Source organism: Rhodoferax sp. GW822-FHT02D07 (assembly GCF_058802405.1).
Genome location: NZ_JBXAOD010000011.1, coordinates 1 through 55,076 on the forward strand (window position 1 = coordinate 1; position 55,076 = coordinate 55,076).

Annotated in this window: 57 protein-coding genes (1 of these 57 running past the window's edge); 32 read left to right on the forward strand and 25 right to left on the reverse strand. The window is 64.3% G+C overall.

All coding sequences use genetic code 11. The annotated features are described in order from the left end of the window. Positions 1-150 precede the first annotated feature (150 nt). Genes AC1RNN_RS19255 through AC1RNN_RS19265 form a run of 3 tightly spaced genes read right to left on the reverse strand, consistent with a single transcriptional unit; the run spans position 151 to position 3,944 of the window. Positions 151-783 (reverse strand): response regulator transcription factor, encoded by a 633-nt coding sequence (locus AC1RNN_RS19255; protein ID WP_493091392.1) that lies wholly within the window; start codon positions 781-783, stop codon positions 151-153. Beyond that, a complete protein-coding gene (locus AC1RNN_RS19260; RefSeq protein ID WP_493091391.1) occupies positions 780-2,291 on the reverse strand; it encodes a sensor histidine kinase in 1,512 nt (503 codons plus the stop codon). Before AC1RNN_RS19260 ends, AC1RNN_RS19255 begins: the two co-directional genes overlap by 4 nt. Positions 2,292-2,330: 39 nt before the next feature. Then, a complete protein-coding gene (locus AC1RNN_RS19265) occupies positions 2,331-3,944 on the reverse strand; it encodes a diguanylate cyclase domain-containing protein (protein WP_493091390.1) in 1,614 nt (537 codons plus the stop codon). A gap of 177 nt (positions 3,945-4,121) precedes the next feature. Between AC1RNN_RS19265 and AC1RNN_RS19270 the strand changes: the two genes are divergently transcribed. Continuing rightward, on the forward strand, positions 4,122-4,406 hold the full coding sequence (locus AC1RNN_RS19270) for a helix-turn-helix domain-containing protein (RefSeq protein WP_493091389.1): 285 nt from the start codon (positions 4,122-4,124) through the stop codon (positions 4,404-4,406). On the opposite strand, the gene AC1RNN_RS19275 is transcribed toward AC1RNN_RS19270, so the two are convergent. Together AC1RNN_RS19275 and AC1RNN_RS19280 are read right to left on the reverse strand one after the other, a co-directional pair. Further along, a complete protein-coding gene (locus AC1RNN_RS19275) occupies positions 4,403-5,056 on the reverse strand; it encodes a Crp/Fnr family transcriptional regulator (protein WP_493091388.1) in 654 nt (217 codons plus the stop codon). The two genes, AC1RNN_RS19270 and AC1RNN_RS19275, sit on opposite strands and share 4 nt — an antisense overlap. Before the next feature lie 45 nt (positions 5,057-5,101). Continuing rightward, complete coding sequence (locus tag AC1RNN_RS19280; protein ID WP_493091387.1) at positions 5,102-6,472, reverse strand: glycerate kinase type-2 family protein; 1,371 nt, start codon at positions 6,470-6,472, stop codon at positions 5,102-5,104. A 187-nt stretch (positions 6,473-6,659) separates the two neighbouring features. Here AC1RNN_RS19280 and AC1RNN_RS19285 point away from each other — a divergent pair, with 187 nt between their 5' ends. After that, positions 6,660-8,096, forward strand: a complete 1,437-nt coding sequence (locus AC1RNN_RS19285) for an 8-oxoguanine deaminase (RefSeq protein ID WP_493091386.1) — start codon at positions 6,660-6,662, stop codon at positions 8,094-8,096. 90 nt (positions 8,097-8,186) lie between these two features. Here AC1RNN_RS19285 and gudD read toward each other — a convergent pair whose 3' ends face one another. Beyond that, positions 8,187-9,539 (reverse strand): glucarate dehydratase, encoded by a 1,353-nt coding sequence (gene gudD / locus AC1RNN_RS19290; RefSeq protein WP_493091384.1) that lies wholly within the window; start codon positions 9,537-9,539, stop codon positions 8,187-8,189. Positions 9,540-9,599: 60 nt separating this feature from the next. Next, positions 9,600-10,379: a FadR/GntR family transcriptional regulator gene (locus AC1RNN_RS19295; protein WP_493091383.1), complete on the reverse strand. Its 780-nt coding sequence runs from the start codon at positions 10,377-10,379 to the stop codon at positions 9,600-9,602. Between the two features lie 85 nt (positions 10,380-10,464). Between AC1RNN_RS19295 and AC1RNN_RS19300 the strand changes: the two genes are divergently transcribed. From AC1RNN_RS19300 to AC1RNN_RS19365, 14 genes are all read left to right on the forward strand, one after another. Continuing rightward, positions 10,465-11,292, forward strand: coding sequence for an NAD-dependent epimerase/dehydratase family protein (locus tag AC1RNN_RS19300; protein ID WP_493091382.1), 828 nt, complete (start codon positions 10,465-10,467; stop codon positions 11,290-11,292). 9 nt (positions 11,293-11,301) lie between these two features. Beyond that, a complete protein-coding gene (locus AC1RNN_RS19305; protein WP_493091380.1) occupies positions 11,302-12,204 on the forward strand; it encodes an SMP-30/gluconolactonase/LRE family protein in 903 nt (300 codons plus the stop codon). Positions 12,205-12,240: 36 nt separating this feature from the next. Continuing rightward, positions 12,241-13,209 carry a TRAP transporter substrate-binding protein gene (locus AC1RNN_RS19310; protein WP_493091378.1) on the forward strand — a complete coding sequence of 323 codons (969 nt, stop codon included), beginning with the start codon at positions 12,241-12,243 and terminating at the stop codon, positions 13,207-13,209. Positions 13,210-13,271: 62 nt separating this feature from the next. Further along, positions 13,272-13,760 (forward strand): TRAP transporter small permease, encoded by a 489-nt coding sequence (locus AC1RNN_RS19315; RefSeq protein ID WP_493091377.1) that lies wholly within the window; start codon positions 13,272-13,274, stop codon positions 13,758-13,760. Next, on the forward strand, positions 13,751-15,043 hold the full coding sequence (locus AC1RNN_RS19320; RefSeq protein WP_493091376.1) for a TRAP transporter large permease: 1,293 nt from the start codon (positions 13,751-13,753) through the stop codon (positions 15,041-15,043). Before AC1RNN_RS19315 ends, AC1RNN_RS19320 begins: the two co-directional genes overlap by 10 nt. A gap of 40 nt (positions 15,044-15,083) precedes the next feature. Further along, positions 15,084-16,043, forward strand: coding sequence for a Bug family tripartite tricarboxylate transporter substrate binding protein (locus AC1RNN_RS19325; protein WP_493091375.1), 960 nt, complete (start codon positions 15,084-15,086; stop codon positions 16,041-16,043). A 32-nt stretch (positions 16,044-16,075) separates the two neighbouring features. Next, the gene (gene garD / locus AC1RNN_RS19330) at positions 16,076-17,620 is read left to right on the forward strand and encodes a galactarate dehydratase (RefSeq protein WP_493091373.1); all 1,545 of its coding nucleotides are present in this window, start codon (positions 16,076-16,078) and stop codon (positions 17,618-17,620) included. A gap of 36 nt (positions 17,621-17,656) precedes the next feature. Further along, positions 17,657-18,439, forward strand: coding sequence for a 2-dehydro-3-deoxyglucarate aldolase (gene garL, locus AC1RNN_RS19335; RefSeq protein WP_493091371.1), 783 nt, complete (start codon positions 17,657-17,659; stop codon positions 18,437-18,439). Positions 18,440-18,480: 41 nt separating this feature from the next. Further along, positions 18,481-19,368, forward strand: a complete 888-nt coding sequence (locus AC1RNN_RS19340; RefSeq protein WP_493091369.1) for a 2-hydroxy-3-oxopropionate reductase — start codon at positions 18,481-18,483, stop codon at positions 19,366-19,368. Positions 19,369-19,372: 4 nt separating this feature from the next. Continuing rightward, a complete protein-coding gene (locus tag AC1RNN_RS19345) occupies positions 19,373-20,350 on the forward strand; it encodes a TRAP transporter substrate-binding protein (protein ID WP_493091368.1) in 978 nt (325 codons plus the stop codon). A gap of 9 nt (positions 20,351-20,359) precedes the next feature. Next, positions 20,360-21,970, forward strand: a complete 1,611-nt coding sequence (locus tag AC1RNN_RS19350) for a methyl-accepting chemotaxis protein (protein ID WP_493091367.1) — start codon at positions 20,360-20,362, stop codon at positions 21,968-21,970. A 105-nt stretch (positions 21,971-22,075) separates the two neighbouring features. Then, entirely contained in the window at positions 22,076-22,702 is a 627-nt protein-coding gene (locus AC1RNN_RS19355) for a LysE family translocator (RefSeq protein WP_493091366.1), read from the forward strand. Between the two features lie 94 nt (positions 22,703-22,796). Next, positions 22,797-23,306 carry a putative pterin-binding protein gene (locus tag AC1RNN_RS19360; RefSeq protein ID WP_493091365.1) on the forward strand — a complete coding sequence of 170 codons (510 nt, stop codon included), beginning with the start codon at positions 22,797-22,799 and terminating at the stop codon, positions 23,304-23,306. A 40-nt stretch (positions 23,307-23,346) separates the two neighbouring features. Then, positions 23,347-26,268: an HD domain-containing phosphohydrolase gene (locus tag AC1RNN_RS19365; RefSeq protein WP_493091364.1), complete on the forward strand. Its 2,922-nt coding sequence runs from the start codon at positions 23,347-23,349 to the stop codon at positions 26,266-26,268. A 41-nt stretch (positions 26,269-26,309) separates the two neighbouring features. Here the strand turns inward: AC1RNN_RS19365 and AC1RNN_RS19370 are convergent, their stop codons facing one another. Then, complete coding sequence (locus tag AC1RNN_RS19370) at positions 26,310-27,542, reverse strand: urate hydroxylase PuuD (protein WP_493091362.1); 1,233 nt, start codon at positions 27,540-27,542, stop codon at positions 26,310-26,312. Positions 27,543-27,567: 25 nt separating this feature from the next. Then, a complete protein-coding gene (gene xdhC, locus AC1RNN_RS19375) occupies positions 27,568-28,392 on the reverse strand; it encodes a xanthine dehydrogenase accessory protein XdhC (protein WP_493091361.1) in 825 nt (274 codons plus the stop codon). 89 nt (positions 28,393-28,481) lie between these two features. On the opposite strand from xdhC, the gene AC1RNN_RS19380 reads away from it, so the two are divergent. After that, positions 28,482-29,015 carry a hypothetical protein gene (locus AC1RNN_RS19380; protein WP_493091359.1) on the forward strand — a complete coding sequence of 178 codons (534 nt, stop codon included), beginning with the start codon at positions 28,482-28,484 and terminating at the stop codon, positions 29,013-29,015. A gap of 92 nt (positions 29,016-29,107) precedes the next feature. Here the strand turns inward: AC1RNN_RS19380 and uraH are convergent, their stop codons facing one another. Further along, on the reverse strand, positions 29,108-29,461 hold the full coding sequence (uraH, locus tag AC1RNN_RS19385) for a hydroxyisourate hydrolase (RefSeq protein WP_493091358.1): 354 nt from the start codon (positions 29,459-29,461) through the stop codon (positions 29,108-29,110). Positions 29,462-29,528: 67 nt separating this feature from the next. On the opposite strand from uraH, the gene AC1RNN_RS19390 reads away from it, so the two are divergent. The 10 genes from AC1RNN_RS19390 to AC1RNN_RS19435 all read left to right on the forward strand — a co-directional run bounded on the left by AC1RNN_RS19390 (position 29,529) and on the right by AC1RNN_RS19435 (position 39,969). After that, a complete protein-coding gene (locus AC1RNN_RS19390; RefSeq protein ID WP_493091357.1) occupies positions 29,529-30,170 on the forward strand; it encodes a GntR family transcriptional regulator in 642 nt (213 codons plus the stop codon). Next, the gene (gene puuE / locus AC1RNN_RS19395) at positions 30,167-31,117 is read left to right on the forward strand and encodes an allantoinase PuuE (protein ID WP_493091355.1); all 951 of its coding nucleotides are present in this window, start codon (positions 30,167-30,169) and stop codon (positions 31,115-31,117) included. The genes AC1RNN_RS19390 and puuE overlap by 4 nt, the downstream gene beginning before the upstream one ends. 4 nt (positions 31,118-31,121) lie before the next feature. Next, positions 31,122-32,930, forward strand: a complete 1,809-nt coding sequence (uraD, locus tag AC1RNN_RS19400; RefSeq protein ID WP_493091353.1) for a 2-oxo-4-hydroxy-4-carboxy-5-ureidoimidazoline decarboxylase — start codon at positions 31,122-31,124, stop codon at positions 32,928-32,930. A 12-nt stretch (positions 32,931-32,942) separates the two neighbouring features. Next, positions 32,943-34,172, forward strand: a complete 1,230-nt coding sequence (locus AC1RNN_RS19405; RefSeq protein ID WP_493091352.1) for a M20 family metallopeptidase — start codon at positions 32,943-32,945, stop codon at positions 34,170-34,172. A gap of 74 nt (positions 34,173-34,246) precedes the next feature. Further along, positions 34,247-35,275 (forward strand): ABC transporter substrate-binding protein, encoded by a 1,029-nt coding sequence (locus tag AC1RNN_RS19410; RefSeq protein WP_493091351.1) that lies wholly within the window; start codon positions 34,247-34,249, stop codon positions 35,273-35,275. A gap of 3 nt (positions 35,276-35,278) precedes the next feature. Next, a complete protein-coding gene (locus tag AC1RNN_RS19415; RefSeq protein WP_493091349.1) occupies positions 35,279-36,109 on the forward strand; it encodes an ABC transporter ATP-binding protein in 831 nt (276 codons plus the stop codon). Next, a complete protein-coding gene (locus tag AC1RNN_RS19420; RefSeq protein WP_493091347.1) occupies positions 36,106-36,882 on the forward strand; it encodes an ABC transporter permease in 777 nt (258 codons plus the stop codon). The genes AC1RNN_RS19415 and AC1RNN_RS19420 overlap by 4 nt, the downstream gene beginning before the upstream one ends. After that, complete coding sequence (locus tag AC1RNN_RS19425) at positions 36,882-37,355, forward strand: nucleoside deaminase (RefSeq protein ID WP_493091345.1); 474 nt, start codon at positions 36,882-36,884, stop codon at positions 37,353-37,355. The genes AC1RNN_RS19420 and AC1RNN_RS19425 overlap by 1 nt, the downstream gene beginning before the upstream one ends. A gap of 28 nt (positions 37,356-37,383) precedes the next feature. Then, the gene (locus tag AC1RNN_RS19430; protein ID WP_493091343.1) at positions 37,384-38,214 is read left to right on the forward strand and encodes an urease accessory protein UreD; all 831 of its coding nucleotides are present in this window, start codon (positions 37,384-37,386) and stop codon (positions 38,212-38,214) included. A 45-nt stretch (positions 38,215-38,259) separates the two neighbouring features. Then, positions 38,260-39,969 carry a response regulator gene (locus tag AC1RNN_RS19435; RefSeq protein WP_493091341.1) on the forward strand — a complete coding sequence of 570 codons (1,710 nt, stop codon included), beginning with the start codon at positions 38,260-38,262 and terminating at the stop codon, positions 39,967-39,969. On the opposite strand, the gene urtE is transcribed toward AC1RNN_RS19435, so the two are convergent. The 5 genes from urtE to urtA form a co-directional block, all read right to left on the reverse strand. After that, positions 39,966-40,658: an urea ABC transporter ATP-binding subunit UrtE gene (urtE, locus tag AC1RNN_RS19440; protein ID WP_493091339.1), complete on the reverse strand. Its 693-nt coding sequence runs from the start codon at positions 40,656-40,658 to the stop codon at positions 39,966-39,968. The two genes, AC1RNN_RS19435 and urtE, sit on opposite strands and share 4 nt — an antisense overlap. A 12-nt stretch (positions 40,659-40,670) precedes the next feature. Next, positions 40,671-41,552 (reverse strand): urea ABC transporter ATP-binding protein UrtD, encoded by an 882-nt coding sequence (gene urtD / locus AC1RNN_RS19445; protein ID WP_493091337.1) that lies wholly within the window; start codon positions 41,550-41,552, stop codon positions 40,671-40,673. Further along, a complete protein-coding gene (urtC, locus tag AC1RNN_RS19450; RefSeq protein ID WP_493091335.1) occupies positions 41,549-42,658 on the reverse strand; it encodes an urea ABC transporter permease subunit UrtC in 1,110 nt (369 codons plus the stop codon). The genes urtD and urtC overlap by 4 nt, the downstream gene beginning before the upstream one ends. Further along, positions 42,655-44,235: an urea ABC transporter permease subunit UrtB gene (gene urtB / locus AC1RNN_RS19455; RefSeq protein WP_493091333.1), complete on the reverse strand. Its 1,581-nt coding sequence runs from the start codon at positions 44,233-44,235 to the stop codon at positions 42,655-42,657. The genes urtC and urtB overlap by 4 nt, the downstream gene beginning before the upstream one ends. Positions 44,236-44,329: 94 nt before the next feature. Then, positions 44,330-45,604 (reverse strand): urea ABC transporter substrate-binding protein, encoded by a 1,275-nt coding sequence (gene urtA / locus AC1RNN_RS19460; protein ID WP_493091331.1) that lies wholly within the window; start codon positions 45,602-45,604, stop codon positions 44,330-44,332. Positions 45,605-45,841: 237 nt separating this feature from the next. On the opposite strand from urtA, the gene AC1RNN_RS19465 reads away from it, so the two are divergent. Further along, positions 45,842-46,492 carry a FecR domain-containing protein gene (locus AC1RNN_RS19465; RefSeq protein WP_493091329.1) on the forward strand — a complete coding sequence of 217 codons (651 nt, stop codon included), beginning with the start codon at positions 45,842-45,844 and terminating at the stop codon, positions 46,490-46,492. A gap of 8 nt (positions 46,493-46,500) precedes the next feature. Here the strand turns inward: AC1RNN_RS19465 and AC1RNN_RS19470 are convergent, their stop codons facing one another. Then, a complete protein-coding gene (locus AC1RNN_RS19470; RefSeq protein WP_493091328.1) occupies positions 46,501-47,409 on the reverse strand; it encodes a LysR family transcriptional regulator in 909 nt (302 codons plus the stop codon). Between the two features lie 101 nt (positions 47,410-47,510). On the opposite strand from AC1RNN_RS19470, the gene AC1RNN_RS19475 reads away from it, so the two are divergent. The 4 genes from AC1RNN_RS19475 (at position 47,511) to AC1RNN_RS19490 (ending at position 49,307) form a co-directional block, all read left to right on the forward strand. Next, on the forward strand, positions 47,511-48,284 hold the full coding sequence (locus AC1RNN_RS19475) for an SDR family NAD(P)-dependent oxidoreductase (protein ID WP_493091327.1): 774 nt from the start codon (positions 47,511-47,513) through the stop codon (positions 48,282-48,284). 87 nt (positions 48,285-48,371) lie between these two features. Next, a complete protein-coding gene (locus tag AC1RNN_RS19480) occupies positions 48,372-48,629 on the forward strand; it encodes a hypothetical protein (protein WP_493091325.1) in 258 nt (85 codons plus the stop codon). A 10-nt stretch (positions 48,630-48,639) separates the two neighbouring features. Next, complete coding sequence (locus AC1RNN_RS19485) at positions 48,640-48,981, forward strand: hypothetical protein (RefSeq protein WP_493091323.1); 342 nt, start codon at positions 48,640-48,642, stop codon at positions 48,979-48,981. Beyond that, positions 48,978-49,307, forward strand: a complete 330-nt coding sequence (locus tag AC1RNN_RS19490; RefSeq protein ID WP_493091322.1) for a hypothetical protein — start codon at positions 48,978-48,980, stop codon at positions 49,305-49,307. Before AC1RNN_RS19485 ends, AC1RNN_RS19490 begins: the two co-directional genes overlap by 4 nt. A 30-nt stretch (positions 49,308-49,337) precedes the next feature. Here the strand turns inward: AC1RNN_RS19490 and AC1RNN_RS19495 are convergent, their stop codons facing one another. From AC1RNN_RS19495 to AC1RNN_RS19535, 9 genes are all read right to left on the reverse strand, one after another. Further along, on the reverse strand, positions 49,338-50,144 hold the full coding sequence (locus AC1RNN_RS19495) for a DODA-type extradiol aromatic ring-opening family dioxygenase (protein WP_493091321.1): 807 nt from the start codon (positions 50,142-50,144) through the stop codon (positions 49,338-49,340). Between the two features lie 42 nt (positions 50,145-50,186). Beyond that, the gene (locus AC1RNN_RS19500; RefSeq protein ID WP_493091319.1) at positions 50,187-50,831 is read right to left on the reverse strand and encodes an ABC transporter ATP-binding protein; all 645 of its coding nucleotides are present in this window, start codon (positions 50,829-50,831) and stop codon (positions 50,187-50,189) included. Positions 50,832-50,981: 150 nt separating this feature from the next. Beyond that, the gene (locus tag AC1RNN_RS19505; protein ID WP_493091317.1) at positions 50,982-51,554 is read right to left on the reverse strand and encodes a YceI family protein; all 573 of its coding nucleotides are present in this window, start codon (positions 51,552-51,554) and stop codon (positions 50,982-50,984) included. Between the two features lie 48 nt (positions 51,555-51,602). After that, the gene (locus AC1RNN_RS19510) at positions 51,603-52,175 is read right to left on the reverse strand and encodes a YceI family protein (RefSeq protein ID WP_493091315.1); all 573 of its coding nucleotides are present in this window, start codon (positions 52,173-52,175) and stop codon (positions 51,603-51,605) included. A gap of 34 nt (positions 52,176-52,209) precedes the next feature. Next, on the reverse strand, positions 52,210-52,788 hold the full coding sequence (locus AC1RNN_RS19515) for a cytochrome b (RefSeq protein WP_493091314.1): 579 nt from the start codon (positions 52,786-52,788) through the stop codon (positions 52,210-52,212). Between the two features lie 129 nt (positions 52,789-52,917). Then, positions 52,918-53,181 (reverse strand): VF530 family protein, encoded by a 264-nt coding sequence (locus AC1RNN_RS19520; protein ID WP_493091312.1) that lies wholly within the window; start codon positions 53,179-53,181, stop codon positions 52,918-52,920. Positions 53,182-53,209: 28 nt separating this feature from the next. After that, the gene (locus AC1RNN_RS19525; protein ID WP_493091310.1) at positions 53,210-53,725 is read right to left on the reverse strand and encodes a DUF1697 domain-containing protein; all 516 of its coding nucleotides are present in this window, start codon (positions 53,723-53,725) and stop codon (positions 53,210-53,212) included. Between the two features lie 31 nt (positions 53,726-53,756). Beyond that, positions 53,757-54,740, reverse strand: coding sequence for a response regulator (locus AC1RNN_RS19530; RefSeq protein WP_493091309.1), 984 nt, complete (start codon positions 54,738-54,740; stop codon positions 53,757-53,759). Beyond that, positions 54,718-55,076, reverse strand: the 3' portion of a protein-coding gene (locus AC1RNN_RS19535; protein ID WP_493091307.1) for an ATP-binding protein. The gene runs 3,148 nt beyond the window's last position; 359 of the gene's 3,507 nt are visible here — the last part of the coding sequence; its start codon lies beyond the right edge, outside the window; it ends in the stop codon at positions 54,718-54,720. The genes AC1RNN_RS19530 and AC1RNN_RS19535 overlap by 23 nt, the downstream gene beginning before the upstream one ends.

The window sequence follows — 55,076 nt, forward strand, 5'->3', positions numbered from 1 at the left end:
TTGTTCTGTATTTCATTGGCAACACTCCTTCCGCTCATGCAGAATTTAAGGTGTTGCAGCGACCGGTTGAATCCGCCACCCAAAGCGGACATTCACCGGGTTTAGCTGTTTGCACTATCCGGCGATCCACATAAACAACGGCAAACTTTCTCACCCATCCCCCTCTTCCACCAACGCCGCATAGTGCCGAATCAAATGCGCCAGCGAGGGCGCTTCCAGCTTCTCAAACAAGTTGGCCCGATGCGTCTCCACCGTGCGCGGTGACACGGCCATCGCACGGCCGATTTCCTTGTTGGTGAGGCCTTCGATGATGAGGCCCAGCACTTCGCGCTCGCGTTCGGTGAGGACTGCGTAGCGCTGGCGGGCGGCCTGGTCGGCGGCGTGGCGTTGGCGGGATTTGACGTGGCGGCGTACGGCCTGTTGCAGAGTGTCGAGCAGCAGTTCGTCGTCCACCGGCTTTTCCAGAAACTCAGCCGCGCCGGCCTTGAAAGCGCGGCGGCACAGGTCTACTGTGCCGTGGCCGGTGAGCATGATGACGGGGTGGTCCACGCCCGCGGCCTGCAGCTGCTCCAGCACGGCCAGGCCCGAAAGGCCGGGCATGCGCATGTCCAGCACCACGGCGCCCAGGCTGGCGCGGTCGAACTCGGCCAGGAAGCGCTCGGGGTTGGCCCAGGGCGCCACGCGCAGGCCCACCGTGCTGATGAGCAGGCCCAGCGCGTCGCGCACGGCTTCGTCGTCGTCCACCAGGTGGATGAGTGGGGAGAGGGAATCGGGGGTGCTCATGCGCTGGCTCCTGCGGGTGCGGCGGGCAGCTCCAGCACAAAGCGGGTGCCGGGCTGTGCGGGCTCATGGCGGATGTGGCCGCCCATGGCCTGAGCCAGGGTTTCGCACAGGCTCAGGCCCAGCCCCAGGCCGCCGGGGCGCCCGCTGACAAAGGGTTCAAACAATCGATCCGCCAAGGCCGCGGGCACACCGGGGCCGTTGTCTTGCACCACCAGGCGCAAGCGGCCAGTGGCAGAGGGCTCCACTTGCAGCATCAGGCTGCGCGGCCGGTCTTGCACCAGCTCCAGCGCGTGGAGTGCGTTGGTAACAAGGTTGTGCAGGATTTGCTCCAGCGCCACCGGGTCGCACAGGGCCAGCAAGCCTGAGGGCGCTTGCAGCTGCACTATCACCTGGCGTTTGCGGCATTCGGGCTCCAGCAACTGCAGCACATTGCTGGCGGCCTGGCCCAGGTCTAGCGGCACGGCGGTGCTGGTGTTGGGCCGCTCGATGGCGCGGCGCAGGCGGGCTACCACCTCGGCGGCGCGACGCGCCTGCACCACGGTGCTGCCCATGGCGCTGCGCGCCTGCTCCAGATCCGGCGGGTCTTCGGCCAGCAGGCGGGTGGTCGCTTGGGTGCTGGCCAGCACGGCGGTCAAGGGTTGGTTCAGCTCATGGGCCAAGCCAGCGGCCAGCTCGCCCAGTGCATTGAGGCGCGAGACCTGGCCCAAGCGCAGCAGCTCTTCCGCCCGATGGCGCGCGCGGCGCTGGCGCAGCGCACTGGCCAGCGCCAGCAGGGCCAAGGTCCAGCCCAACAGCCAAGCCGCGAGAGCAGCCCAGGGCAAGTCGGCCAGGCCATAGCTGCGCTCGGCCACCACATCGAAGGGCTGGCTGTCAGCGGCCAAGTGCTTGCGGAAGACGAAGCGGCGCAGCTCCAGGCCGCTGGATTCACCGTGCAGGGTCCACCGGCTACCTTCGTATTCCAAGGCCAGCAGCGTGCGCCGGGCAGCCGCGGCTTCGGGCCGATCGCCATACGGCCAGTCGGCCCAGGGCACCATGAGTGGCAAGGACACTTCCAAGGCATACGAAGCGTCTTTCGCATTGCCTGCCCCCGGGCCCATGGCGATCCAGAAGCGGCCTTGCGGCAGGTCCGCGCGCACCAGCTGCGGGCGGCCAGACCGCGATTCCGCCGCCGCCAGGGCCGTTGCCAAGGCGGAATCGGCGGGCCAGGCTTGGCCAGGCTCTTTGCGCCACATCTGCAAAAACTGGGGGTAAATGGCGGGCAGGCGCGCGTCCAGCGCGGGCTGCATGAGGCTGAGTGTGGCGAGCACGGCTTCGTGTTGCACGGCGCGCTGCGAGAGCAGGCGGTGGGCGATGCGGGCATCGGTCTCGAAGGCGTTGAGGCTGCGGTCCATGGACTGGGCAATCCACAGCGCGGAGCCCAGCAGCAGGCCCAACAGCCAGGCACCTAGCCACAGGGCCAACTGGCGCGGCGCCAGGGAAGAAATAGCAAAGGGGAAACGCAAGGGCATGGAAAATTCTGGCACAAGCCAGCGCGGCACCCTGCGGCGTCAGGACTTGCGCACAAAAAGCTGCACGGCATCGCGGCCTGAGGTCTTGGCGCGGTACATGGCGTCGTCTGCCGCACTCAGCAGCTCATCCAGCGCGCAACCATCGCGGGGAAAACTGCTCACGCCAATGCTGGCCGTCACCTGCGCCACGCTCTCGCCCAGCTGGTACGGCGGCCGCAAGACCTCCAGCACCTTCTCTGCCATGCGCCGGGCATCGCCCTGCCCCTCCACCAGCACCACAAACTCGTCACCCCCCAGGCGGGCCACCAGGTCGCCTTCGCGCACACAGCCCAGGATGCGCTGCGCCACTTGCTGCAAGAGCAGGTCGCCCATGTCGTGGCCCAGACCGTCGTTGATGGCCTTGAAGTGGTCCAGGTCAATAAACAGCAGCGAGCCGCTGCCGCCGCTGCGCTCCAGCCGGTGCAGGCTGCGCTTGAAGGAGTCCATAAACATGGCGCGGTTGGGCAGGCCGGTCAGGGCGTCGTGATACGCCCGGTAGCTCATCTCGTCATGCGCGCGCTTGCGCTCGTCCACATCGAGCAGGGCAATCATCACGCAGGCGTGCCCCTCGTAGCGAATGCGCTGGGACGAATACAGCGCCCAGAAAGGCAGCTTGCGGGTGTCCTGCAGCAGCAGCTCCAGGCCGTTCACAGTGCCCTCGGTCTGCAGGGCCGTCATCAACCGGCCGCGGTCTGCTGCATTGACACAGAAGTCGCGCAGATCCAGGGTGTCCAGCGCCATATTTTCCAAAGCGAACTGCTGGCGCACATGGTCGTTGACATAGAGCACCCGCCCATTGTCCGAACGCACGATGAGGATGGACATGGGCGCAAATTGCAGCACGGTGCGCAGTTGCTCCTCGCCCTGGCGCAGCACCTCCTGCGTGAATTCAAACTGCAGCAACAGCTTGCGCGAAGCGAGGTAAGCCAGCGTGAGCATGAGCAGCACCGCCGAAAACATGACCAGCAGGATGAGCTGGGTGTATTTGCGCGCGGCGGAACCCAGCGTGTAGGAGAAGTTGTCTTCCAGCGGCGTGAGCCGGTCGTTGAGGCCGTCGAGCTGCTGCAGGAAGCGGCGCTGCTGCGCGGGTGTGAGCGGGCCCAACTGGGCCTCGGCATGTATGCGCTCGCCCACTTCGGTCAGTTTTTCGATGTGCTGGTCTGCCTCACCCCAGATGGAGATCGCACGCTCGATCTCGGGCAGCGCACGAAACCAGCGAAACAGAAAAATCATGCCGGCGACATCGTCCGGATGGTTGCGCCCCTGCAGCAGGCCTGCCTCGGCCAAGGCGAAATCAGGGTCGGGCTTCTCCAGCTCGATACGGGCCTGCCGGTCGCCCTGGTTGACCGAAAGGGCGGCCTGGTAGGTCTTGTAGTCGGTTTCTTCGGCGTAGAGGGTGTAGCGGGTCAGGGCGTAGATCGCGTCCTTCTGGCCCTTGGACCAGAGGCCTTCGCCCTCCACATAGGCGCGCACCGCCGAGAGCAGGCCGATGCTGAAGTAGGTCAGGACAAACAGGCCCAGCACCACGCCAGCGTATATCCAGACCACGGCAAACAAGCGTCCCCGCCGGACAGTCGGCAGGGCTGGGGCCGACACGTCAGCCTCATGGTTCATCAACACCTCCGGATGAAGGATTGCAGGACGGGAGCAGCACTGCCCCCCAAACCAACAAAGCCATGCCTCTTGGTTTTCAGGAGGATTCGGGCATGTTGAAACCCACTATACGCGGCTCCTGTGTAAACACCAATATCTAGGCTCGCCGGCTGGGGATCTGCGTGTATAAACCGCCCCATGCCCACCATCATTCCGCTAAAGATGCCCATCCCCACTGGCGACGAGCTCAAAGCCGCGCGCGTGGCTGCGGGCCTGAACCAAGCCCAGGCCGCCGAGGCCATGGGTTATTCCCTGCAAACCGGAAGCCGCGGCGGCCTGCAGTCCCGCACCTGGCAGGCGCTGGAAAGCCCCAGTGACGAGCGCTGCATGCAGGGCCCGGTGTTTGCCATGTTCCAGCTGCTCACGGGCCAGCACCCCGAGTACACGCTGGTGAAAAAGGAACCGGCAACGCCAGCCGACTAGAGCTCGGCCAGCGAGCGCAGGCCCGCCGGGTCCACCAGTTGCACCGTGCGGCCAGAGCCGCTGATCAGTTGGCGCTCGCGCAGGTGTCGCAGCACCCGCGACAAGGTTTCGGGCGCAATGCCCAGTTGCGCCGCGATGAGGCGTTTGCGCTGTTGCAATTGCACGGCCCAACTGCCCTGCGTACCGCTTTGGGCCTGGGACAGCAGCCATTCCGCGCAGCGGGCCTCGGCGTCCTTGGCGAGGCGGCTTACAGCCAGCTCGGTCTGCTGGCGGTGGGCCAAGGCCAGATCGCGCAGCACGCTACCCGCCGCACTGGCAAAGTTCGGCAGCGCCGCGCGGAACGCGGCCAAAGAAAGTGTGCGCAGCTGAACCGGGGTTTCCGCCACCGCATCCATGGCCGCGGGCAGGCCCAGCACGGCAGCCGTGGCGTCCAGCCAGCCCGGCGTGGTCTGGCTGCCCAGCTGGTGAGCCAGCAGTGCGCCCTGTGGCGGGCTGCCATCGGCCAGCCCCAGCAGCACGCGGCCGCCCTGCAGGTAGCAGACCTGCACGCCCGCCACCCCACGGCGCTGCAGCCGCGCACCGGCGGGTTGCATCTCCAAGGGGCAAGTTGCCAGCAGGCTGGCCAGGGACGGGGGCAAGGACTCCAACATGGGCGCCACTGTGCCGCGATGCGCGCCCACGCACCTTGAGGCAGGTCAAAGAATGAGCAGCGCGCGGAAGTCGTTGACGTTGGTGTGCGTGGGGCCGGTGGTGAACAGGTCGCCCAAGGGCTGGAAGAAGCCCACGGCGTCGTTGCGGTCCAGGCAGTCCGCCAGGGACAGGCCCGCCACTTTGGCGCGGGCCAGCGTATCGGGCGCCACCAGCGCGCCGGCGTTGTCTTCCACGCCGTCAATGCCATCGGTGTCCGCCGCCAGCGCCCAGACGCCGGCTTGGCCCTGCAGTGCCTGGGCCAGGCCCATGCAGAACTCGCCGGCCCGGCCGCCCCGGCCCTTGGCAGCGCCCTCGCGGCGTGGGCGGATGGTGACCGTGGTTTCGCCGCCGCTCAAGATGACACAGGGCCGGGCAAAGGGTTGCGCGGCGGACGCGGGGTGCAGTGCTGCGGTGCGCGCCAGCGCCGCATGCACCTTGCCCACCTCGCGCGACTCGCCTTCCAGCTCGTCACTAAGGATGTAGGCATTCAGGCCCAGGGCACGCGCCGCGTCGGCCGCGGCTTCCAGCGACTGCTGGGGCGTGGCGATGAGGTGCACACTGTTGCGGGCGAACACCGGGTCGCCGGGCTTGGGCGTTTCCAGTGCGCCAGCCGCGAGCACTTTCAGTACCGAATCAAGCTCCAGCCCGCGTGAATCATGCGCGAGTCGCTTCAATATTGATAGCGCATCGGCGCAGGTGGTGGGGTCGGGCACCGTGGGGCCGCTGGCGATGACGCTGGGGTCGTCGCCCGGCACGTCGCTGATCAGCAGCGTCACCACCTGGGCCGGATGGCAGGCTGCCGCCAGGCGCCCGCCCTTGATGGCGGAGAGGTGCTTGCGCACGCAATTCATCTCCTGGATGCTGGCACCGCTCTCCAGCAGCAGCTTGTTGATGCGCTGCTTGTCCGCCAGGCTGATGCCACCGCCCTCCCACTGCGCGGGCAATGTCAGCAGCGAGGAACCGCCGCCCGAGATCAGGCAGATCACCAAGTCGTCTTCGGTCAGCCCCTCGGTCAGCGCCAGAATGCGCTGGGCCGCGGCCAGCCCAGCCGCGTCGGGCACGGGGTGAGCCGCCTCCACCACCTCGATGCGCTGGGGCGCGGCGTCCACCGGGCGCGGCGGCGTGTGGTCGTAGCGGGTGACGACCAGACCGCTCATGGGGGCGTCCTGCGGCCAGAGCGCGTCCAGCGCGTGCGCCATGGCGCCACCGGCCTTGCCTGCGCCCAGCACCAGCGTGCGGCCCTTGGGCACCGGGGGCAGAAAGCCCGCCAGCGTGTGGGCCGGCAGCGCCTGGCGCACGGCGGCCCAATAGAGTTGGGCCAGCAGCTCGCGCGGGCCGAGTTCGGAGAAGTGAGGGGTTGGGCTTGGCATGGTCATCGCTTCATTCCATGGTACTGGAGAGGACTTGGGGCAAAATTCGGGGCGCGCATAGCGCAAGCACAGCCCGGGATGCTCGGCAACGTGGTGCTCGCCTCTGGCGGCTTTTGCAGGCCGCCAGCGGGATTCGGCCTCGGCAGGACCCACCCTCTACGGTGGAACACTTGTTTGACGGAGAAATTTTCACATGGGCACTTTGCTGATCCACAACGCGCGCATGATTGCGACGTTCGATAACGCCGACCCGGCGCAAGCCACCGAGCTGCGCGATGCATCCATCTACATCACCGACAACCGCATCGCCTTCATAGGCGCCACGACCGACTTGCCGCCGCACGCCCTGCAGGCCGATGAGGTGATCGACGCGCGCCAGCACCTGGTCACGCCCGGGCTGGTGAACACGCACCACCATATGTACCAGTCGCTCACGCGGGCGATACCCGCGGTGCAGAACGCAGAGCTGTTTGGCTGGCTGCGCGGGCTCTACCCCATCTGGGCCGGGCTGACGCCCGAGATGGTGCGGGTGAGCACGCAGGTGGCCATGGCCGAACTGTTGCTGAGCGGCTGCACCACCAGCAGCGACCACCTCTACATCTACCCCAACGGCGTGCGCCTGGATGACAGCATCGAGGCAGCGGCCGAGATCGGCATGCGTTTTGTGGCCACGCGCGGCAGCATGAGCGTGGGCCAGTCGCAAGGCGGGTTGCCGCCGGACCGTGTGGTGGAACAAGAAGACTTCATCCTGAAAGACACGCAGCGCCTGATCGAGCAGTACCACGACGCGTCGCATGGATCGATGCTGAATGTGGCGGTGGCGCCCTGCTCGCCTTTCAGCGTGAGCCGGGAGCTGATGCGCGAATCGGCGCTGCTGGCGCGTCAGTACGGCGCGCGCCTGCACACCCACCTGGCCGAGAACGACCACGACCTGGCCTATTCCAAAGAGAAGTTCGGCTGCACCCCCGCGCAGTACGCGCAGGACCTGGGCTGGCTGGGCCATGACGTGTGGCACGCGCACTGCGTGAAGCTGGACGACGAGGGCATCAGCCTGTTTGCCGCCAGCCGCACGGGCGTGGCGCACTGCCCCTGCAGCAATATGCGTCTGTCCAGCGGCATTGCACCGGTGCGCAAGATGCTCAATGCGGGCGTGCCCGTGGGCCTGGGCGTGGACGGAAGCGCCAGCAACGACGCCGCGCACATGCTCAACGAGGCACGCCAGGCGCTGCTGCTGGCCCGCGTGGGCCGCGCCATGCAGCCGCCCGAAGTGCGTGACGGCAAAACCTTTTTTGGCTGCGACCTGGGCCCGGCCGAAATGACTGTGCGCGATGTGCTCAGCGTGGCCACACGCGGCGGCGCGCAGGTTTTGGGCCGCGCTGACATCGGCCACCTGGCCGTGGGCATGTGCGCCGATCTGGTTTTGTGGGACCTGGACACGCTGGGCTTTGCGGGCGGTGCCGTGCACGACCCGGTGGGCAGCCTGCTGCTGTGCGCCAGCCCGCAGGCCGACACCACCATCGTCAACGGCAAGGTGGTGGTGCGCGAAGGCCAGCTCACCACCGTGGACCTGGGGCCGCTGGTGGAGCGCCACAACCGCCTGGCGATCCAGCTGGCGGAAGCCGCGCGCTAATCCGCTACCAAAACAGGAGCTGCTCGCGCATATTTCACGGGGGCTGGAGACCCACTTGGCTTCAAACTCCATGGCTGGAGCTTTCCGGCCTCAGCGCACCAGGCAGGGGCTCTTGGGGTTGAAGGTCCAGCCCGGGATCAGGTACTGCATGGCCATGGCGTCGTTGCGCGCGCCCAGGCCGTGTTGCAGGTACAGCTGGTGCGCCTTCTCCACTTCCGCCATGTCCAGCTCCAAACCCAAGCCCGGCGAGGTGGGCACGGCAATCTGGCCGCCCACGATCTGCAGCGGGGCCTTGGTGAGGCGCTGGCCGTCTTGCCAGATCCAGTGCGTATCGATGGCGGTGACCTTGCCGGGCGCGGCGGCCGCCACATGGGTGAACATGGCCAGCGACACGTCGAAGTGGTTGTTGGAATGCGAACCCCAGGTCAGGCCCCAGGTCTCGCAAACCTGCGCCACGCGCACAGAGCCTTGCATGGTCCAGAAATGCGGGTCGGCCAGCGGAATGTCCACCGACTGCAGGGCCAGCGAATGCGCGAGTTCGCGCCAGTCGGTGGCAATCATGTTGGTGGCCGTGGGCAGGCCGGTGGCGCGGCGGAACTCGGCCACCACTTCGCGGCCCGAGAACACGCCTTCGGCGCCGCACGGGTCTTCGGCATAGGCCATCACGCCATGCAGATCGCGGGTCAGGCGGATCGCGTCTTTGAGCAGCCAGCCGCCGTTCGGGTCCAGCGTGATGCGCGCCTGCGGAAAGCGCGCATGCAGCGCGCGGATCGCTTCGACCTCTTCCTCACCGCGCAGCACGCCGCCCTTGAGCTTGAAATCCTGAAAGCCGTAACGCGCATAGGCGACTTCGGCCAAGCGCACCACGCCTTCGGCGTCCATGGCTTTTTCGTGGCGCAGGCGCTTCCAGTCGTCTTCGGCATCGGGCTCGCTGATGTAAGGCAGGTCGGTGGCCTTGCGGTCGCCCACATAGAACAGGTAGCCCAGCACGGCCACGCTGTCACGCTGCTGGCCGTCGCCCAACAAGGCAGCCACGGGCACACCCAGGAATTTGCCCAGCAGATCGAGCAGCGCGCTTTCCACGGCGGTCACGGCGTGGATGGCGATGCGCAGGTCAAAGGTTTGCAGGCCACGGCCGCCGCTGTCACGCGCGGCAAAGGCTTCGCGCATGCGGTTGAGGATGGCGTTGTAGTTGCCGATGGACTGGCCCACGACGAGGGCGGCTGCGTCTTCCAGCGTCTGGCGGATCTTCTCGCCACCGGGCACCTCGCCTACGCCGGTGTTGCCGCTGCTGTCGGTCAGGATGACGATGTTGCGCGTAAAAAACGGCGCGTGGGCGCCGCTCAGGTTCATCAGCATGCCGTCATGCCCCGCAACGGGGATGACACGCAGCGCAGTGACAGTGGGAGCGCCACGCACGGCGCCGGATTGGGGGGTGGTCATGGATAAGTCTCCTCAGTGAGGCACTCGACATGGCGCCCCTACAAGTAGGACATCATACAACTAAACCACATCGGACTGGGATTTTCTGAGACGGTCCTTGCTGTTTGCCAGGTGGGTGCGCATGGCCGCGCGGGCGGCATCGGCGTCCTGGTTGCGGATGGCGTTGAAGATGTACTCGTGCTCGCCGTGGACGCGGCGCAGGTAGTTCAGCCGCCCTTCCGGCGCGCTGTTGGGCGTGTTGACCCGGGTGCGCGGAATGATCATGGTGCCCAGGTAGGTCATCAGGTCCGCAAAGTGGCGGTTGCCGGTGGCCTTGGCCACTTCCATATGGAAGCTGAAGTCCGAGGGCACGGCATCCGAGTCCTCCTGAATGGACATCTGGAAAGCATCGAGCATGGCCTGCATGGCCTGCAGATTGGCTTCGGTGCGGCGCTGCGCGGCTAGGCCAGCGGCCTCCGTTTCCAGGCTGATACGCAGCTCCAACAAGGCGATCACGTCGGCCACAGTGGCGAAATCAACCGCCGCAATCTGGAAGTTGCCCTGCGCCTGCGGTGCCAGCGCAAAGGTACCCACGCCATGGCGCGTTTCGACCAAGCGGTTGGCCTGCAGACGCGAGATGGCCTCGCGCACCACCGTGCGGCTCACATCGAAGCGGGCCATGATTTCGGACTCGGTGGGCAATTTGGAACCGGGCGAAATGGCGCCCTCGCGGATGCTGGATTCCAGACTCTCCACCACTTCCTGCACCAGACCGCGGGCACGGCGCGGACGCGCCAAACTGCCCGCATCGGCGGGTGCTGTTGGCGCTACAGCGGCTCTAGGGGTTTGCACTAGGTCCATGGAAAAGCCCTTGACTCGGTTGGAACGGGTGCCGACAATTTAACACATCAGACAACATATAACTGACAAGAAATCGACAAATTTCATGACCATCAAAGTACACCACACTTTGCTGATGACCGGTGCCGCAGGCGGCCTGGGCACTGCCATGCGCGACCGGCTCAAGGCCAATTGCGACGTTTTGCGACTCTCTGACCGCGCCGATTTTGGCCCCGCCCGCGCGGGCGAGGAAGTGGTGCTGGCTGACTTGGCCAATGCCGCCGCCGTGGACTCTTTGGTAGAGGGCTGCCAGGCCATCGTGCACTTTGGCGGCGTGTCCGTCGAAGGCCCCTTCGAGCCCATCCTGCAGGCCAACATCCTGGGCGTCTACAACCTCTATGAAGCGGCGCGCAAGTTCGGCGTGAAGCGCGTGGTGTTTGCCAGCTCCAACCATGTAACCGGCTTCTACAAGCAGAGCGAGACCATCACGCTCAACCACCCTGCCCGCCCCGACAGCCTGTACGGCGTGAGCAAGGCCTTTGGCGAAGACCTGTCGCGCATGTACTTTGACCGCTACGGCATCGAGACCGCCTGCGTGCGCATCGGCTCCTCCTTCGCCGAACCCAAGGACCGCCGCATGCTGGCAAGCTGGCTGAGCTTTGACGACCTGCATCGCCTGGTGACGGCCTGTCTGACCACGCCAGTGCTGGGCCATACCGCCATCTTCGGCATGTCCGATAACGCAGTCACTTGGTACGACAACAGCGCCGCCCGCCATGTGGGCTATGTCCCGAAGGACAGTTCGGACCCGTTCCGCGAGGCTGTCTACGCCCGTACGGCCGAACCCGATGTGACCGACCCTGCCGTGATTTACCAGGGTGGCGGATTCCTGTTCCAGGGCATCCCCATGACGGCCCATAAGGCTGGCAAGTAAGGCATCGCCGTGATCCAGGCACATGCCATCAGTTCCGCGCGCGACCGCGTGGGCGAATCCCCCGTGTGGTCGGTAGCCAACCAAGCCTTGTACTGGGTGGATATCGAAGGCCAACAGATACACCGCTTTGACTGGAACAGCCGCCGACAGGCCAGTTGGGCCTTACCCGAGCGGGTGGGCTGCATTGCCCTGAGCGTGCGCGGCACCGTGATTGCCGCCATGGAAAGCGGCGTCTTCGAAGTGGAGTTGCAAACGCCGCCACAAACCCGTTTGACCCGCCTTGCCAGCATCGAACACCCTGCGGCAGGCATGCGCTTCAACGACGGCCGCTGCGATGCACAGGGTCGACTCTGGGCCGGCACCATGGTGCGCGACATGGGGCTGGCCAGCGCGGCGGGCGGTATCTACTGCCTGGACAGCAAGGGCCTGCGAGGCCCGGTACTGCAGGGCTACATCACGCCCAACGGCATGGCCTTCAGCCCCGATGGCGCCACCGCTTACCTGTCCGACTCCCACCCCAGCGTGCAGAAGATCTGGCAGCACGCCTTTGATGGCGCCACCGGCAGCTGGGGCCCGCAACGCGCTTGGGTGGACATGCAAACCCTGCCCGGCCGCCCCGATGGCGCGGCCGTGGATGCCGAGGGCTGCTACTGGATCTGCGGCAATGACGCCGGCCAGTTGCACCGCTTCAGCCCAGCCGGCGCGCTGCTGCAGTCCATTGCCGTGCCCGTGAGCAAGCCCGCCATGTGCGCCTTCGGAGGCCCGGACCTTCGCCACCTGTTTGTGACTTCCATCCAGCCCGCCACGCCCGCACCTGGTTTCGACGCCACGCTGGACGGTGCCGTGCTGGTGCTAGAGCCCGGCGTACAAGGCCGGCCTGAGCCCCTGTTTTCCCAGTTTCCCGTCCGTTAGATCACCCCAACCATCCCATCAAAGAGGAGACAAGCAATGAAACTCGTACCTACCCTGCTGGCCACGGCCGCTGGCCTGCTGTGCATGGCGGCACAGGCCACTGAATTCAAGTCGGCCGACATCCACAACTCCGACGACTACCCCACCGTGACGGCCGTCAAGTTCATGAGCGACGAGCTCAAGAAGGCCAGCGGCGGCAAGCACAGCATCAAGGTGTTCAACAAGGGAGCCCTTGGCACCGAGAAGGAAACCATTGACCAGGTGAAGATCGGCGCGCTGGACATGGTGCGCGTGAACATCAGCCCCATGAACTCGGTCTGCGCCAAGACCAACATCCCGGTGCTGCCTTTCCTGTTCCGCTCGGTGGATCACCTGCACAAGGTGCTGGACGGCCCCATCGGCGAAGAAATTGCCAAGGACTGCGAAGCACAAGGCTTTGTGCTGCTGGCCTACTACGACTCCGGTGCGCGCTCCATTTACAGCAAGAAGCCTATCAAATCGGTGGCCGACACCAAGGGCTTGAAAATCCGCGTGCAGCAGTCTGACCTGTGGGTCGCCTTGACTGCGGCCATGGGCGCAAACCCTACCCCCATGCCTTTTGGTGAAGTGATGACTGCGCTTAAGACCGGCATCATTGATGCGGCGGAAAACAACTACCCCTCGTATGGCTCCGGTAGCCGCCACTTTGAAGCCGCCAAGTACTACAACAAGACCGAGCACTCCATGGCACCCGAAGTGCTGCTGTTCTCCAAGATCGCATGGGACAAGCTGCCCAAGGCGGAGCAGGACCAGATCCGCGCAGCAGCCAAGGCATCTGTGGGCTTTAACCGCACGGCCTGGGCTGCCTATGAGAAAAAAGAGTACGACATGGTGAAGGCCGCTGGCGTCGAGATCGTGGAAGTGGACAAAAAGTCCTTCCAGGACGTCATGGGGCCGGTGTACGACAAGTTCGCCAACACGCCTGACATGAAGCGCCTGGTGAAGGCCGTCCAAGACACCAAGTAAGCGTGTCCTCCAACACCCCGGCGGGGCCGCCGGGGTGTTTTCCCTTCTCACCGGAGCTGTTCATGTATACCCGCTTCTGTGCCACGCTCTCCAAGCTCAGTCTGATGCTTGCAGTGGCTGGCCTCATCGTGCTCATCGCTTGCGTGCAATACCAGGTTGTCGGGCGTTATGTCTTCAACGACACCCCCACCTGGGCCGAAGCGCTGGCCCTGTTGCTGGTGCTCTATATCACCGCGCTAGGCGTGGCCGTGGGCGTGCGTGACGCCGGGCACATTGGCCTCGACTCCATCATCAGCCTGTTGCCAGAAAGCCTGCGCCTGAAGCTGGAAGTCCTCATCCACGTACTGGTGGGCATCTTCGGTGCGCTCATGGCCTACAACGGTTACCTCTGGTCCGTCCTCAAGTGGAACGACCAGAAACCCATGCTGCCCATCCCCTCCAGCATGGACTATGTCCCCCTCGTGATCGCCGGTGTGCTGGTGGTGCTTTTTTCGATTGAACATGTGATCGCCCTGCTGCAGGGCAAGGAAGTGGTGCCAGCATGGAACTGATTGTCCTGGGTGTAAGTTTTGCGGTGCTGCTGCTGATCGGCGTGCCGGTCGGCTTTTCCGTCGGCCTGTCATCCGTGGCCACCATCATTGCCGCCGGCCTGCCCGTGGCCGTGGTGTTCCAGAAGATGGTGGGGGGCATGCAAGTGTTCTCCTTCCTGGCCATTCCCTTCTTCGTGTTCGCTGGTGAACTGATGCTGCATGGCGGCATTGCCCAGCGCATCGTGCGTTTTGCCAACAGCATGGTGGGCCACGTGCGCGGCGGCCTGGGCATGTCCAACGTGCTGGGTTGCACGCTGTTTGGCGGCGTCGCCGGCTCCCCGGTGGCCGACGTGTCGGCCATGGGCTCGGTGATGATTCCCATGATGAAAGAGGAAGGCTACGACACCGACTATGCGGTGAACGTGACCACCCACGCGTCTCTGGTTGGCGCGCTCATGCCCACCAGCCACAACCTCATCCTCTACACGCTAGCCACTGCGGGCATTGCCTCGGTCAGCGTGCTGGGCATGATCCTGGCCTGCATCGTGCCGGCCCTGCTGCTCACAGGCCTGAACCTGCTGGCCGCCTATGGCGTGGCCATCAAGCGCGGCTACCCCACACGCGGCGCCTTCGCCGGTTGGGGCGAGGTGGGTGTGAGCTTTGTCGCGGCACTGCCGGGACTGCTCATCATCGGCATCATCCTGGTCGGCATTCTTTCGGGCGTATTCACCGCCACCGAGTCTGCCGCCACCGCCGTGCTGTGGGCCCTGTTGATCACCGCTGTGGCCTACCGCTCGCTGTCCTGGAAGAACTTCATCAAGTCCTGCGCCAAGGCCTGCAAGACCACCGGTGTGGTGTTGTTCCTGATCGGCATCTCCAACGCGTTTGGCTACTTCCTCGCGATGTACGACGTTCCCGAACGCACCGGCGAGCTGATGAGCACCGTGACCCAGAACCCCTGGCTGATCTTTCTGATGATCAACGTGGCGCTCTTTGTGCTGGGCACCTTCCTGGATATGGCGCCCACGCTGCTGATCTGCACGCCCATCTTCCTGCCCATCGCGCAGAAGTTCGGCATGGACCCGGCCCAGTTCGGCGTGATGATGCTGCTGAACTGCGCACTGGGCCTCAACACCCCACCCGTGGGTACCACGCAAGCGGTGGGGTGTGCCATCGGCGGCATATCGGTGGGCGATGTCATGCGCACCATCCTGCCGTTCTACGGCGCATTGACAGCCTGCATGCTGCTCGTGACCTATGTGCCCGCGTTCTCGTTGTGGCTGCCCAACCTGATCCTGCACTAAGCCTCCCCCATACGCCGACTTCCACCTGAAGGAGAACCGCATGAAAAAGCAACTGATGACCCTGCTGCTGGCCGCTGGCGCATCCCTGAGCGCGCTGGCCTGGCCTGACAAGCCGATTACGCTCGTTGTGCCTTTCCCTCCGGGTGGGTCAACGGACCAGATCGCGCGCATCCTCTCGACCAAGATGGCCGAGAAGATGGGTGCTGGCGTGAGCTTCATCGTCGACAACAAAGCCGGCGCCACCGGCACCATAGGTGCCGCTCAGGTGGCGCGTGCGCCCGCCGACGGTCACACCCTGCTGGTCTCCTCGCTGGGCCCCTTCGTGATCGCGCCGCACCTCATCAAGGTGAATTACGACGCGCTCAAGGACCTGGACCCGCTCACCATCGCGGTGCAGGCCCCCAATGTTTTGGTCGTGCCTGCAGCCTCGGAGCGCAAGTCCCTGGCCGAGGTGATCACCTACCTGAAGGCCCACCCCGACAAGATGAGCTTTGCCTCGTCGGGCAACGGCAGCAGCGACCACCTCACGGCCGAGCTGTTCTGGCAACAGACCGGCACCAGCGGCGTGCACGTGCCCTACAAGGGCGGCGGCCCGGTGATGACGGACCTGCTGGGCAACCAGGTCGAGTCGTCCTTCATGAACATCAACACCGCCCTGCCCCAGATCAAGTCGGGCAAGTTGCGCGCCCTGGCCATCACCAGCGCCAAGCGCTCGCCGCTGCTGCCCGATGTGCCCACGCTGGAAGAAGGCGGCGTGAAAGACGCCAATGTGAACTCCTGGCAGGCCGTGGCCGCACCCAAGGGTTTGCCGGCCGACATCAAGAAGCGCCTGGTAGATGCCATCGTGGCCTCCATCAAGGACCCCACGGTCGCGCCCAAGCTGCAAGAGCTGGGCTTCGAGATCGTGCTCAACACGCCCGAGCAGTTCGCTGCCTTCCAGGCGATGGAGTTCGCGCGCTGGCAAAAGCTCATCACCTCTCGCAACATCAAGGCGGACTGAAACCCCTCGCCTGCCCTGCCTCTGTTTTCGCCATGACCACGCCCCCCCTCACCATCCGCATGCACGCGGCCGACAACGTGGCCATCGTCGCCAATGACGGTGGCCTGCCCGCGGGCACCGTGCTGGCCGATGGCCTCACACTGGTCGACCGTGTGCCGCAGGGCCACAAGGTGGCGCTGGTGGCCATCCCTCAGGACGCGGCCGTGCTGCGCTACAACGTGCCGATTGGCTACGCCCTGAAGGACATCCCGGCCGGTGCCTGGGTGCACGAACGCCTGCTGCACATGCCGGCTGCGCGCGCCCTCACCGACCTGCCGCAGGCCACGGCCCCGGCGTGGAACGCCGAGCCGCTGGAGGGCTATACCTTCGAGGGCTACCGCAATGCAGACGGCTCGGTGGGCACACGCAACATCCTGGCCATTACCACCACCGTGCAATGTGTGGCGGGTGTGGTGGACTTTGCGGTACAGCGCATCAAGGAGCAGCTGCTGCCGCGCTACCCGAATGTGGACGACGTGATCGGTATTGAGCATTCCTATGGCTGCGGTGTGGCCATCGATGCGCCCGACGCCATCATCCCCATTCGTACGCTGCGCAACATCTCCAAGAACCCGAACTTTGGCGGCGAGGTGATGGTGGTGAGCCTGGGCTGCGAGAAGCTGCAGCCCGAACGCCTGCTTCCGCCCGGCAGCATCCCGTTGGCGGCCGACGCGCCCCTGGACGTGGTGTGCCTACAGGCCGACAAACATGTAGGCTTCATGAGCATGATCGATTCGGTACTGGCCTCGGCCGTGCCGCATCTGGAGCGCCTGAACGCGCGCCAACGCGAGACTATTCCCGCCGGCGAACTGGTGGTGGGCGTGCAGTGCGGCGGCAGCGATGCCTTCTCCGGCGTCACGGCCAATCCGGCCGTGGGCTTCTGCACCGACCTGCTGGTGCGCGCCGGCGCTACCGTCATGTTTTCCGAAACCACCGAGGTGCGCGACGCCGTGGAGCAGATGACGGCCCGCGCCACCACGCCCGAGATCGCCCAGGCCATGGCACGCGAGATGGCTTGGTATGACGCCTACCTGGGCCGTGGCCAGGCGGACCGCAGCGCCAACACCACACCGGGCAACAAGGCCGGCGGCCTGTCCAACATCGTCGAGAAGGCCATGGGCTCCATCATCAAGTCCGGCACCGCGCCCATCAGCGGCGTGCTCTCGCCGGGCGAGAAGCTGCAGCACAAGGGCCTGCACTACGCCGCCACCCCGGCCAGCGACTTCATCTGCGGCACGCTGCAGCTGGCTGCCGGCATGAACCTGCATGTGTTCACCACCGGCCGCGGTACGCCTTACGGCCTGGCCGAGTGCCCCGTCATCAAGGTGGCCACGCGCACCGACCTGGCGCGCCGCTGGCACGACCTGATGGACGTGAACGCCGGCCGCATTGCCGACGGCCAGGCCAGCATCGAAGACGTGGGCTGGGAGCTGTTCCACCTGATGCTGGAAGTCGCCAGCGGCCGCAAGAAAACCTGGGCCGAGCACTGGAAGTTGCACAACTCCTTGGTGCTGTTCAACCCGGCACCCATTACCTGAACACCCCTGAACGACAGAATTTCTGAAGGCATCGCCATGACCTACCCCACCCCATACCGCCCTTTCCCCAACCAGTTCAAGAAAGACCTGCTGGCCGGCAAACGCCTAATCGGCTGCTGGTCGTCCCTGGCCAGCCCCATCACCGCCGAGGTGCTGGGCGTGGCCGGCTTTGACTGGATCCTCATGGACGGCGAGCACTCGCCCAATGATGTGGTCACCTTTGTGCCCCAGCTCATGGCGCTGAAGGACAGCGTGAGCGCGCCCTTTGTGCGCCCCACCAGCAACAACACGGTGGAAATCAAGCGCCTGCTGGACGCGGGTTTCTACAACTTCCTGATCCCATTTGTCGAGACCGCAGAAGAAGCCCAACGCGCGGTGGCCGCCACACGCTACCCGCCCGAGGGCATGCGCGGTGTGTCAGTGTCCCAGCGCAGCAACCGCTACGGCACGGTGGCCAACTACTTCCAGGAAGCCAACCAGCACATGTGCGTGGCCGTGCAGATTGAAAGCCGCGCCGGCGTGGCTGCCAGTGGCGACATTGCCGCACTGCCCGGTGTGGACTGCCTGTTTGTCGGCCCCTCGGACCTGGCCGCCGGCTACGGCCACCTGGGCAACGCCGCCCACCCCGAGGTGCAGGAAGCGATCGCCCATGTGTTTGCGCAGGCTAAGGCCCATAGCAAGCCCACCGGCATCCTGGCGCCGGTAGAGGCCGATGCCCGCCGCTACATGGACATGGGTGCCACCTTCGTGGCTGTGGGCAGCGACCTGGGCGTGTTCCGCTCGGCCACCCAGGCGCTCAAGGACCGCTACGCAGCCTAATTCTTGCAGCCTGAATTTTTCTTTTCATCACAAGCAACACTATGACCAGACTCGGATTTATTGGCCTGGGCATCATGGGCGCCCCCATGGCCGGCCACCTGCTGGCCGCCGGCCACACTGTCTACCTCAACACCCGCAGCGCCGTACCCACACAGCTGCTGGATGCTGGCGGCAAGGCTTGCGCCAATGCGCAGGAAGTCGCGCAAAAGGCCGACATCATCTTCCTCATGCTGCCGGACACACCAGATGTGGAGACCGTGCTGTTCGGCAAAAACGGCGTTGCAGCAGGCCTGAGCCAAGGCAAGACGGTGGTGGACATGAGCTCCATCTCGCCCATGGAGACCAAGGCCTTTGCGGCCAAGATCAACGCGCTGGGCTGCCAGTATGTGGACGCGCCCGTTTCGGGCGGTGAAGTGGGAGCCAAGGCGGCCAGCCTGACCATCATGGTGGGCGCCGAAGAGGCCACCTTTGCCACCGTGCTGCCGCTGCTGCAGAAGATGGGAAAAAACATCACCCTGGTGGGCAGCAATGGCGACGGCCAGACCTGCAAGGTGGCCAACCAGATCATCGTGGCGCTCAACATTGCCGCGGTGGGCGAGGCCCTGCTGTTTGCGAGCAAGGCCGGCGCCGACCCGGCCAAGGTGCGCCAGGCGCTGATGGGCGGCTTTGCGGCCTCGCGCATCCTGGAGGTGCATGGCGAGCGCATGGTCAAACGCACCTTCAACCCGGGCTTCCGCATCAACCTGCACCAGAAGGATTTGGCGCTGGCACTCAGCGGCGCCAAGTCCCTGGGCCTGGCGCTGCCGCAGACTGCCGGTGCCGCCCAGCTTATGCAGGTCTGCGCCGCCAACGGCATGGGCCAGCTCGATCACTCCGCCCTCGTGCGCGCCCTGGAAATCATGGGCGCACACGAAGTCGCACAGGCCTGACGCCATGGCGCGCCGCGCTCTCCTGGCCAGTGCGCTGGCCGGGTTGATCACACTCGCCGGTACCGCAGCCAGTGCGCAGACACAACTGCGCGCCTGGAACATCCACCCCGATGGCTACCCCGTCACTGAGGCGATGAAGCGCTTTGCCAGCCTGGTGGCACAAAACACCGGAGGGCGATACCAGATCACCGTGCACTCCAACGCCACGCTGGGCGACCAACCCAAGGCGGTGCAGATGCTCAAGGCCGGCGAGGTGGATGTGGCCGAGTTCAGCGCAGGTCCACTCTCGGACGCGGTGCCCGGCCTCAAGGCGCTGAACCTGCCTTTTCTGTTCAGCGACTCGGCCCATATGTTCAAGCACCTGGACGGCAAGCTCGGCGAGCGCTTTGCCGCCAAGCTCCAGGCCGCGGGCTTTGTGGTGGTGGGCTGGTATGACGGCGGCGCGCGTTCCTTTTACTGCGTGAACCGCAGCGTGGGCAGCTTCAAGGATCTGGCCGGTGCTCGCATCCGCGTGCAACAGTCCGAGGTTTATCTGGAGATGGTCAAACTCATGGACGCCACGCCCGTAGCCCTGCCCTTCAAGGACGTGCTGGGTGCGCTGGAAAAAGGCGATGTCGACTGCGCCGAAAACAATATGCCCTCGTTTGAGTCCACGGGGCATTACAAGATCGCCAAATCGGTCTATGTGACCAACCATGTGATTTCGCCCGAAGCCCTGGTGGTCTCCACCAAGCTCTGGGCCAGCCTGAGCCCGGCCGACAAGACGGCTTTCCAGAAGGCCGGCGCCGAATCGGCCCTGCTGATGCGCGAGCTCTGGGCCAAGCGCGTGGCCTCGGCCGTGGACACGGCCACCAAGCAGGGCGTCCAGTTTGTGCGCGTCAAGGACGTGGCGCCCATGGTGCGCCGCCTCGCCCCGCTCTACGGCAAGTACATGGCCGACCCCAGCACCCGCGAAGAGCTGCTCTCCATCATCGGCAACTAAGAGGTGCCCATGAACCGACTCACGATTTCCCAGCGCCTGCTGGTCGGCTTCGGCCTGCTCCTGTTGCAACTGCTCGTCATCGCCGGCATGGCCATGTTCAGCATGGCCAGTACCTCGCGCAGCCTGGGCAGCATCACCGAAGACATCGCGCCCCAGGTGGAAGCGGCCAACAAGATGTCGCAAGCCGTGGTGCAGGCGCTGTCTGCCGTGGGCAATATCGGCATCGTTACCGGCGCGGCCGATGTGGACCGCGAGTACGGCCTGCTCAAAAGCGCCTTCCAGAGCTACGAGACGCACGCCACCGCGCTGAGCAGCAAGGCCCAGGGCGGGCGCCTCGCGCCCCTGCTGCCGCAACTTGCGCAGAGCTACCAGGCCGCCAGCGCCTACTACCGCAGCACGCTGGAGAAGATAGGCGCCAGCGGTACCGCGCAAGACGCGGCCATCGTGATCCGCATGGAGGTGCGCGCCAACCAGGAGCCCTGGGCCAAGGCCCAGGCCCAGTGGCAGAAAGACATGCGCACGCTGCAGGACGAACTGGCTCAGGTCATCGACACCGAGCAGCAATCTGTACGCGCGCAGAACCAGCGCGGCCTGGCCATCCTGCTGGTGGCTGTCACCGTGGCGGTGCTATTTGGCGCGCTGGCCACCTGGCTCATTACTGGCTCCATCCGCGCGCCCCTGCGCCAGGCCGTGACCCAGTCCGAGCACCTGGCCGAAGGCAAACTCACCCAATCATTTGCCAGCCAATCGCACGACGAGATTGCCAACCTGCTGCGCAGCATGGAGGCCATGCGCCTGCGCTGGAGCGCCACCGTGACCGAGCTGCGCGACGCCTCGCGCAACATCCACATCGCCTCCTCCGAAATCTCGGGCGGCAATACCGACCTGGCCAACCGCACCGAACGCATGTCGGCCGAGCTGCAAAAGGCGGCTGGCGAAACTGGCGAACTCATCCACACGTTGCGCGAGGCCATGCAGACCGCGCAAAGCGCCCGCAAGGAAGCCGTGGCTGCGGCCGATGTAGCGGCCAAGGGCGCCGAGGTGGTCTCCGGCGTGGTGCGCACCATGCAGGAGATCGACCAGAGCTCCAAGAAGATCGAGGCCATCATCTCCGTCATCGACGGCATCGCCTTCCAGACCAATATCCTCGCGCTCAATGCCGCGGTGGAGGCCGCACGTGCGGGCGAACAGGGCCGCGGCTTTGCCGTGGTGGCGTCGGAAGTGCGCAGCCTGGCCGGGCGCTCCGCCGAAGCGGCCAAGGAGATCAAGCACCTCATCAGCAGCTCGGTCGAGAAGATCGAGTCGGGCGCCGTCCTGGTCAACAACGCGGGCCTCACCATGGCCGAGATCCAGCGCACGGTGACCAATGTGTCCGAACTCATACAGACCGTGGCCGACAACTCAGTGCAGCAGGAAGCGCGCGCCAGCCTGGTAAGCAATGCCGTGGTGGACCTCAACGATGTGACACAGAAGAACGCGGCCCTCGTCGAAGAAGTAGCGGCCACGGCCGAAAGCCTCAAGCAGCAGACCCAGCGGCTCAACGGTCTGGTGGATTTCTTCCAGGTCGAGGGCACACCCGCCTTGGCGCTGGGAACCACGCCCCGACTAGCCTTGGCTTGACGCACCCGCAGCCGATGGCCGCGCAGCCACCCAATTCGCCGGCGCTTCCGGGGTTTGGGCTAGGATGGACGCCCCTGCCACCTGCGCCCCTATTGCCTCCGCACCATGCTGACCCTGCAAATCACCCTCACCTTCTTCGCCACCTCGGTCCTGTTGGCCCTCTCCCCCGGGCCGGACAATGTTTTCGTGCTGCTGCACTCGGCCGTGCATGGCCGGCGTGCGGGCCTGCTGGTGGTTTTGGGGCTGTGTACCGGTCTGCTGTTCCACACGGCCGCCGTGGCCCTGGGCTTGGCGGCCCTGTTTGCCGCGTCGGCCACAGCCTTCACGGCGCTCAAGCTCATGGGCGCGGGCTATTTGGTGTGGCTGGCCTGGGGGGCCTGGAATGCCCCAGTTGGCATCCATGAGGAAGCTAGCAGCGCTCCCATGAGCGCGGCGCAGACCTATGGCCGTGGTGTGCTGATGAACATCACCAATCCCAAGGTGGCCATTTTCTTCCTGGCCTTCCTGCCGCAGTTCGCCGATCCGGCCCGTGGCCCGGTGGCGCTGCAGATCGTCGCGCTGGGTGGCGTGTTCATCGCCGCTGCCCTGCTCACCTTCAGCATCATCGCCTGGTTCGCCGCCGGCTTTGGCCAGGTGTTCAAGCGTTCCCTGCGCGCCCAGCGCGTGCTGAACCGCATCGCCAGTGTGGTGTTTGTGGGGCTTGCGCTGCGCCTGGCGACGGCACAGCGATAGGAAAGTCGCCCCAAATCTGCTGTCAGGCGATCGCTGCAATTCATCGCTATCATGGTCTTGAAACAATAGCAGTCCGTTCCAACAGGGGGGGCGTATGTACAAACTAGTTCGCTTCATGGTCGCCGTGGGAACAGCCGCCTTTGGTTTTCTGGCGTTCTCTGCACACGCGCTGGATGGACCACAAGGTCCGGTAGTTCTAACGGTGAGCGGCAAGATCGCCCAAACCAACCAGGATGGTAAAGCCGTGCTGGACATGGCCGCATTGCGAGCCCTCCCCCAAACGACATTCACCACCGAAACCGCTTGGGACAAGCGGCCCGTCAAATTTTCTGGTCCGCTGCTACGCGACGTGCTTCGGTTGCTGCAAAGTTCCGGCTCAGAGCTGAAGGCAGTGGCTGTGAACGACTATGCCGTCTCCATCCCGGCAGACGACGCACAGAAATTTGACCTGATCATTGCAACGCGCATGAATGACCGGGATATTCCACCGCGTACCAAGGGCCCGCTGTTTGTTGTCTACCCTTTCAGCAGCAACCCCATCTTGAAAGACAAGGTATACCAGGAGCGGTCGATCTGGCAACTCAAGGCCATCGAGATCAAGTAGACACCTCTTGATCACCAGCACCGTTTGACAGGGAGCCGGCGTGAATCCATCGATCTCGGGCGTTGCCCAACCTCAAACTTCCGAGTCTCAGCGCGGATTCCCCATTGGGCTGTTGATTTCCCTGGGCGTGATCGTCAGCATGTTGCTGGTGGCAACCACCATCCTGGTACTGGGATGGAATAGTGCGAGATCAGCCTTGATTGATACGGCCGAGCGCACCGCCAACGACACCAGCCAACTCATCAACGCACGGGCCCGCGTGCTTCTGGAGCCCACCCAATCCACACTACGGCAAGTTTCCTTTGACCCGCTCGTCGACGCGCAAACCCTGCAGCAGCGGATAGATCGTCTCTATGTTCTGTCCGAAGAGTTGACCGTCAACCCCATGATTTCCGCAATCTATGTGGGCTACGAGAATGGGGAGTTCCTGCTGGCGAGGCCGCTGGACACTGCTTCCGTACGGGAACGCTTCAAGGCCCCGGGTGGCGCAAATTTCATGGTTCAGGCACGCACGCGCCAGAAGAACGGGAAAATCGTTGGCGAATACATCTTCTTTGATGCCGACTCCATCATTGAAGAGCGGCGGACCATCCCCGAGTACCAGTTTGATCCCAGGGAGCGCCCTTGGTACAAGGCGGCCAATGAGACCACCGAGAGCGTGTTGTCATCGCCCTACGTTTTCTTCAGCACCCAGCAAGTGGGTGTCACACTGAGCCGGCTGTCGCGCAGCGGCAAATCCGTCGTGGGCATTGACATGGTGCTGGACGACATCAGCACCACGTTGGGGACGCTCAAGCTCAGCAAGAATTCCGAACTGGCTCTGGTCAACAACCAAAACGAGATTCTCGCCTACCCCGAGATGGGCCGGGTTCTGCTACGAGGAACCGACGGCTTTACGTTCAAGAAGGTGTCAGAGTTCGACAGCCCCCCACTGCAAAAACTGCAGGCCGCGGACCCTGTCCCCGGAAAAGTGCAGTTCTTTGACGTGGCGGGAGTGGAGACCTTGGGCATCAAGCTCCCATTCGATATCTGGGCGGGCACGGAAATGCACTTGCTCATTACCGCACCTGTAGAGGACCTTCTGGGCGACTTGCCCCAAAAACGCCGATCCATTCTTTGGACCATTGCTGTGCTGCTGGCCATACTGTTGCCCATGGGTTGGTGGGCAGGTTCGCGCATAGGCCACTCCCTGGATAGCCTGGGTACGTTGGCGAGACGAATCGGACATTTCGACTTTTCAAGTCAAGACAAGCGAGAGTCCCGCATCAAGGAGGTCAACGACCTCAACGATGTGATGCTCGGAATGAGCTACACGATTCAAAGTTTTCTGCAGTTAAGTCAGCGCATGGCCGCCGAACCGGACATGGAAAAAATGCTGCACGCGGTGTTGAAACAGCTAGTGACCGCGACCCGCTGTTCCGATGCCGCCGTGTTCCTGTGGAATGCAGACGCTCACCGCATGTCCCTGCACACCGTGGTGGGCGATGACAAATCCAAGTTTGAGGAAAGCTTTGCCTATGGCCCAGAACGGCATCCTCGTGCGGCCTCCCGAACTATCAAGAACGGCGAGTTGCAATTGGAATTGGAGCTCAGAGGGCGCAATGGACACCTCCAGGGAATTTTGGCGCTGGTCCATCCCATGGACTCCGCCCACATCGAGTCAGCGTTCCTGGAATTCGCGCGCCAGCTCTCCGGTAGCCTGGCCGTATCCATCGAGACGCGCCAGCTGATCGAAGCCCAGAAGAACCTTCTGGACGCGGTCATCCGCTTGATGGCCGACGCCATTGACGCGAAAAGCCCCTACACCGGAGGCCACTGTGAGCGGGTGCCAGAGTTGGCGTCCATGCTGGTGGATCGTTTGGTAGCCGAAAAACAGGGCCGCTACGCTGACTTCCGCATGACCGAGGATGAGCGCTACGAGTTTTACCTGGGAGCCTGGTTGCATGACTGCGGAAAGGTCACCAGCCCAGAGCACATTGTGGACAAGGCGACGAAGCTGGAAGTGATCTACAACCGCATTCACGAGATCAGAATGCGATTCGAGGTTCTGTGGCGCGATGCCGAGATCGCCCACCTGCAGCGCGTGGCAGCCGGCAACCCGGAAGACGTTTCGCAGGCCACCCGCGACGCACAACATCAGCAGCTCAGAGACGACTTCGCGTTTGTGGCCGAATGCAATGTGGGCGGAGAGTTCATGGCCGATGCTGCGCTTGATCGTCTGAAAACGATTGCCGCACTGACATGGCAACGCCACTTTGATGACAGCTTGGGACTGGCGTCCGAAGAAGCACGACGAGTGAATGCTTCGCGCACAGAACAACCGAGCTTGCCTGCTACCGAACAACTTTTGGCGGACCGCGCCGATCACGTGGTGCCCTGGGAGGGCAGGCGCCCCCCGGTCGAAAAGGGGGACCCGGCCAACATCTACGGCTTCGACATGAAGCTCCCCAAGAACAAGCAAAACATGGGCGAGCTCTACAACCTCTCGATTCGACGGGGAACGCTGACGGAAGAGGATCGCTTCAAAATCAATGACCACATCGTGCAGACCTACATCATGCTGCGCGGGCTACCCTGGCCGCAGGCCCTGAAACGCGTCCCGGAGATCGCAGCCACCCACCACGAGAAGGTGGATGGCAAGGGCTACCCGCGTTGCCTAGGCGCTGATCAACTGACCGTGATTGACAGGGTGATGGCGCTTGCAGATATTTTCGAGGCGCTCACTGCGGCCGACCGCCCCTACAAGGCCCCGAAGACTCTCACAGAGTCCTTGCGCATCATGGCCTTCATGTGCAAAGACCAACACCTGGACGTTGATCTGTTCCGCTACTTCCTCCACAGCCATCTGTGGCACGACTATGCGCAACGCTTCATGCACACCGACCAGATCGACACCGTGGATGTCGCGGCCATCGAAAAACTGCTGCCAGCGCCATCACAGCCCAACGCGATTGCGGTCTGATCGCGGGCATGCTCAGCTGGATGCCGATACCAGCTCCGCGGCTACTGCACGCTGGCCCCAGCCTCGAACCAGCGCTTGAACAAATCGCGCTCCGCATCGGTGATGTTGGTGGCGTTGCTCATGGGCATGATCTTGGTCACGACCACCTGCTGGTAGACGGCCTGCGCATGGCTGGCCAGGCCCTGGGGTGAATCCAAGCGCACATTTTTCATTTGCACGGCCTCGCCATGGCACATATAGCAGCGCTGGGCCAGAACCGGCTGCATTTCTTTATAACCAATTGTGGCGCTAGCCTCGGTAGAAACTGCGCTAGCAGCTCCTGAATTAGGAGCAGATTCCGGCTGCGGCGCCGGCTTGAGCCAGACCAGCAAACCAAGTATGGCAACCAAGCCCACGGCGGCATAGGGCCAGGGATGCTTGTTGCGGCCGAGCTTGAAGCCGTGGCGCAATACGAAGAACTGGCGGATGGCGGCACCCGCGAACATCAAGGCGATGAGCACCAGCCAGTTCTGCGGGTGGCTGTAGGTAAAGCTGTAGTGGTTGCTGAGCATGGCAAACAACACTGGCAGCGTGAAGTAGGTGTTGTGCACGCTGCGCTGCTTGCCGCGCCAGCCGTGGATGGGGTCCACCGGTTCGCCAGCCTTGATGCTGGCGACCATCTTGCGCTGGCCGGGAATGATCCAGTGCGCCACGTTGGCTGTCATGGTGGTGGCCAGCATGGCACCAATCAGCAAGAAGGCTGCGCGGCCCGCAAACCAGTGGCAGGCCAGCCAGGACGCAATGCACACCAGCACAGCCACACCCAGGCCCACGATGGCGTCACCGTTCTTGCCCCGGCCAAAGCGGCGGCAAATCTGGTCATACGCCAGCCAGAACACCACCAGGAAGCCAATTGCCACGGCAATGGCCGCATGCGGGTGCCAGGCTTTGACCGAGGCGTCGATCAGGTAGGTGCGCGCATTCCACAGGTAGGACACCGCGAACAGCGAGAAGCCGGTCAGCCAGGTGGTGTAACTCTCCCAGTAAAACCAGTGCAGGTTCTCCGGCAGCTTGGGCGGCGCACCGGCAAACTTCACCGGGTGGTAGAAGCCTCCGCCATGCACGGCCCAGAGTTCGCCGCTCACACCTTGTTTCTTCAGGTCTTCGTCTTCGGGCGGCGTGAGGCTGCTGTCCAGAAACACGAAGTAGAAGGACGACCCGATCCAGGCGATGGCGGTGATGACATGCACCCAGCGCAAGAGCAGGTTGGCCCAGTCGAGTAAGTAGCTTTCCATGCGATGGTTCTCCTAGGGATTCAGGTCAGGCCGCAGCCTGAGGTTCGTTGTCTTGGACTTGCAAGAGTTGGGCCGCCACGGCCACGGCAATCACCTCGGGGCGCTTGTCACGGATACCGGGCACACCGATGGGGCAGGTAATGTGGGCCAACTCGGCCTCGGTGAAGCCACGCGCCTCCAGCCGGTGGCGGAAAGTAGCCCACTTGGTGTGGCTGCCAATGAGTCCGATGTAGGGCAGGTCGCCTTGCATCCGCTGGCGCGTGAGGCAGGCGATGACGATGTCCAGGTCTTCGGCGTGGCTGAAGCTCATGATCAGCACTCGCGATTGCGGCGCCAGGCTGGCCACTGCGGCCTGCACCGGCTCGGAATGCTCGCAGCGCACATTATCCGGGCGCTGGTCGGGAAAGATGCCGTCACGGCTGTCGATCCAGTCCACGGCAAAAGGCAACCGACCCAGCACGTCCATCAGCGCCTGGCCCACATGGCCGCCACCAAACAGGGCCAGCGGTGTCTGCGGCGGGCGCAGACGCTGGCGCAGGGCCTCGCGGTCTGCCGTGCCCACGCGTTCAAACTGCAGATGCACCTCGCCACCGCAGCATTGCCCCAGGCTGGGGCCCAGGGCATAACGCTCGGTAAAAGGCGCGCCCCCGATTTGCAACAAATGATTGCGTGCAGCGGCAATGGCGTCCAGCTCCAGCCGCCCGCCGCCTACCGTGCCGATCACATGGTCGGCAAACACGGCCATCCAGGCGCCCGCTTCGCGCGGCACCGAGCCGCGGCTGCTGCGCACTTGCACCAGCACGGCGTCCGAAGTCGCAAGCTGCTCCAGAAGCTGGGCCAGCCACTTCACAATCGGATACCTTTTGTGCGGGCGCGGCATGCGCTGCGGCCATAATTTGCACCACAGTAGCTCGGCAACGTACCGGTTGGAGACATAGCATGCAAAGTATTTCGTTCCTGCGCCCCCGCGCAGCATCCTGGAAGCAGGGGATGGTTGGAGTCCTGCTGGTGGCGCTTGCAGGCTGCTCCAGCCCGCCGCCCAAACCGGCTGCACCGCCACCGGCCGCAACCGCGCCCACCGCACCGCCGGCCGTGGTCATCATTCCGCCACCCGCCAGCGAGCCGCTGTTGCGCTCCCAAGCGCCCACGCCGCGCGACTACCGGCGCGACGCTGCCACCCACCTTTATGCCCGCAACACCGACCGCATCTGGGCCGGCAAGCTGCCGCCGCTGCTCTACGCCGTGGGGGTGCTGCAAGTGGACATTGACCGCATGGGCTATGTGACAGACATCCGCTGGATGCGTGCACCCACCCAGGCACCCGAAGTGATGGCTGAGATTGAGCGCACCGTGCGCCTGGCCGCGCCCTACCCCGCACCAGTGCGCATGGGCAAGGTGACCTACACGGACACCTGGCTGTGGCACAAGAGCGGGCGTTTTCAACTCGATACCCTCACAGAAGGCCAACTTTAGCCCCCACGCTCCACCGCTGCGCGGGTCACTGCCCCCCAAGGGGGCGCGTTTCGCCTTGGGGCGGCCCGGCGGCGAAACCGTAGCTCTCATGATCAAGAGCCCCGGTAGGTGGAGTAGCTCCACGGGCTGACCAGCAGCGGCACGTGGTAGTGCTGCTCCACATGGGCCACGCCGAAGTCCAGGCTCACCTGGTTCAGGAAATTGGGTTCGGGCAGGGCCACGTTGCGGGCCTTGAAGTAGCCCGCCACATCAAACACCAACCGGTAGGTGCCTTTTTGCAGGCTCGCGTTGTCGTACAGCGGGCCATCGGGGTTGCGGCCATCGGCGTTCAGCACAAAGCGTTTCACCAGCGTGGCTGTGTCGCCCTGCGTGGTGTACAGCGCCACCGCCATGCCCGCTGCGGGCGTGCCGTGCATGGTGTCCAGTACATGTGTGCTCAAGCCCATGGCGCTGCCCTTTCGCTGAAAAATCCAAAGTGTATACACTTTTGGGCATTCTCGGTATCATGGCCGCATGGAGCCCACCACCACCAGTTTCATCGTCGAGGCGATCACGCGCTCCATCGTGGAACACCGGCTGCAACCGGGCGCCAAACTGGGTGAACAGAAGCTGGCCGACCAATTCGGCGTCTCGCGCACGCTGGTGCGCCAGGCCCTGTTCCAGCTTTCGCAAAACCGGCTCATCCGCATGGAGCCTGCGCGCGGTGCGTTTGTTTCCGCGCCTTCCGTGGCCGAGGCGCGCCAGGTGTTCGCGGTGCGCCGCATGCTTGAAGCGGGCATGCTCCGTGCATTCATTGCGCAAATCACTCCCGACCACATCCAGGCGCTGCGTGCCCACATCGTCCAAGAGCAACAAGCCGTCCGCGAAGGCAATGTCTCCAGCCGTACCGAACTGCTGGGTGACTTCCATGTGCGCCTGGCCCAGCTCATGGGCAACGAGGTGCTGGCACTGATGCTGATGGACCTACTCTCACGCTGCGCGCTGATCACGTTGATGTACCAGTCCAGCGCGGCGGCTGAGCATTCGCATGAAGAACACACCGCTATCGTGGATGCGCTGGAAGCGCGCGACGAGGCCCTGGCCCTGCGCCTGATGGACGAACACCTGCAGCACGTGGAAGCGGCCCTGACCCTGACACCGAACACCACACCATGAGCACCTACGACAGCACCCAACCCTACCCCCGTGACCTGATCGGCTACGGCGAACACGTGCCCCACGCGCAATGGCCCGGCCAGGCCCGCGTGGCCGTGCAGTTCGTCCTGAACTACGAAGAAGGCGGCGAAAACAGCGTGCTGCATGGCGACGCCGGCTCCGAACAATTCCTCTCCGAAATGTTCAACCCCGCGAGCTACCCGGACCGCCACATTAGCATGGAGGGCATCTACGAATACGGCTCGCGCGCGGGCGTCTGGCGTATCCTTCGCGAGTTCGAGAAGCGCGGCCTGCCGCTCACCGTGTTTGGCGTGGGCATGGCGCTGGAGCGTTACCCCGAACTGACGCGCCGCCTGATGGAACTGGGCCACGAGATTGCCTGCCACGGCCACCGCTGGATCCATTACCAGAACATGGACGAGGTGCAGGAACGCGAGCACATGCAACTGGGCATGGCCGCGATTGAGAAGCTCACCGGCCAGCGCGCACTAGGCTGGTACACGGGCCGCGACAGCCCGCGCACACGCCGTCTGGTGGCCGACTACGGCGGCTTCGAATATGACAGCGACTACTACGGCGACGACCTGCCCTTCTGGATGAAGGTGCAAAAGACCGACGGCAGCGTGGTGCCCCAGCTCATAGTCCCCTACACACTGGACTGCAACGACATGCGCTTCGCCCTGCCCCAGGGTTACTCGCATGCCGACCCGTTCTTCCAGTACATGAAAGATACCTTCGACGCGCTCTATGCCGAAGGTGACCCCGACGGCGACAACGCCCCGAAGATGATGAGCATCGGCATGCACTGCCGCCTGCTGGGCCGCCCCGGCCGCATCACGGCGCTGCAGCGTTTTCTGGACCACATTGGCCAGCACGACAAGGTGTGGGTGGCGCGACGCATCGACATTGCGCGGCACTGGAAAGCCACGCACCCCTACCAAGGCTAAGACCATGTCAGTACTGACTTTGGACCAACTCAACAGCGCCACGCTGGAAGAAGCCGCCGCGCTGCTGGACGGCCTCTACGAACACTCGCCCTGGATTGCCCGCGCGGCGCTCACCAAACGCCCCTTTGTCTCACTGGCCCACCTAAAGCACGCCATGGTGCTGGAAGTCGCCAACGGCGGGCGTGATGCGCAACTGGCGCTCTTGCGCGCCCACCCCGAGCTGGCCGGCAAGGCCATGGTGGACAAGAGCCTGACCGCTGAGAGCAGCAACGAACAGAGCAAAGCCGGCCTCACCCACTGCACGCCGGCCGAGTTCGAGAAGATTCAACAGCTCAACGCGCAGTACAACGCACGCTTTGGCTTTCCCTTCATCCTGGCCGTGCGTGGCCCGCGCGGCGCCGGCCTGTCCAAGGCCGAGATCATCGCCACGCTGGAGCGCCGCGTGCAGGGTCACCCGGAATTTGAACTGGCCGAATGCCTGCGCAATGTGCACCGCATTGCCGAGATTCGCCTCAACGATAAGTTTGGCTACGTGCCCACGCAGGGCCACCAAGTGTGGGACTGGCAGGAAGCCCTGGCCCAGCACACCGACCCCGGCTACGCCGAACTGGGCCAGCTCACCGTCACCTACCTGACCGAAGCGCACCGCGCCTGCGCCAGCCAGATCCAAGCCGACATGCTGGCCGCAGGTTGCGACAGCGCCACCATCGACGCCGTGGGCAATGTGGTAGGACGCTACGAAAGTGATAGCTGGTCGCGAAATATTGACGAGGGTCAGAGGCCAAATACAGCCCAAACCCTGCTCACCGGCAGCCATTACGACACGGTGCGCAACGGCGGCAAGTACGACGGCCGCCTGGGCATTTATGTGCCACTGGCCTGCGTGCAGGCGCTCAAGGCGCAAGGCAAGCGCCTGCCCTACGCGCTGGAGATCGTGGGCTTTGCCGAGGAAGAAGGCCAGCGCTACAAGGCCACCTTCCTGGGATCGGGCGCACTCACCGGCGACTTTGACCCGGCCTGGCTGGACCAGACAGATGCAGACGGCATTTCCATGCGCGACGCGATGGCGCATGCCGGGCTGGACGTGAACGCCATCCCCGCCATCCGCCGCAACCCCGCCGACTACCTGGGCTTTGTGGAAGTGCATATCGAACAGGGCCCGGTGCTCAACGCGCTAGACATTCCGCTGGGCGTGGTTACCTCCATCAACGCCAGCGTGCGCTATGTGGGCGAGGTGGTCGGCATGGCCAGCCATGCCGGCACCACACCCATGGGCCAGCGGCGTGACGCCGCCGCCGCCGTGGCCGAACTCATCCTGTTGGTGGAGCAGCGCGCGGCGCGCGATGGTGACTCCGTAGGCACCGTGGGCATCCTCAGCGTGCCCAATGGCTCCATCAACGTGATCCCCGGGCGTTGCCAATTCTCGCTGGACCTGCGTGCGCCGTCGAATTCGCAGCGCGATGCGATGGACGCCGATGTGCGCGCCGGCCTGCAAGCGCTGTGCGAGCGGCGCGGCGTGCATTTCACGTTGACGCAGACTATGCAGGCCAGCGCCGCGCCTAGTGCACCCGTATGGCAGCAGCGGTGGGAGCAGGCCGTGGCCGCATTGGGCGTACCGCTGCACCGCATGCCCAGCGGCGCGGGCCACGACGCCATGAAGCTGCACACCGTGATGCCACAGGCCATGCTGTTCGTGCGCGGCCTGAACTCCGGCATCAGCCACAACCCGCTGGAATCCAGCACCAGCGACGACATGCAACTAGCCGTCGACGCCTTCACCCATTTGCTCGGCCAACTGGCGGCCGGGGCCTGAACCACTTTCACCATGACCACTGCCTACAACCAACTCGACGCCTGGATCGACGCCCACTTTGACGAGCAGGTGCGTTTTCTGCAGGAACTGGTGCGCGTGCCCACCGACACCCCGCCCGGCAACAACGCCCCCCACGCCGAGCGCACTGCCGAGCTGCTGGCCGCCATGGGCCTGCAGGCCGAGAAGCACAGCGTGCCCGCCAGCGAGGTGCAGGCCGCCGGCATGCAGAGCATTACCAACCTGGTGGTGCGCCGCCCGTATGGAGCCGGCCCCACCATCGGCCTCAACGCCCACGGCGACGTGGTGCCCCCTGGCGAGGGCTGGACACATGCACCCTACGGCGGCGAGATTGAAAACGGCCAGATGTTTGGTCGCGCCACTGCCGTGAGCAAGAGCGATTTCTCCAGCTACACCTTTGCCGTGCGTGCCCTCGAATCGCTGGGCCTGCCGCTCAAGGGTGGCGTGGAACTGCTGTTCACCTACGACGAGGAATTTGGCGGCGAACTCGGCCCGGGCTGGTTGCTGGAGAAAGGCCTGACCAAGCCCGACCTGCTGCTGGCTGCCGGTTTCTCCTACCAAGTAGTGACCGCGCACAACGGCTGCCTGCAGATGGAAGTGACCGTGCACGGCAAGATGGCCCACGCCGCCATTCCCGACACGGGTGTGGACGCGCTGCAGGGCGCGGTGCAGATTCTCAACGCGCTGTATGCGCAGAACACGCTCTACAAGCAGGTCACCTCCGGCGTGGAAGGCATCACCCACCCTTACCTCAACGTGGGCCGCATCGAAGGCGGCACCAACACCAATGTGGTCCCCGGCAAGGTGGTGCTCAAGCTGGACCGCCGCATGATCCCTGAGGAGAACCCCGCCGAGGTGGAAGCCAATATCCGCAAGGTGATTGCCGATGCGGCCGCGGGCGTGCCCGGCATCACGGTGGAGATCAAGCGCCTGCTGCTGGCCAACTCCATGCGCCCGCTGGCGAGCAACAAGCCGCTGGTGGATGCGCTGCAAAAACACGGCGAGGCGGTGTTTGGCGAGCCCATCCCCGCAATGGGCACGCCGCTCTACACCGATGTGCGTCTGTTCGCCGAGCGCGGCATTCCGGGCGTCATTTACGGCGCTGGCCCGCGCACCGTGCTGGAGTCGCACGCCAAGCGCGCCGACGAGCGCGTGAGCCTGGACGATTTGCGCAAGGCCACCAAGGTGGTGGCGCGCAGCTTGCTGGATTTATTGCAGCCCTGAAAATGACCACGCGCCCCATTTTTGGGCATTCTTCTTGCTTTGCCATATCCATCTGACAACCTGTAGGAGTTCCCATGAAAAAGCGCCAGTTTCTTCACGCCATCGCCTTCGCTGCTGCCACCCTGGCAGCGGGTTCCGTGCTGGCCCAGGCCACACCCATCAAGTTCCAGCTGGACTGGCGTTTTGAAGGCCCCGCCGCCCTGTTTCTGACGCCGGCCGCGAAGGGCTATTTCAAGGACGCCAAGCTGGACGTCACCATCGACGCCGGCAACGGCTCCGGCGGCACCGTCACACGCGTGGCTTCCGGCGCCTACGACCTGGGCTTTGCCGACATGGCCGCGCTCATGGAGTTCCACGCCAACAACGCGGATGCCCCCAACAAACCTGTGGCCATCATGATGGTCTACAACGACACGCCGGCATCGGTCATGGCGCTCAAGAAGTCGGGCATCAAGACGCCCGCCGACCTGAACGGCAAGAAGCTGGGTGCCCCGGTGTTTGACGCCGGCCGCCGGGCCTTCCCCATCTTCGCCAAGGCGAACAACATCAGCGGGGTGCAGTGGACCGCCATGGATCCCCCCCTGCGTGAAACCATGCTGGCGCGCGGTGACATCGACGCCATCACCGGCTTCACCTTTACCTCCCTGCTCAACCTCGAGGCACGCGGCGTCAAGACCGAAGACGTGGTGGTGCTGCCCTACCCGCAGTTTGGCGTGAAGCTCTATGGCAACGCCATCATCGCCTCGCCCAAGATCCTCAAGGAGAACCCTGAAGCCGTCAAAGCCTTCCTAACCGCGTTTGCCAAGGGCATGAAGGACGTGATCGGCAATCCTGCCGCCGCCATCAATGACGTGAAGGCACGCGACGGCATCATCAACACCGAACTCGAAACCCGCCGCCTCAAGCTGGCCATCGATACCGTCATCAACAGCCCCAACGCCCGCGCCGAAGGCTTTGGTCAGGTCAATGGCCCGCGCCTCTCGCTCATGGCATCGCAAGTGTCGGACGCCTTCAACACCAAGAGCCGCGTGAACCCCGATGTGGTGTGGAACGGCAGCTTCCTGCCCGCCAAGGCCGCCCTGGACGTCCTGCCCAAGAAGTAAGCGATGAGCAGTGCTCCCGACACCCCCTGGTTTGTTGATTTTCAGGACGTCTGGCTCGCCTACAACGAAGAGCTGCTCAAGCAGAACCACTTCGCGGTAGAGGCCATTGACCTGAAGGTGCGCAAGGGCGAGTTCATCGCCATCGTGGGCCCTTCGGGCTGCGGCAAGTCCACCTTCATGAAGCTCACCACGGGCCTGAAGATGCCCTCCATGGGCAAGATCCTCATCGACAACCAGCCGGTGACGGGGCCGCTCAAGATTTCGGGCATGGCCTTCCAGGCACCCTCGCTGCTGCCCTGGCGCACGACGGTCGACAACGTGCTGCTGCCGCTGGAAATCGTGGAGCCCTACCGCTCCACCTTCAAGCAAAAGCGCAAGGAGTACGAGGAACGCGCGCGCAAGTTGCTGCAGAAGGTGGGCCTTGCCGGCTATGAAGACAAGTTCCCTTGGCAGCTCTCGGGCGGCATGCAGCAGCGCGCCAGCATTTGTCGCGCGCTGATCCACGAGCCAAAAATGTTGTTGCTGGACGAGCCCTTTGGCGCGCTTGATGCGTTCACGCGTGAAGAGCTGTGGTGCATCTTGCGCGACCTGTGGACCGAGCAGCAGTTCAACGTGATCCTGGTCACGCACGACCTGCGCGAGTCGGTGTTTCTGGCTGACACGGTCTATGTGATGAGCAAGAGCCCGGGGCGCTTTGTGGTGAAACGCGAGATCGAGCTACCGCGCCCGCGTGACCTGGAAATTACCTATACCAAAGAGTTCTCCGACATCGTGCACGAATTGCGCGGTCATATTGGCGCGATGCGCAAGCAGGGCGCGGAGGTTGCGCAATGAATGCAAGTCAAAGAAAGCAGGTGGAGCGCTGGTCGCCCTGGCTTCTGCTGGTCTTCGTGGTGGTGCTGTGGCAGATCCTTTGCTCGGCGTTTGAAGTCTCCGAGTTCATCTTCCCCAGCCCCTGGCGCATCTGGACCCAGTTCTGGGAATTCAAGACCATCATCGCAGGCCACGCCTGGCGCACTTTCTGGGTCACCATGGCGGGCTTCGGCATCGCCATCGTGGTGGGCGTGCTGCTGGGCTTTGTGATCGGCAGCTCGCGCCTGGCCTACGCGGCGGTCTACCCGCTCATGACGGCCTTCAACGCGCTACCCAAGGCGGCCTTTGTGCCCATCCTGGTGGTGTGGTTCGGCATCGGCATCGGCCCGGCCATCCTCACCGCCTTCCTCATCAGCTTCTTCCCCATCATGGTGAACATTGCCACCGGCCTGGCCACGCTGGAGCCCGAGCTGGAAGATGTGTTGCGCGTGCTGGGTGCCAAGCGATGGGATGTGCTGGTCAAGGTCGGCTTGCCGCGTTCCATGCCCTACTTCTACGGCTCCCTCAAGGTCGCCATCACGCTGGCCTTTGTGGGTACCACAGTGTCCGAAATGACCGCAGCCAACGAAGGCATTGGCTACCTGCTGATCAGTGCAGGCTCTGCCATGCAGATGGGCCTGGCCTTTGCAGGCTTGGTCGTCGTTGGCGCCATGGCCATGGTCATGTACGAACTCTTTAGCGCGATTGAAAAGCACACGACAGGCTGGGCGCACCGCGGTTCTCAAAACTCCTAATGACACCTGAACAGACAGAGCGCCATCTGCTGCGCGCCAATGCCGTGGCCCAGCGGGCCATCGGCCTGGGCAAGCACCCATTTGGCGCCGTCCTCGTCGCCCCCGATGGCGAAACGGTGCTGGCCGAACAGGGCAATGTGGACACGGTCAACCACGCCGAATCCACACTCGCCCGCACGGCGGCCACCAACTTCACGCCGGACTACCTGTGGGGTTGCACGCTGGTCACCACGGTGGAACCCTGCGCCATGTGCGCGGGCACGCAGTACTGGGCCAACATCGGCACGCTAATCTTCGGCATGACCGAGCGCCGCCTGCTGGAACTGACGGGCAACCACCACGAGAACCCGACCATGGACCTGCCCAGCCGCACCGTGCTGGCCGCTGGCCAGAAACAGGTGACCGTGATCGGCCCGGTACCTGCCGTGGAAGAGGCGATTGCCGCGCTGCATCTGAACTTCTGGAAACCCTGAGGCGCGGTGCACCGCGACAATACGACACATGGTGTGGCACGCCCGTTTGAATCTGGACTACCGGCTGGAAGCCGGCCGCAGCGTGGCCCGCCACCTGCACAATGGTCCGCTACGCATTCTGCAAAGCCTCTACCCCGAAGGCGATGGCATCTGCCACAACGTGCTGGTGCACCCGCCCGGCGGCCTGGTGGGCGGTGACACGCTGGACCTGAACATCGAAGTCAGCACTGGCGCACACGGCCTCGTCACCACACCCGGCGCCACACGCTTTTACCGATCTGAGGGCCCTTGGGCCACGCAAACGACCCACATCACGCTGCAGGCTGACGCGCGTATGGAATGGCTGCCGTTGGAAGCCATCTGCTACGACGCCTGTCTGGCGCGTAACCAGCTTCGATTGGACCTTGCGCCCGGCGCTGAACTCATTGGCTGGGACACCACGGTGCTGGGCCTGCCCATGGCCAAGCTCCCGTTCACGGAAGGACAGTTTGCGCAGCACATCGAAATCCCCGGTGTCTGGCTGGAACGTGGCCTGATAGCCGCGCAGGACCGTCGCCTGCTCGACAGTCCTGCAGGCATGGCGGGTCAGCGCTGCCTGGCCACCCTGTTCTTTGCCAGCGGCAGCCCCTTGTCGCGCGAACGCAGAGAAGCGCTGCTGGAGAGCGCCCGCGCCTGCCTGCCGGGTCACGAACTGGCTTCCATGGCCGGCGTAACCAGCCCGCACCCCCAACTGGTGGTGCTGCGCGCGCTGGCCCCGCATGCCGAACCTGCCATGCAGTTGCTGCGCACCGTGCGCCGTGTCTGGCGCACCCAGCAGTGGGACTTGCCCGCCACCGACCCGCGCATCTGGGCCATGTAGACCCCTGGGCCGCCCCGCTACACATTGCATAGCGCAGCGCCCATAATGGGCTCTTCGAACACCGTGCATGGCAAAACCCCGATGGCTGCGCTGCTAGAAGACGATCTCTCGGCCTGCACCGCCCTGGTGGTGGACGGCAACCCCACGTCCCGGTCCATCCTGGTCTCCCAGCTACGCGACTTTGGCGTGGCCACCGTGACCCAGGCCGCACGCCCGGCCGATGCGCGGCGCCAGCTCGAATACCGCAACTTTGACTTTGTGCTCTGCGAGCAGCGCTTCCCGGCCGAGGCCATCTCAGGCCAGGACCTGCTCGACGACCTGCGTCGCAGCCAGCTGCTGCCCTTCTCCACCATCTTCATCATGATCACCGGCGAGGCCACCTACGCCAAGGTCGCCGAAGCAGCAGAATCGGCCCTCGATGGCTACCTGCTCAAACCGCACAAGGCCACGCAACTGGCCGAGCGGCTGCAGGTGGCGCGCACCCGCAAAGTCTCCCTGCAGGGAATCTTCAGCGCCATCGAGGAAGAGAAATTTGAAGAGGCTGCCCAGCTCTGCATGGAGCGCTTCGAAAGCCGCGGCCTGTTCTGGCTGTATGCCGCCCGCGTGGGCGCCGAGCTGCTGCTGCGCCTGGGCCGCAATGACGAGGCGCAAACTCTGTACAAGGCAGTCGTCCAGGCCAAGACCCTGCCCTGGGCCAAGCTGGGCGTGGCGCGCGCGCAGCTGGAGGCCGGGCAAGTCAACCAAGCCACCAGCACGCTGGAGCGCCTCATCGGCGAAGAGCCCAACTATGCCGACGCGTACGACATCATGGGTCGGGCCCATTTCGAGGTGGGTCGCTTTGACCAGGCGCTGGAGACCTACAAGATGGCGGCCATGCTCACGCCAGCCTCCATCAGCCGCCTGCAGAACCTGGCGCTCATGACGTTTTATTCGGGCGACCATGTCGAGGCCGAGAAGCTGCTAGACCGCACCGTGCGCCTGGGCCTGGAATCCAAGATGTTTGACGCCCAGACTCTGGTGCTGCTAGCCTTTGTGCGCTTGGAGCTGGTCGACCGCAAGGGTTTGCAGCGCTGCGAGGACGACATGCTGCGCCTCATCGAGAAGGCCCCCGACAACGCACGCCTGTCGCGCCTGCTTGGTATTGTCCAGACGCTCAACCTCATCATGCAGGGCCAGTTCGCGCGCGTGGTGGATTCAGTACGCGCGCTGGCCGGGACTGTGCGCGAGCCGCAGTTCGACTTTGAATCGGCCTGCAACCTCGTAGCCCTGCTGGCACAGCTCGCCCACAAGGCCATACAGCTCGACGAGGTGGACAAGACCATTTACACCCTCGCCTGCCGCTTCTGCAGCAACCGTTCGCTGACCGAGCTGCTGGCGTCCAGCGCTGCCGCCCACCCGCCCTATGCCGAGACCATACGCGCAGCCCAGACCCAGGTACTGGAGTACGCCGAGACGGCCATGGCGCTGAGCATGTCAGGCAATCCCACCGCCGCAGTCAAGAACCTCATCCTGCACGGACGCGAGACGCTGAGCTCCCGCCTCATCGACAACGCCTACCAGCTGCTGCAGAAGCACACGGCCAAGATTCCCGAAGCACTCACACTGAGCGCCATGGTCGAAGAGTTGCGCGCCCTCACCGGCCCCACGGTGAGCCGGGCCTCGCTGGGCGAACAAAAACGCCAGGCCGGCGGCTTGGCGCTGCGCACCGGCCGGCGCGCGCCGCCAGAAACCGGCGCTGCGCCGCTGGGTTCTTAAATCGCAACAAGGTTGCGTACGCCGTCGATCTCCATGTTCTGGCCCATGCCGCGCGCCAGCACGGCGCCGCGTTCCATCACCACATACTGGTCCGCCAGTTCCTGCGCGAAGTCGTAGTACTGCTCCACCAGCACGATGGCCATGGTCCCCCGGTCCGCCAGCATGCGGATCACGCGGCCGATGTCCTTGATGATGCTGGGCTGTATGCCTTCGGTAGGTTCGTCCAGGATCAGCACCTTGGGGCCGGCCGCCAGGGCCCGTGCAATCGCCAGCTGCTGCTGCTGCCCGCCAGACAGATCACCGCCACGGCGGTTGAGCATCTGCTTGAGCACCGGAAACAGGTCGAACAGCTCGGCCGGAATCGGCGTGCCCGCGCTCTTGTAGGCCAGGCCCATGCGCAGGTTTTCTTCCACCGTCAGGCGCGCAAAGATCTCGCGGCCCTGTGGCACAAAGCCCAGGCCCAGGCGGGCGCGTTCATAGGGCGTGAGTTTCTGGATGGGCTTGCCATCGAACTCGATGCTGCCGGACTTGATGGGCACCAGGCCCATCATGGATTTGAGCAGCGTGGTCTTGCCCACGCCGTTGCGGCCCAGGATGACCGTGACCTTGCCGATCTCGGCCTCCAGACTCACATCGCGCAGGATGTGGGAGCCGCCGTAGTACTGGTTAACGTTGTTGATTTTCAGCATAGGAAAGCAGGCTCAACGGCCCAGATAAACCTCGATCACCCGCTCATCCGCCTGCACCTGGTCCAGCGTGCCCTGCGCCAGCACCGAGCCATCGCACAGCACGGTGACGATGTCGCTGATGGTGCGGATGAAGCTCATGTCGTGCTCCACCACCATGAGCGAATGCTTGCCCTTGAGCGAAAGAAACAGCTCAGCCGTGCGCTCGGTTTCCTCATCGGTCATGCCGGCCACAGGCTCGTCCAGCAACAGCAGCTTGGGGTCCTGCATGAGCAGCATGCCAATCTCCAGCCACTGCTTCTGGCCGTGACTCAGCGTGCCGGCCAGGCGGCCCACGCTGTCGGCCAGGTGGATGGTGTGCAGGATCTCGGCCAGGCGGTCGCTCTGCACCGAATCGAGCGCGAAGAACATAGACGCCTTCACGCCCTTGTCCGTCTTGAGCGCCAGCTCCAGGTTCTCGAACACCGTCAGCTGTTCGAACACGGTGGGTTTCTGGAACTTGCGGCCTATACCCAGCTGGGCGATCTCGGCCTCCTTGAAGCGCAGCAGGTCGATGGTGCTGCCGAAGAACACCGTGCCCGAGTCGGGCCGGGTCTTACCGGTGATGATGTCCATCATCGTGGTCTTGCCAGCGCCATTGGGGCCGATGATGCAGCGCAGCTCGCCAGGGGCGATGTCCAGGCTGAGCTTGTTGATGGCCTTGAAGCCGTCAAAGCTCACGCTCACGTCTTCGAGGTAGAGGATGCGGCCGTGGGTCACGTCCACTTCACCCGCTTTGGCAACACGCGAGAAGCCGGCGGCGCGGCCGCCCGATTCGGTCTGGCCCTTGTTGGCGGCCAGGGCATCCATGTGCGCCTGTACGCGGCGCGCGCCTTGTTCGAGGAGGTCGGGGGTCATGCCTTGCCTCCCTTCAGTTTCTTGATCAAGCCAACCACTCCATCAGGCAGGAACAGGGTCACGCCAATGAACAGCGCGCCCAGGAAATACAGCCAGAACTCCGGATAGGTCACCGTGAGCCAGCTCTTGGCGCCGTTGACAATGAAGGCGCCGACCACCGGCCCAATCAGCGTTGCCCGCCCGCCCACCGCAGCCCAGATGGCGATCTCGATGCTGTTGGCCGGGCTCATTTCGCTGGGGTTGATGATGCCCACCTGCGTGACATAGAGCGCCCCGGCCACGCCGCACATCATGGCCGAGATGGTCCAGATGGTGAGCTTGAAACCAATGGGGTTGTAGCCGCTGAACATGACACGCGACTCGGCATCGCGCACGGCCTGCAGCACGCGGCCAAACTTGCTGCCCACCAGCCAGCGCGAGAGCAGGAAGAAGCCCAGCAGTGTGGCGGCCGTCATCACGAACAGCGTCATGCGCATGTGGCTGGTGGCAATCGGAATGTCGAGGATGCGCTTGAAGTCAGTGAAGCCGTTGTTGCCACCAAAGCCCGTCTCATTGCGGAAGAACAGCAGCATGGCCGCGAAGGTCATGGCCTGGGTGATGATGGAGAAGTACACGCCCTTGATGCGCGAGCGGAAGGCAAAGTAGCCAAACACAAAGGCCACGATGCCCGGCACCGCCACCACCAGGAACAGCGTGGCGACGAAGCTGTCCGACAGTGCCCAGTGCCAGGGCAGTACCTTCCAGTCCAGAAAGACCATGAAGTCCGGCAGCGCGCTCTTGTAGTTGCCGTCCAGGCCGATCTGGCGCATGAGGTACATGCCCATGGCATAGCCGCCCAGCGCAAAGAACAGGCCGTGACCCAGGCTCAGGATGCCGGTGTAGCCCCAGATCAGGCCCATGGACAGGGCGCAGATGGCGTAGCACATGATCTTGGCGACCAGGGCCACGGCAAAGTCGCTGAGGTGGAACACACTGCCCTCGGGTACCCAGAGGTTGAGCACCGGCACCAGCGCGCACAGCACGATGAGAGCGCCCAGCCACGAGAACCAGCCAGTGCGCGTGAGCAGGGGTTGGGGAGTGGGAAGAATCAGGGAAGGGGTACTCATGCTTCTGCGCTCCGGCCCTTCATGGCAAAGATGCCTTGCGGACGCTTCTGGATAAAGATGATGATGAAGACCAACACGGCGATCTTGGCGAGCACGGCACCCGTCCAGCCTTCGAGCAGCTTGTTGAGCACGCCCAGGCCCAGCGCGGCGTAGACAGTGCCGGCCAACTGGCCCACACCGCCCAGCACCACCACCATGAAGGAATCCACGATATAGCCCTGGCCCAGGTCCGGCCCCACATTGCCCACCTGGCTGAGCGCGCAACCGGCCAGGCCGGCAATGCCGCTGCCCAGCGCGAAGGCATAGGTGTCTATGCGTGCGGTGTTCACGCCCATGCAGCTGGCAATTGGGCGGTTCTGCGTCACGCCACGCACGAACAGGCCCAGGCGTGTCTTGCCGATGAGGAAGGCCACGCCACCCAGCACCGCCAGCGCAAATCCGACGATGATGAGGCGGTTGTAGGGCAGCGAGAGGTTGCCCAGCACCTGCAGGCCACCACTCATCCAGCTGGGGTTCTCCACACCCACGTTCTGCGCGCCAAAGATCGTGCGCACCAGTTGCATCAGCATCAGGCTGATACCCCAGGTCGCCAGCAGCGTCTCCAGCGGGCGGCCGTAGAGGAAGCGGATCACGCCGCGCTCCAGCGCCGCCCCCACCAGCGCCGAGGCGAGAAAAGCCACCGGCACCGAGGCCAGCAGGTACCAGTCAAACGCGCCCGGCAGGTACTTCTGGAACAGGCCCTGCACCACATAGGTGGCGTAGGCGCCAATCATCATGAGTTCGCCGTGGGCCATGTTGATGACGCCCATCAGGCCGTAGGTAATGGCCAGGCCCAGCGCCACCAGCAACAGGATGGAGCCCAGGCTGAGGCCCGAGAACAGCGCACCCAGGCGGTCGCCCCAGGCCAGGCGGGCTTCGACCGCGCCCAGGCTCTTCTGCAGCGCAGCCTTCACAGCGCCATCGCTCTCGGATTGCAGGCGCTCGGTCAGCAGCGTCTTGGTGGCCGCCTGCGCGCTATCGCCCAGTGCCGTCGCAGCCTCAAGGCGTTTGGCCGGGTCTTCGCTGGACAGCAGGGCCGCGGCGCGCAACAGGGCCAGCTGGGCCTTGATATCGGCCACAGTCTCGGCGGCCAGCGCCTTGTCCAGCAGGTCCAGCTTGTCCATGTCCACATTGCCTTGCAGGGTAGCCACTGCGGCGCGGCGCACCGCCACGTCGCTGGACAGCAGCTTGACGGCAGCCAGCGCATTGTCGAGCTCGCCGCGCATGCGGTTGTTGTTCATCACGTCTTCGGCCGTGTCGGGAATCGCCACCTCGGCGTTGGTGACCGGGTCCACGCCCTTGCCATCCACCACCATCACGGGCACACCGCCCACCAGCTTCACGCTGTCGTCCGACAGGGCCTGGATGAAGCGCACGGTGCGCTCGTCGGCCTTGGCCACGGCGGCCTGCAGCGCGGCCACGCGGTCATCGCTCTCGCCCGCGGCAATCGCCTTGGCTTCCTGGGCCGTCAGTGCATGTGCACTGCCTGCCATGCAGAGCAGGGCCATGAGCAGCAGCTGGATGAATTGCTTTGGCATACGCCAATCTCTCCGGTTAAATGAAACAAGCCGCCACCGCCCGAAAGGCGGTGGCGGCTGAGCGGTTCAGTACGAACCGCGTCCTGCCTTCGCCTTACTTCTTGGCGGGTTCATCAGGCTTCTTGTCGTTGCCTTCGATGAAGGGAGACCATGGCTTGGCCTTGACGGGGCCAGGTGTCTTCCAGACCACGTTGAACTGGCCGTCGGCCTTGATTTCGCCGATGAACACCGACTTGTGCAAGTGGTGGTTCTTCTCGTCCATCTTGGAAACGATGCCGGACGGTGCCTTGAAGGTCTGGCCAGCCATGGCAGCGATCACCTTGTCGACTTCGGTGGACTTGGCCTTCTCGACGGCCTGCTTCCACATGTTGATGCCGATGTAGGTGGCTTCCATCGGGTCGTTGGTCAGGGGCTTGTCCTTGTGACCGGCGATGCCCTTGGCCTTGGCGTAGGCAGACCACTTGGCGATGAACTCGGTGTTGGCGGGGTTCTTGATCGACTGGAAGTAGTTCCAGGCGGCCAGGTGACCCACCAGCGGCTTGGTGTCCACACCGCGCAGCTCCTCTTCACCCACGGAGAAGGCGACAACTGGCACGTCCTTGGCCTTCAGGCCGGCGTTGCCCAGTTCCTTGTAGAAAGGCACGTTGGAGTCACCGTTGATGGTGGACACCACGGCGGTCTTGCCACCAGCGGAGAACTTCTTGATGTCGGCCACGATGGTCTGGTAATCGCTGTGGCCGAAGGGGGTGTACTTCTCGTCAATGTCGGTTTCCTTCACGCCCTTGGACTTCAGGTAGGCGCGCAGGATCTTGTTGGTGGTACGGGGGTACACATAGTCAGTACCCAGCAGCACCCAACGCTTGGCGCCGCCGCCTTCCTTGCTCATCAGGTAGTCCACAGCGGGAATGGCTTGCTGGTTGGGAGCGGCACCGGTGTAGAACACGTTCTTGGAGAGTTCTTCACCTTCGTACTGCACGGGGTAGAACAGCAGGCCGTTGAGTTCTTCCACCACAGGCAGCACGGACTTGCGGGACACGGAAGTCCAGCAGCCGAAGATCACGTCGACCTTGTCCTGCGTCAGCAGCTGTTTGGTCTTTTCAGCAAACAGGGGCCAGTTGGAAGCGGGGTCGACCACCACGGGTTCGAGCTTCTTGCCAAGCACGCCGCCCTTGGCGTTGATTTCGTCAATCGCCATCAGCACGGTGTCTTTCAACACGGTTTCCGAAATGGCCATGGTGCCGGACAGGCTGTGCAGGATACCGACCTTGATGGTGTCGGCGGCGAACGCGGGAACCGCGCCCAGGGTGGTGAGGGCGACTGCAGCAGTCAGTGCCTTCAGGGTAAAACGGCGAGAGTCTTGGCGTTGCATGTGTGCTTCTCCGAGGGGGTTAAAGAAATCGGTCTCGCTCAACACTGGTCTGGTCCGCCAGGCCCTTGTTGGATGCGATGAGGTGACTTTAGGGATGCGGGCCAGAAACCGGAATACGCCGTGTGGCGTACGGTCCCGGCCGCCCGATTGGCCCCATGACGCAGCGGTGCAAACCCACTACACTGCAGAAAGACAGCCCGGATCACTATGAATTTGATAGCTACTCGCGCATATTCCATGGGAGCCAGACGCCAATTTCTTGCACATACTGCCGCCACACCCCTGCTGGGCGTGTTGGGCCAGGCGCTGGCCGCCGGCAAATTCCCCCTGCCCAGCGGCATACGCAGCCTGCGTGGCGAAGCCTGGGTCAACGACGTGCCTGCGCATGTCGACCAGGCCGTGCTGCCCGGCGACACGGTGCGCACCGGCCCGCGCAGTGAAGTGGTCTACGTGATGGGCAACAACGCCTACCTGATGCGCGAGGACAGCGTGGTGCGCTTTGCCACCGAAGGGGCGGTTGGCGTGCTGCGCCTCGTCACCGGCAAGGTGCTGGCCGTCTTCGGGCCGGGTGCCAAACGCATAGAGACCCGCACCGCCACGGTGGGCATACGCGGCACGGCCTGCTACATCGAGTCGGGCGACACGCAGGTGTACTTCTGCCTCTGCTACGGCAGCGCCGAGATCCGCCCGCTGGCCGACCCCAACCAGGCCCAGACCCTGGTGACGCAGTACCACGACAAGCCGCTCACCATCGGCTCCGACACCAGCCGCCCCTTGCTGCAGGCCGCACCGGTGCTAAACCACCGCGATGCCGAGCTCAGCCTGCTGGAAGCCACCGTGGGCCGCGTGCCACCCTTCCAGACCCGCAAGGACCACAGCGGCTACTAAAGCCTGGACTACATGGTCTGCGCGTACTGGCCCACCACCTCGGCCAGCCAGTCCATCACCACCCGCACGCGCTGGGACAGGTTGCGCCGGTTGGCATAGAGCAGGGTCTGCGGCATGGGTGGCGCCACGTGCTGCGGCAGCACCTCCACCAGCAAGCCCTGTTGCAGCAGCAGCTGCACGCCGACCACCGGCGCCTGGATGATGCCCAGCCCGGCCACGCAGGCCGCGGTGTAGGCGTCGGCGTTGTTCACGGTGATGGCGCCCGCCATCGGCTGGCTGTGCGTCTCGCCCCCCTCGCTGTAGTCAAAGCCGCCGGGCTTGGCGCCCAGCGTGCTGGCGTAGTGCACCAGCTTGTGGCTGGCCAGGTCGGCCAGCGTGCGCGGCGTGCCATGCGCCTGCAGGTAGGCGGGGCTTGCCACATTCACCATGCGCAGCGGTGGCAGCGGCCGTGCAATCAGGCTGGTGTCCAACAGCGGGCCCACGCGCAGCACGCAGTCAAAGCCTTCGCGCACCAGGTCCACGCGGCGTTCGGTGCTGCTCAGCTCCAGCTCCAGCAGCGGGTGCTGGGCCAGCAACTCGGGCAGACGGGGAATGACGGCGTTGCGCGCCATGCCGGTGCTCATGTCGATGCGCACGCGGCCGCGCAGGTTCTGGACGCCCTGCTGCTGGAACATGGTCTGCACCTCGTCCACATCGGCCAGCAGGTCCTTGCAGCGTTCGTAAAACACCTGCCCATCCTGTGTCAGCTGCACCTTGCGCGTGGTGCGGTGCAGGAGGCGCGTGCCCAGCCCGGCCTCCAGCTGCTGCACAGCCGTGGACACACTGGCCTTGGGCAGGCCCAGCGCGTCCGCCGCCTGGGTAAAGCTGGCCAGCTCGGCCACGCGGGTGAAGATTTGCATGCGGTCCAGGGTGCTCATTGTTCAATTATTACGAACAAATCAATCGCATTTCGAATATTTATCAAATCCAAACCGCTCAATAGACTCACTTCCATCCTCAACCCACCCAGGAAGTCACCATGTCTACTACCCCCTCCTCCACCCCCATCGCACTCGTCACCGGCGGCAGCCGTGGCCTGGGCAAGAACACCGCCCTGCACTTGGCCCGCAATGGCAGCGACGTCATCCTCACCTACCGCAGCCAGGCCGCCGAAGCCCAGGCCGTGGTTGCCGAAATCACCGCCCTGGGCCGCCGCGCCGTGGCCCTGCAGTTGGACACCGGCAACATCGCCAGCTTCACGGACTTTGCCGCGCAGGTGAAGGCCGCACTGGCCGCCACCTGGCAGCGCGAGCGCTTTGACCACCTGGTGAACAACGCCGGCGTCGGCATCCACGCCAGCCTGATGGAAACCACCGAAGCGCAGTTCGACACGCTGATGAACATCCACTTGAAGGGCGTGTTCTTCCTCACGCAAAAGCTGCTGCCCCTGATGAACGACGGCGGCCGCATCGTCAACCTCTCCAGTGGTCTGGCCCGCTTCGCGCTGCCCGGCTACGCCGTCTACGGCGCACTGAAGGGCGCGATTGAAACGCTGACGCGTTACATGGCCAAGGAGCTGGGTCCGCGCGGCATTGCCGTCAACGTGGTGGCACCGGGCGCGATCGAGACCGACTTTGGCGGTGGCGCAGTGCGCGACAACGCCCAGCTCAACGCCTTTGTGGCCGCCAACACCGCGCTGGGCCGCACCGGCGTGCCCGACGACATTGGCGCCATGATCGCCTCGCTGCTGACCCCGGCCAACCGCTGGGTCAACGCCCAGCGCATCGAGGCCTCGGGCGGCATGTTCCTCTAAGCCTCGCGCGGCACCTGAACAACACGGCGGTTTGGAAAAACCGCCGTGTTGCGCTACAAGCATGGTCTACACGGGAGAACCACGCACATGCACCGCCTTCATCGCCCCCTCCAACTGCTCTGCGCCAGCGCACTGGCCCTGCTGGCTGGCTGCGCCGACACCAACTGGGAGCGCGCCTTCTACGACGGCTTCCACCGCTGCCAGACCAACCTCACGGCCGACCACGCCCCCTGCCCGCCCACCAAGTCCTACGAGCAGTACGAACGCGAGCGCAACCAGACGCAGGAGCGCGCCACACCCGTAGCGGCGCCTGGCAACAACCCTATCGAAGAAAAGCAACTCTGAAAATGGCTTCTTGCCCAACCTGAACCGCCACATGTTTCTATCGCATCGCACGAGACAGCGCTTTCGCTGGGCGCTTGCAAGCGCAATCGCCTTTGCTCTGGTCGTTGCCGCTGTCGCCATACTCTTTCCTCACGGAAACAAGCGCTTCGCATCCTCTTTCATGTGGTGGGGGCTCGCCATTCCGGCTAGCCTCGCGGCATATGTGGTCTTTGAGTCGCTCGGGAGCTGGGTACTCACACTAGCCTTCTGGCAACGCATGCCGGCCTGGGTACGGATCCTCTTTTTGACTGCATTCGCCTGCCTGGCAGTGCTCACCGTGCTGCTTCTGAGTCAATACCTCAAGTCACCATGAGTTCCGCATTCAAATTTTCTGACCTCATTTGCTGGGGAACTACCGGTGCAATAGAAGACATCCTGTCGCAATCGGTAGAGCTATCAGCCGAGTTTCTAGGTTCGGACAACCCAGTCTCCGTTGTTCTTGTTGAAGAGCAAGCTCACTATTGGGGCGGCAAAGTCATTAACTTCTCATCTCACGACATTTCACCGAACCAGCTAGCGCAAATCCTGGAGCAGGCGCGCAGACGTGCACTAACCAGCGGAACGTACAGCGAGCTTGGCACGCAGTGGCTCACTGGCCCGCTTGCTGAGTTCTGCATGCAACTGCCCCAGACTGCCTGACGGCACTGAGCTTCGCGCTGGTCTGCAGACCTACAAAACAGCGCCGAAGCGGAAGCTCGACGCCGTGATGCCACCAAAAATATTCTCTTCGTGGTAGACGCATACCGCCGTGTCGGTTTCCGCCGCGCCAACAGCCACCATGAGGGGTAACAGATGCTCCTCCCGCGGGTGGCACAGGCGGGCCGCCGGGGCCTGCTCCCAGTCCAGCAGGGCTTGGCTGCGCTGCGCCGAGGGTGCGGCCATGGCGGCTTGCAGCCAGGCGTCGAAAGCCTGGGATGGTGCCTGGCCTGCGCGGCCAAAGGCGCGCAGGTTGTGGTAACTCAGGCCACTGCCCACGATGAGCACGCCTTCATCGCGCAGCGGTGCCAACGCGCGGCCCAGGGCCAGATGCTCGGCCGGGTCCAGCCCCGCGCGCAGGGACATCTGCAGCACCGGCACATCGGCATCGGGGAACATCACCGCCAGCGGCACAAAGGTGCCGTGGTCGTAGCCGCGCTGCGCGTCCTGCGCCACGGGCAGGCCAGCGGCTTCCAGCAGGCCTTGCACACGCTCCACCAGCGCCGGCGTGCCGGGGGCGGGGTAGACGATCTCGTAGGTGTGGGGCGGGAAGCCTCCGTAGTCGTACACCATGCCGGGCGCGGGGTTGCTGCCCAGCGTGAAGGCGCGGCCTTCCCAGTGCGCGGTGATCATCAGCACGGCCTTGGGCGTCTGGCCCAGTTGCTGCGGAATGTCGGCCAGCGATTCGGCCAGGGGCTGCATGGCGGGCGCCATCTCGGGCATCCAGGGCCAGGGGCCGCCGCCGTGGGAGATGAAGTAGGTAGGAAGGCGTTGGGACATGGTGGGTCTCCTCCAAAAGGGCGATAAGGGGCAGATGGGGGCTCAGTCGCCCAGGTCAATCGTCTGGGCCAACGGCACACCCGTTGGCGCTTCGTAGTCGGCCACCACCCAGGCGCGCCGGGCGTCGTCGCTCGCTGCCTGCAGCAGTTCCAGAATACTGCGGATGGACGACTTGTCCAGCGCGGCAAAGGGTTCGTCCAGCAACGTGAGCGCCGCGCCCGAGGCCAGCGCCGCCGCCAGCCAGACCTTGCGCTTGGAGCCGGTGGACAGCATGTACAGCGGCTTCTCGATGTGGGGCAGCAGGTCCAGCGCCTCCAGCAATCGCGCCAGCAGCGCGGCGTCCCAATGCAAGTAGCGCGCGGCCGTGGTTTGCAGAAACGCCCGCGCAGGCACTTGGTCATGCGCCGTGGTGCGCGGGTCCATCCAGAACACACGTTCGCGATACGCCGCTGGCTGTGTCGCCAGGCTGTGGCCCTGCAAGCGCAACACGCTGCCGGGCGCCGACACATCGCCAGCCAGCAGGCGCAGCAGGGTGCTCTTGCCCCGACCTTCGCCGCCGCCCACCCAGGTGACGCCGGGAGGAATCTGCACGGCAGGCAGGTCCAGCACCACCTGCTTGCCATGCGCCACGCGCAGGCCGCTGCCTTGCAGGACGATGGTCGGAGATGGAGGGGACGGATCAGGCATGATGTTACACAGGTTCAAGCAGGATATGGGGCTATTTTGCTACCAATTCAATAGCTGCTTGCGCACATTCCACGGGGGCTGCGTGCCTAGAAGGCGTAAAAAAGCCAGCCCGCGGGCTGGCTCTCTGGGCCGCGGGTGCGGATGGGCAGATTACTGCTTGATGGCTTCCACCGACACGGTGATGGTCACGTCGTCGCCCACATAGGGTGCCAGCTTGCCGGCATTGAACTCGCTGCGCTTGATGACGGCAGAGGCGTCAGCGCCGATCACTTCCTTCTTGGCCATGGGGTGTTGGGCCAGCACGAAGTTGTTGATCTTCAGCGTCACGGGCTTGGTCACGCCCTTGAGGGTCAGGTTGCCTTCGATGGCGACGGGCTTGTCGCCCTCAAACACCACCTTGGTGGACTTGTAGGTGGCCGTGGGGTACTTGGCGGTGTCCAGGAAGTCTTCACCCTGGATGTGGCCGTTGAAGGCGGTGAAACCCGTGTCCACAGTCTTGGTGTCGATCACCACGTCCACGGAGCCGGTCTTGGCAGCCTTGTCCAGCGTGATGGTGCCGGTGGAGCTGTTGAAGCGGCTCAATTGGGTGGACAGGCCCAGGTGGTTGTAGGAGAAGCGGGAGAACGAGTGGCTGGGGTCCAGGCTGTAGCTGCCGACTTCAGCGTGGGCAACACCGGCGAAGGCGGAAGCGGCCAGGGCGGCGGCGATCAAAGTGGTACGCATCGAAAAACTCCTGATGGATAGGTTGGATTGAAAGGGAAACAGGAAAACTCAGAGCTTGCCCACGCCGGTCAGCGCGAGCTTGAACTTGACTTGCACGTCGTCAGCCACCATGGAGGTGTCGGCCCACTCGTTCTCGCCGATCTTGTAGGCCAGGCGCTTGAGTGCGAAGCTGCCGGTGGCCGTGGTGGTGCCGCCGGCCTGGGTCATGGCCACGGGCACCGTGATGTCGCGGGTGGAACCCTTGATGCTGAGCTTGCCGACCACATCGAACTTGCCGCCGCCCAGCGCCTTGATGCTGGTGGACTGGAAGGTGGCCTGCGGGAACTTGGGCACGTTGAACCAGGAGGCCTTGGGCAGCTCGGAATCGCTCTCTGGCGAACCCATGGTGGCGCTGCCGGTATCCACGGTGAAGGCGATGCTGGAGGTGGCGAGCTTGGCGGGGTCGAAGGCGATCTGCGCGTCAAACTTCTTGAAACGGCCGTCCACCGACACGCCCATCTGCTTGATCACGAAGTTGATCTCGCTTTGCGCGGGCACCAGTTTTTGCTGGGCCATGGCATGGGTGGACGCCAGGGCGGACGCAGCCAGCACGGCCGCCATCAGAATGCGGGGAGAGGACATGGACACTCCAGAAGAAGAGAGAGACAAAACTAGATCAGCCGCGACCAGGCAGCATGCGGGAGAGCAGGCCGTCGCGGTCCACCCAGTGGTGCTTGAGTGCGGCGGCAATGTGCAACAGCGCCAAGCCCACGAGCGCAAAGGCGCTGATCTGGTGCCAGGGCTTGATGAGTTCGGCCAGCGCCTTGTCCACGGGCAGCAGATCAGGCATGGGCAGCACGCCAAACACCACGATGGGGAAACCCGCCGCCGAGCTGTAAGCCCAGCCGATCAGCGGCACGAGGAAGAACAGGGCGTAAAGCGCATGGTGCGTGCCATGGTGGGCCCAGCGCTGCCAGGCGGGCATGGCGTCCACGATGGGGTCTGGCAGTGCCGGCGGGCGGTGCGTCAGGCGCCAGAGCAGGCGCAGGATGGACAGCGCCAGGATGCTCATGCCGGCCCATTTGTGCCAGTTGTAGAGCTTGAGCCGGGCCGGCGAGAACGGCAGGCCCGTCATGTACAGGCCCACGCCAAACAGGCCCAGGATGGCCAGGGCCAGCAGCCAGTGCAGTGCGATGGCGGTGCCGCTGTAGCGCGCCGCAGGAGGTTCGGAGGAAGAGGACTTGGCAGAAACCATGGGCGCAAGTCTAGAGGCCCCGAATGTGATCTATTTTGAATTTGATTGATGATTCAATTCAAAAACAGTGAATGGATAAGTTCCTGAAAATATCCGTTTGGACCACGAAAAAACGATGAATGGTCGGGCTCAGTGCCCTGAACGGCGCTGCTCCCGCAACATGAACAGGTACAGGCCCTCCACCTTCTCGCGCGCCCAGGGCGTTTTGCGCAAAAACCGCAGACTGGACGACACGCTGGGGTCCAGGTTGAAGCAGCGGATCGGGATGCGCTCGCCCAGCTCTTCCCAGCCGAAGAACTCCACCAGCTCGGTGACGATGGCCTCCAGCGTCTTGCCGTGCAAGGGGTTGTTGGCTTGCTTGGCGGGGGTGGGCTTGGGGGCTTCGGTACTCATGCAGCAATTGTCGCCGCTTCCTTGCCACTCAGGCGGCCGCGCACTTGCGCATGCTCTCCCAGGTGCGCGTGGTGATGTCCTGGCCAAAGGTCTTTTCGATCAGACGCATGAACGCCGGCCCGGTATCGCCCGGCACATAGCTGCAAAACACCTCGCACCCAATCACGCTGACGATCTGCGCATCTTCCAGCACCACCGGCAACGGGGGCACGGCTGCCGGCGCCTCGCGCAGAAAACTCACCACACGCTTGGACTGCGGCGCCAGCCTGGCATGCGCATACGGGTCGGTCGCCAGCAAGGCTTCCAGCGCGCTGACAGGGCGAACAATGGTGTAGAAACTGCGGCCCAGTGCCGCCTGCATGGCGGCCTCGGCCTTGCGCTCCAGCGCCGCTTCCGTGGTCTTGCGCGCATCGAACACCACGTTGCCGCTGGACAGCACCGTTTTGACGTTGGTGAACCCCACCGCCTCAAACGCACGCTTGAGCTCGGGCATCTTGGCATTCATGGGGCTAACCCCACGCAGGAAGGCGACGTATCTGGGCATGGCAGGGAATGGGTTGTCAGCCCATTCTGCCCTAGCCTTCAAATTGCGGATGCAACTGCCGGATGCGCGACATGGCCATGCCGGCCGCCGCGGTGCGCGTCTCCACGCCCAGCTTCACGAACACGCGCTCCAGGTGCTTCTTCACCGTCATCGGGCTGCTGCCCAGGATGTCGCCGATGTCCTTGTTGGTCTTGCCCTTGACCACCCAGTAGAGTACCTCGGCCTCCTTGGCGGTGAGCTTGAAGGACAGGCTCATGGCTTCGATGACGGCGGTGTCGGACACCTCGCGCATGACGATGAGCCAGTCGCCACCCGCGTCACTGTCGCCAATCTGCTGGTGCAGGCGGAAGGTCAGGCGCTTGGGGCCGCGCTCCAGGCTCAGTTTTGCTGGCTCAGCTCCGCGCGCCAATGTCTGCAGGCAGCCCTGCAACCAGCCCAGCACGTCGGGCGGGGTCTGCGGCGCCTGGGTGCCGCAGTAACGCTCCAGCAGCTCGCGCGCCAGCGGGGTCTGCCACATGAGGCAGCCGTCGGCGGCGCGCACGGTGATGGTGGCGTAGCCAAAGGCATCCAGCGCGTTGCGCGTCTGGCGCCGCTCGCGCGCGCCCGCCAAGTGCACGCCCATGCGTGCCAGCACTTCCTTGGGCTTGATGGGCTTGGTCACATAGTCCACGCCCCCGCTCTCCAGCGCGGCCACCAGGTACTCGGTCTCGGTGAGGCCGGTCATGAAAATGATGGGGATGTGCGTAGTCTGCGGCGCGGCCTTGAGGCGGCGCGCCACTTCAAAGCCGTCCATGCCGGGCATCATGGCGTCGAGCAGGATCACGTCAGGCAGGCCCTGGCTGGCGCGCTGCAGCGCGGCCTCGCCCGAGGTGGCGATCAGCACGGTGTAGCCCGATTCGTCCAGCGCGTCGTGCAGCACCGAGAGGTTGTCTGGTACGTCGTCCACGATGAGCACCACATCGCTATTGGCGCGGTCCAGCGCGTCGTCGGGGTCAGAGAGAAGTGGGGCTTGCATCCAGCGCTTTCTGCAATTGGGTGGCCATGGCCTCGAACTGGTACTGGCGCGCCAGCGCGCCCATGGACTGGGTGAAGGCCAGGCACTGCGGCTGCGCCGCGGCAATCGCGTCGAGTTTGTTGACGATGCCGCGGTAGAAGCCCAGGCGCACCAGGTCCAGCAGGGCCTGGCAATCGGCAGGCGCGGGCCAGGTGAGCTCGGCTGCGGTGGCGGCCAGGGGCGCGGCCGCAGGCTCGGGCACGCTCATCGTGTCCACCCACTCCAGTGCCAGCTTGCGTTCCAGCCAATCCAGCAGCTCGGTGTGGCGCACGGGTTTGACGATGAAGTCTTCGGGCG

Excerpts from the sequence above, each read along its gene's own strand:
- urtC (WP_493091335.1), bottom strand. The coding sequence starts at position 42,658 with ATGAGTACCCCTTCCCTGATTCTTCCCACTCCCCAACCCCTGCTCACG.
- AC1RNN_RS19295 (WP_493091383.1), bottom strand. The coding sequence starts at position 10,379 with ATGGACCTAGTGCAAACCCCTAGAGCCGCTGTAGCGCCAACAGCACCC.
- AC1RNN_RS19265 (WP_493091390.1), bottom strand. The coding sequence starts at position 3,944 with ATGAACCATGAGGCTGACGTGTCGGCCCCAGCCCTGCCGACTGTCCGG.
- uraD (WP_493091353.1), top strand. The coding sequence starts at position 31,122 with ATGTCAGTACTGACTTTGGACCAACTCAACAGCGCCACGCTGGAAGAA.
- urtB (WP_493091333.1), bottom strand. The coding sequence starts at position 44,235 with ATGCCAAAGCAATTCATCCAGCTGCTGCTCATGGCCCTGCTCTGCATG.
- AC1RNN_RS19255 (WP_493091392.1), bottom strand. The coding sequence starts at position 783 with ATGAGCACCCCCGATTCCCTCTCCCCACTCATCCACCTGGTGGACGAC.
- AC1RNN_RS19390 (WP_493091357.1), top strand. The coding sequence starts at position 29,529 with ATGGAGCCCACCACCACCAGTTTCATCGTCGAGGCGATCACGCGCTCC.
- AC1RNN_RS19340 (WP_493091369.1), top strand. The coding sequence starts at position 18,481 with ATGACCAGACTCGGATTTATTGGCCTGGGCATCATGGGCGCCCCCATG.
- AC1RNN_RS19315 (WP_493091377.1), top strand. The coding sequence starts at position 13,272 with ATGTATACCCGCTTCTGTGCCACGCTCTCCAAGCTCAGTCTGATGCTT.
- AC1RNN_RS19355 (WP_493091366.1), top strand. The coding sequence starts at position 22,076 with ATGCTGACCCTGCAAATCACCCTCACCTTCTTCGCCACCTCGGTCCTG.
- AC1RNN_RS19430 (WP_493091343.1), top strand. The coding sequence starts at position 37,384 with ATGGTGTGGCACGCCCGTTTGAATCTGGACTACCGGCTGGAAGCCGGC.
- AC1RNN_RS19425 (WP_493091345.1), top strand. The coding sequence starts at position 36,882 with ATGACACCTGAACAGACAGAGCGCCATCTGCTGCGCGCCAATGCCGTG.
- AC1RNN_RS19515 (WP_493091314.1), bottom strand. The coding sequence starts at position 52,788 with ATGGTTTCTGCCAAGTCCTCTTCCTCCGAACCTCCTGCGGCGCGCTAC.
- AC1RNN_RS19525 (WP_493091310.1), bottom strand. The coding sequence starts at position 53,725 with ATGCCCAGATACGTCGCCTTCCTGCGTGGGGTTAGCCCCATGAATGCC.
- AC1RNN_RS19500 (WP_493091319.1), bottom strand. The coding sequence starts at position 50,831 with ATGCCTGATCCGTCCCCTCCATCTCCGACCATCGTCCTGCAAGGCAGC.
- AC1RNN_RS19490 (WP_493091322.1), top strand. The coding sequence starts at position 48,978 with ATGAGTTCCGCATTCAAATTTTCTGACCTCATTTGCTGGGGAACTACC.
- AC1RNN_RS19380 (WP_493091359.1), top strand. The coding sequence starts at position 28,482 with ATGCAAAGTATTTCGTTCCTGCGCCCCCGCGCAGCATCCTGGAAGCAG.
- AC1RNN_RS19310 (WP_493091378.1), top strand. The coding sequence starts at position 12,241 with ATGAAACTCGTACCTACCCTGCTGGCCACGGCCGCTGGCCTGCTGTGC.
- AC1RNN_RS19470 (WP_493091328.1), bottom strand. The coding sequence starts at position 47,409 with ATGAGCACCCTGGACCGCATGCAAATCTTCACCCGCGTGGCCGAGCTG.
- urtA (WP_493091331.1), bottom strand. The coding sequence starts at position 45,604 with ATGCAACGCCAAGACTCTCGCCGTTTTACCCTGAAGGCACTGACTGCT.
- AC1RNN_RS19480 (WP_493091325.1), top strand. The coding sequence starts at position 48,372 with ATGCACCGCCTTCATCGCCCCCTCCAACTGCTCTGCGCCAGCGCACTG.
- AC1RNN_RS19300 (WP_493091382.1), top strand. The coding sequence starts at position 10,465 with ATGACCATCAAAGTACACCACACTTTGCTGATGACCGGTGCCGCAGGC.
- gudD (WP_493091384.1), bottom strand. The coding sequence starts at position 9,539 with ATGACCACCCCCCAATCCGGCGCCGTGCGTGGCGCTCCCACTGTCACT.
- AC1RNN_RS19370 (WP_493091362.1), bottom strand. The coding sequence starts at position 27,542 with ATGGAAAGCTACTTACTCGACTGGGCCAACCTGCTCTTGCGCTGGGTG.
- AC1RNN_RS19405 (WP_493091352.1), top strand. The coding sequence starts at position 32,943 with ATGACCACTGCCTACAACCAACTCGACGCCTGGATCGACGCCCACTTT.
- AC1RNN_RS19280 (WP_493091387.1), bottom strand. The coding sequence starts at position 6,472 with ATGACCATGCCAAGCCCAACCCCTCACTTCTCCGAACTCGGCCCGCGC.
- AC1RNN_RS19285 (WP_493091386.1), top strand. The coding sequence starts at position 6,660 with ATGGGCACTTTGCTGATCCACAACGCGCGCATGATTGCGACGTTCGAT.
- uraH (WP_493091358.1), bottom strand. The coding sequence starts at position 29,461 with ATGGGCTTGAGCACACATGTACTGGACACCATGCACGGCACGCCCGCA.
- AC1RNN_RS19420 (WP_493091347.1), top strand. The coding sequence starts at position 36,106 with ATGAATGCAAGTCAAAGAAAGCAGGTGGAGCGCTGGTCGCCCTGGCTT.
- AC1RNN_RS19410 (WP_493091351.1), top strand. The coding sequence starts at position 34,247 with ATGAAAAAGCGCCAGTTTCTTCACGCCATCGCCTTCGCTGCTGCCACC.
- AC1RNN_RS19475 (WP_493091327.1), top strand. The coding sequence starts at position 47,511 with ATGTCTACTACCCCCTCCTCCACCCCCATCGCACTCGTCACCGGCGGC.
- AC1RNN_RS19415 (WP_493091349.1), top strand. The coding sequence starts at position 35,279 with ATGAGCAGTGCTCCCGACACCCCCTGGTTTGTTGATTTTCAGGACGTC.
- garL (WP_493091371.1), top strand. The coding sequence starts at position 17,657 with ATGACCTACCCCACCCCATACCGCCCTTTCCCCAACCAGTTCAAGAAA.
- AC1RNN_RS19505 (WP_493091317.1), bottom strand. The coding sequence starts at position 51,554 with ATGCGTACCACTTTGATCGCCGCCGCCCTGGCCGCTTCCGCCTTCGCC.
- AC1RNN_RS19275 (WP_493091388.1), bottom strand. The coding sequence starts at position 5,056 with ATGTTGGAGTCCTTGCCCCCGTCCCTGGCCAGCCTGCTGGCAACTTGC.
- AC1RNN_RS19510 (WP_493091315.1), bottom strand. The coding sequence starts at position 52,175 with ATGTCCTCTCCCCGCATTCTGATGGCGGCCGTGCTGGCTGCGTCCGCC.
- AC1RNN_RS19350 (WP_493091367.1), top strand. The coding sequence starts at position 20,360 with ATGAACCGACTCACGATTTCCCAGCGCCTGCTGGTCGGCTTCGGCCTG.
- AC1RNN_RS19270 (WP_493091389.1), top strand. The coding sequence starts at position 4,122 with ATGCCCACCATCATTCCGCTAAAGATGCCCATCCCCACTGGCGACGAG.
- AC1RNN_RS19345 (WP_493091368.1), top strand. The coding sequence starts at position 19,373 with ATGGCGCGCCGCGCTCTCCTGGCCAGTGCGCTGGCCGGGTTGATCACA.
- AC1RNN_RS19530 (WP_493091309.1), bottom strand. The coding sequence starts at position 54,740 with ATGCAAGCCCCACTTCTCTCTGACCCCGACGACGCGCTGGACCGCGCC.
- AC1RNN_RS19520 (WP_493091312.1), bottom strand. The coding sequence starts at position 53,181 with ATGAGTACCGAAGCCCCCAAGCCCACCCCCGCCAAGCAAGCCAACAAC.
- garD (WP_493091373.1), top strand. The coding sequence starts at position 16,076 with ATGACCACGCCCCCCCTCACCATCCGCATGCACGCGGCCGACAACGTG.
- AC1RNN_RS19260 (WP_493091391.1), bottom strand. The coding sequence starts at position 2,291 with ATGCCCTTGCGTTTCCCCTTTGCTATTTCTTCCCTGGCGCCGCGCCAG.
- urtE (WP_493091339.1), bottom strand. The coding sequence starts at position 40,658 with ATGCTGAAAATCAACAACGTTAACCAGTACTACGGCGGCTCCCACATC.
- AC1RNN_RS19320 (WP_493091376.1), top strand. The coding sequence starts at position 13,751 with ATGGAACTGATTGTCCTGGGTGTAAGTTTTGCGGTGCTGCTGCTGATC.
- AC1RNN_RS19435 (WP_493091341.1), top strand. The coding sequence starts at position 38,260 with ATGGGCTCTTCGAACACCGTGCATGGCAAAACCCCGATGGCTGCGCTG.
- puuE (WP_493091355.1), top strand. The coding sequence starts at position 30,167 with ATGAGCACCTACGACAGCACCCAACCCTACCCCCGTGACCTGATCGGC.
- AC1RNN_RS19325 (WP_493091375.1), top strand. The coding sequence starts at position 15,084 with ATGAAAAAGCAACTGATGACCCTGCTGCTGGCCGCTGGCGCATCCCTG.
- AC1RNN_RS19465 (WP_493091329.1), top strand. The coding sequence starts at position 45,842 with ATGGGAGCCAGACGCCAATTTCTTGCACATACTGCCGCCACACCCCTG.
- AC1RNN_RS19360 (WP_493091365.1), top strand. The coding sequence starts at position 22,797 with ATGTACAAACTAGTTCGCTTCATGGTCGCCGTGGGAACAGCCGCCTTT.
- urtD (WP_493091337.1), bottom strand. The coding sequence starts at position 41,552 with ATGACCCCCGACCTCCTCGAACAAGGCGCGCGCCGCGTACAGGCGCAC.
- AC1RNN_RS19495 (WP_493091321.1), bottom strand. The coding sequence starts at position 50,144 with ATGTCCCAACGCCTTCCTACCTACTTCATCTCCCACGGCGGCGGCCCC.